The 55,947-nt window shown below is 73.9% G+C and carries 41 protein-coding genes and 2 pseudogenes; 24 read left to right on the top strand and 19 right to left on the bottom strand.

The window, feature by feature from the left end; genetic code table 11:
* Nucleotides 1-534: 534 nt before the first annotated feature.
* The 5 genes from BG452_RS23000 (at nt 535) to BG452_RS22980 (ending at nt 6,137) form a co-directional block, all read left to right on the top strand.
* Nucleotides 535-1,611, top strand: a complete 1,077-nt coding sequence (locus tag BG452_RS23000; protein WP_188306241.1) for a phytanoyl-CoA dioxygenase family protein — start codon at nt 535-537, stop codon at nt 1,609-1,611.
* Nucleotides 1,593-3,011, top strand: coding sequence for a DUF6271 family protein (locus BG452_RS22995; RefSeq protein ID WP_188306240.1), 1,419 nt, complete (start codon nt 1,593-1,595; stop codon nt 3,009-3,011). The genes BG452_RS23000 and BG452_RS22995 overlap by 19 nt, the downstream gene beginning before the upstream one ends.
* Nucleotides 3,012-3,160: 149 nt before the next feature.
* Nucleotides 3,161-4,366 carry a type III PLP-dependent enzyme gene (locus tag BG452_RS22990; protein WP_188306247.1) on the top strand — a complete coding sequence of 402 codons (1,206 nt, stop codon included), beginning with the start codon at nt 3,161-3,163 and terminating at the stop codon, nt 4,364-4,366.
* Nucleotides 4,363-4,923 (top strand): GNAT family N-acetyltransferase, encoded by a 561-nt coding sequence (locus BG452_RS22985; protein ID WP_188306239.1) that lies wholly within the window; start codon nt 4,363-4,365, stop codon nt 4,921-4,923. The genes BG452_RS22990 and BG452_RS22985 overlap by 4 nt, the downstream gene beginning before the upstream one ends.
* A complete protein-coding gene (locus BG452_RS22980; protein ID WP_188306238.1) occupies nt 4,923-6,137 on the top strand; it encodes an MFS transporter in 1,215 nt (404 codons plus the stop codon). The genes BG452_RS22985 and BG452_RS22980 overlap by 1 nt, the downstream gene beginning before the upstream one ends.
* Before the next feature lie 19 nt (nt 6,138-6,156).
* On the opposite strand, the gene BG452_RS22975 is transcribed toward BG452_RS22980, so the two are convergent.
* The gene (locus BG452_RS22975) at nt 6,157-6,549 is read right to left on the bottom strand and encodes a MerR family transcriptional regulator (protein WP_188306237.1); all 393 of its coding nucleotides are present in this window, start codon (nt 6,547-6,549) and stop codon (nt 6,157-6,159) included.
* 16 nt (nt 6,550-6,565) lie between these two features.
* Nucleotides 6,566-7,585, bottom strand: coding sequence for an MDR family NADP-dependent oxidoreductase (locus BG452_RS22970; RefSeq protein WP_188306236.1), 1,020 nt, complete (start codon nt 7,583-7,585; stop codon nt 6,566-6,568).
* Nucleotides 7,586-7,794: 209 nt separating this feature from the next.
* On the opposite strand from BG452_RS22970, the gene BG452_RS22965 reads away from it, so the two are divergent.
* Nucleotides 7,795-8,535 (top strand): PIG-L deacetylase family protein, encoded by a 741-nt coding sequence (locus BG452_RS22965; RefSeq protein WP_188306235.1) that lies wholly within the window; start codon nt 7,795-7,797, stop codon nt 8,533-8,535.
* On the opposite strand, the gene BG452_RS22960 is transcribed toward BG452_RS22965, so the two are convergent.
* From BG452_RS22960 to BG452_RS22950, 3 genes are all read right to left on the bottom strand, one after another.
* Nucleotides 8,532-9,281: a DedA family protein gene (locus BG452_RS22960; RefSeq protein ID WP_188306234.1), complete on the bottom strand. Its 750-nt coding sequence runs from the start codon at nt 9,279-9,281 to the stop codon at nt 8,532-8,534. The genes BG452_RS22965 and BG452_RS22960 overlap by 4 nt on opposite strands.
* A 50-nt stretch (nt 9,282-9,331) precedes the next feature.
* The gene (locus tag BG452_RS22955) at nt 9,332-9,526 is read right to left on the bottom strand and encodes a DUF1918 domain-containing protein (protein WP_188306233.1); all 195 of its coding nucleotides are present in this window, start codon (nt 9,524-9,526) and stop codon (nt 9,332-9,334) included.
* Between the two features lie 109 nt (nt 9,527-9,635).
* Nucleotides 9,636-10,310, bottom strand: coding sequence for a TetR/AcrR family transcriptional regulator (locus tag BG452_RS22950; RefSeq protein WP_188306232.1), 675 nt, complete (start codon nt 10,308-10,310; stop codon nt 9,636-9,638).
* Between the two features lie 379 nt (nt 10,311-10,689).
* Between BG452_RS22950 and BG452_RS22945 the strand changes: the two genes are divergently transcribed.
* The 10 genes from BG452_RS22945 to BG452_RS22900 all read left to right on the top strand — a co-directional run bounded on the left by BG452_RS22945 (nt 10,690) and on the right by BG452_RS22900 (nt 23,503).
* Complete coding sequence (locus BG452_RS22945; RefSeq protein ID WP_317621183.1) at nt 10,690-11,487, top strand: phytanoyl-CoA dioxygenase family protein; 798 nt, start codon at nt 10,690-10,692, stop codon at nt 11,485-11,487.
* 20 nt (nt 11,488-11,507) lie between these two features.
* On the top strand, nt 11,508-12,095 hold the full coding sequence (locus BG452_RS22940) for a DUF6309 family protein (protein ID WP_188306231.1): 588 nt from the start codon (nt 11,508-11,510) through the stop codon (nt 12,093-12,095).
* Nucleotides 12,092-16,396, top strand: coding sequence for an AMP-binding protein (locus BG452_RS22935; RefSeq protein WP_188306230.1), 4,305 nt, complete (start codon nt 12,092-12,094; stop codon nt 16,394-16,396). The genes BG452_RS22940 and BG452_RS22935 overlap by 4 nt, the downstream gene beginning before the upstream one ends.
* Before the next feature lie 136 nt (nt 16,397-16,532).
* The gene (locus BG452_RS22930) at nt 16,533-17,819 is read left to right on the top strand and encodes an aspartate aminotransferase family protein (protein ID WP_188306229.1); all 1,287 of its coding nucleotides are present in this window, start codon (nt 16,533-16,535) and stop codon (nt 17,817-17,819) included.
* A complete protein-coding gene (locus tag BG452_RS22925; protein ID WP_317621182.1) occupies nt 17,819-18,688 on the top strand; it encodes a TauD/TfdA family dioxygenase in 870 nt (289 codons plus the stop codon). The genes BG452_RS22930 and BG452_RS22925 overlap by 1 nt, the downstream gene beginning before the upstream one ends.
* Complete coding sequence (locus BG452_RS22920) at nt 18,676-19,434, top strand: SDR family oxidoreductase (RefSeq protein ID WP_188306228.1); 759 nt, start codon at nt 18,676-18,678, stop codon at nt 19,432-19,434. The genes BG452_RS22925 and BG452_RS22920 overlap by 13 nt, the downstream gene beginning before the upstream one ends.
* 3 nt (nt 19,435-19,437) lie before the next feature.
* Nucleotides 19,438-20,193, top strand: coding sequence for a class I SAM-dependent methyltransferase (locus BG452_RS47205; RefSeq protein WP_188306227.1), 756 nt, complete (start codon nt 19,438-19,440; stop codon nt 20,191-20,193).
* Nucleotides 20,194-20,269: 76 nt separating this feature from the next.
* Nucleotides 20,270-21,151, top strand: a complete 882-nt coding sequence (locus BG452_RS22910) for a hypothetical protein (protein WP_188306226.1) — start codon at nt 20,270-20,272, stop codon at nt 21,149-21,151.
* Nucleotides 21,152-21,259: 108 nt separating this feature from the next.
* Nucleotides 21,260-22,003, top strand: a complete 744-nt coding sequence (locus BG452_RS22905; RefSeq protein WP_188306225.1) for an alpha/beta fold hydrolase — start codon at nt 21,260-21,262, stop codon at nt 22,001-22,003.
* Nucleotides 22,004-22,141: 138 nt separating this feature from the next.
* On the top strand, nt 22,142-23,503 hold the full coding sequence (locus BG452_RS22900) for a GH1 family beta-glucosidase (protein ID WP_188306224.1): 1,362 nt from the start codon (nt 22,142-22,144) through the stop codon (nt 23,501-23,503).
* A gap of 138 nt (nt 23,504-23,641) precedes the next feature.
* Here BG452_RS22900 and BG452_RS45865 read toward each other — a convergent pair.
* Nucleotides 23,642-23,870 (bottom strand): annotated as a pseudogene (locus tag BG452_RS45865) (hypothetical protein); the annotation flags it as partial.
* 223 nt (nt 23,871-24,093) lie between these two features.
* On the opposite strand from BG452_RS45865, the gene BG452_RS22895 reads away from it, so the two are divergent.
* From BG452_RS22895 to BG452_RS22870, 6 genes and pseudogenes are all read left to right on the top strand, one after another.
* A complete protein-coding gene (locus tag BG452_RS22895; RefSeq protein WP_317621181.1) occupies nt 24,094-24,963 on the top strand; it encodes a hypothetical protein in 870 nt (289 codons plus the stop codon).
* A gap of 170 nt (nt 24,964-25,133) precedes the next feature.
* The gene (locus BG452_RS22890) at nt 25,134-27,263 is read left to right on the top strand and encodes a SpoIIE family protein phosphatase (RefSeq protein ID WP_188306222.1); all 2,130 of its coding nucleotides are present in this window, start codon (nt 25,134-25,136) and stop codon (nt 27,261-27,263) included.
* A 259-nt stretch (nt 27,264-27,522) separates the two neighbouring features.
* Nucleotides 27,523-30,144 (top strand): SpoIIE family protein phosphatase, encoded by a 2,622-nt coding sequence (locus BG452_RS22885; protein ID WP_188306244.1) that lies wholly within the window; start codon nt 27,523-27,525, stop codon nt 30,142-30,144.
* A 70-nt stretch (nt 30,145-30,214) separates the two neighbouring features.
* Nucleotides 30,215-30,352: pseudogene (locus BG452_RS48135) on the top strand (family 1 glycosylhydrolase); the annotation flags it as partial.
* Nucleotides 30,353-30,585: 233 nt separating this feature from the next.
* Nucleotides 30,586-30,840, top strand: a complete 255-nt coding sequence (locus BG452_RS22875) for a hypothetical protein (RefSeq protein WP_188306221.1) — start codon at nt 30,586-30,588, stop codon at nt 30,838-30,840.
* Between the two features lie 13 nt (nt 30,841-30,853).
* On the top strand, nt 30,854-31,987 hold the full coding sequence (locus tag BG452_RS22870) for a flotillin family protein (RefSeq protein WP_188306220.1): 1,134 nt from the start codon (nt 30,854-30,856) through the stop codon (nt 31,985-31,987).
* Between the two features lie 183 nt (nt 31,988-32,170).
* On the opposite strand, the gene BG452_RS22865 is transcribed toward BG452_RS22870, so the two are convergent.
* From BG452_RS22865 to BG452_RS22840, 6 genes are all read right to left on the bottom strand, one after another.
* Nucleotides 32,171-34,783 (bottom strand): acyl-CoA reductase, encoded by a 2,613-nt coding sequence (locus BG452_RS22865; RefSeq protein WP_188306219.1) that lies wholly within the window; start codon nt 34,781-34,783, stop codon nt 32,171-32,173.
* Nucleotides 34,780-35,946, bottom strand: coding sequence for an acyl-protein synthase (locus tag BG452_RS22860; protein WP_188306243.1), 1,167 nt, complete (start codon nt 35,944-35,946; stop codon nt 34,780-34,782). Before BG452_RS22860 ends, BG452_RS22865 begins: the two co-directional genes overlap by 4 nt.
* A gap of 56 nt (nt 35,947-36,002) precedes the next feature.
* Nucleotides 36,003-37,217, bottom strand: coding sequence for a GNAT family N-acetyltransferase (locus BG452_RS22855; protein ID WP_188306218.1), 1,215 nt, complete (start codon nt 37,215-37,217; stop codon nt 36,003-36,005).
* Complete coding sequence (locus BG452_RS22850) at nt 37,214-38,473, bottom strand: MFS transporter (protein ID WP_317621180.1); 1,260 nt, start codon at nt 38,471-38,473, stop codon at nt 37,214-37,216. The genes BG452_RS22855 and BG452_RS22850 overlap by 4 nt, the downstream gene beginning before the upstream one ends.
* Before the next feature lie 140 nt (nt 38,474-38,613).
* A complete protein-coding gene (locus tag BG452_RS22845; protein ID WP_188306217.1) occupies nt 38,614-39,876 on the bottom strand; it encodes a phenylacetate--CoA ligase family protein in 1,263 nt (420 codons plus the stop codon).
* Nucleotides 39,877-40,369: 493 nt separating this feature from the next.
* Entirely contained in the window at nt 40,370-42,367 is a 1,998-nt protein-coding gene (locus BG452_RS22840; protein ID WP_188306216.1) for an aldehyde dehydrogenase family protein, read from the bottom strand.
* A 112-nt stretch (nt 42,368-42,479) separates the two neighbouring features.
* On the opposite strand from BG452_RS22840, the gene BG452_RS22835 reads away from it, so the two are divergent.
* Nucleotides 42,480-42,929 carry a MarR family winged helix-turn-helix transcriptional regulator gene (locus tag BG452_RS22835; protein WP_188306215.1) on the top strand — a complete coding sequence of 150 codons (450 nt, stop codon included), beginning with the start codon at nt 42,480-42,482 and terminating at the stop codon, nt 42,927-42,929.
* A gap of 21 nt (nt 42,930-42,950) precedes the next feature.
* On the opposite strand, the gene BG452_RS22830 is transcribed toward BG452_RS22835, so the two are convergent.
* The 6 genes from BG452_RS22830 to BG452_RS22805 all read right to left on the bottom strand — a co-directional run bounded on the left by BG452_RS22830 (nt 42,951) and on the right by BG452_RS22805 (nt 53,376).
* On the bottom strand, nt 42,951-45,050 hold the full coding sequence (locus BG452_RS22830) for an HAD-IIB family hydrolase (RefSeq protein ID WP_188306214.1): 2,100 nt from the start codon (nt 45,048-45,050) through the stop codon (nt 42,951-42,953).
* A 236-nt stretch (nt 45,051-45,286) separates the two neighbouring features.
* Nucleotides 45,287-46,414: an NADH:flavin oxidoreductase gene (locus BG452_RS22825; protein WP_188306213.1), complete on the bottom strand. Its 1,128-nt coding sequence runs from the start codon at nt 46,412-46,414 to the stop codon at nt 45,287-45,289.
* A 197-nt stretch (nt 46,415-46,611) separates the two neighbouring features.
* Entirely contained in the window at nt 46,612-48,123 is a 1,512-nt protein-coding gene (locus BG452_RS22820) for a leucyl aminopeptidase family protein (protein ID WP_188306212.1), read from the bottom strand.
* Nucleotides 48,120-50,660, bottom strand: coding sequence for a hypothetical protein (locus tag BG452_RS22815; RefSeq protein ID WP_188306211.1), 2,541 nt, complete (start codon nt 50,658-50,660; stop codon nt 48,120-48,122). The genes BG452_RS22820 and BG452_RS22815 overlap by 4 nt, the downstream gene beginning before the upstream one ends.
* Nucleotides 50,661-50,962: 302 nt before the next feature.
* A complete protein-coding gene (locus tag BG452_RS22810; RefSeq protein ID WP_188306210.1) occupies nt 50,963-52,108 on the bottom strand; it encodes an aminotransferase class V-fold PLP-dependent enzyme in 1,146 nt (381 codons plus the stop codon).
* A 26-nt stretch (nt 52,109-52,134) separates the two neighbouring features.
* Nucleotides 52,135-53,376: an MFS transporter gene (locus tag BG452_RS22805; RefSeq protein WP_188306209.1), complete on the bottom strand. Its 1,242-nt coding sequence runs from the start codon at nt 53,374-53,376 to the stop codon at nt 52,135-52,137.
* A gap of 173 nt (nt 53,377-53,549) precedes the next feature.
* On the opposite strand from BG452_RS22805, the gene BG452_RS22800 reads away from it, so the two are divergent.
* On the top strand, nt 53,550-54,185 hold the full coding sequence (locus tag BG452_RS22800; RefSeq protein WP_188306208.1) for a hypothetical protein: 636 nt from the start codon (nt 53,550-53,552) through the stop codon (nt 54,183-54,185).
* A 78-nt stretch (nt 54,186-54,263) separates the two neighbouring features.
* On the opposite strand, the gene BG452_RS22795 is transcribed toward BG452_RS22800, so the two are convergent.
* The gene (locus tag BG452_RS22795; protein ID WP_188306207.1) at nt 54,264-55,007 is read right to left on the bottom strand and encodes a G1 family glutamic endopeptidase; all 744 of its coding nucleotides are present in this window, start codon (nt 55,005-55,007) and stop codon (nt 54,264-54,266) included.
* Nucleotides 55,008-55,947 lie beyond the last annotated feature (940 nt).

Below are 55,947 nucleotides of genomic sequence, written 5' to 3'. Positions count from 1 at the left end.
GGGCGCGTGCCGGCCGGGCGCGTGCCGGCCGGGTGCGTGCCGGCCGGGTGCGTGCCGTCCGGGCGCGTGCCAGTCGGATGGGTGCCAGCCGGGTGCGTGCCACAGACCCCAACGTACGGCGGGCCGGTTCGGTTCACCCTTCGCGGTTATGTCAATTTCCGAAACATACCCGCCCTTATGTCAGTCTGCGAAACATAAAGCGAACCCAGAGGCGCTGTGAACTGCGCTGATTTCCCAATCGGTTACCTGCGGGAAAGGGTTGACACCATTAGTTGGTCTAGTCCAACGTATGGGGAAGCGCGGCCCGGCGAAGGCTGATGTGGGGTAAGTGCCCGTGCCGGGCGGGTGAGTTGGCCCCCTGACGTGGCGTAGTGCGCCGCTCGGGGGCCGGGGCGAGAAGGAGCGCATGCGGACGGGCCATCGGTCCGCGCCACGAATTCCCCTTCCGGCCGACGACCGGCCACCGGCTCGCCGCGCCCGCACCGGGCGCCCGAGGAAGCGCTGCATCGACCACGAACCACGGAGTGACCGCCCATGCCGAGCCCTGACGAACACCCCGAGGGATATCTGTACCGGGCCGCCTCGCAGCGCCCCTACTTCAGCGCCGACACCGAGAGCTACCTCGCCGGAACCGCCCTGCGCGAACTGCGCAAGAAGCACCCGCTCCGGGTGCTCTCCGAGGCGGACTTCGCGCACTGGCAGACCTACGGCTATGTCGTCGTCGAGCAGGCGATCCCGGCCGAGGCCGCACGCCGACTGCTCGACTTCGCCTGGGACTTCCAGGGCCTGTCGCCCGACCGCCCCGAGGACTGGTACCGCGAGCGCGACCACCGCGACGAACTCGACCAGCACCTGCACATCTACGGCTTCGTCGAGGCCTACCACCACCAACTCATCTGGGACAGCCGCCAGTCGCAGCGCGTCTACGACGCCTTCGTGGACGTCTGGGACTGCGAGGAACTGTGGGTCACCCTCGACCGGCTCAACCTCAACCCGCCGAACGTGCGCAACCGCGACCGCGCCCTCATCGAACCCACCGAGCAGGGCTTCGACATCGAACTCCACTGGGACGTCGACACCACCCGGGCCATGCTCCCGCAGCGCGTCCAGGGCATCATCGCGCTCAACGACACCGCCCCCGACCACGGCGGCTTCCAGTGCGACCCGGAGCTGTTCCGCCGCCATAACGAGTGGCAGGCCACCCAGCCCGCCGACCGCGACCCGATCCGCCCGGACATCGACCGCGCCGAGTTCCCGGTCGTGCGGCCCGAGTTGAAGGCCGGCGACCTGCTGATCTGGAACGGCCTGCTCGCCCACGGCGTCGCGCCCAACACCTCCGCGGACGGCGTGCGCTCGGTGCAGTACCTCGCCATGATGCCCGCCCTGGAGGAGGCCGAGCCGCTGCGCCGCTCCCGGGTGGAGTCCTGGCGCACCCTCTCCACCCCCGACTGGAACCGCACCCTGGTCGGAGACGCCGACCGGCCCGAGGCGCTGCGCTACGGACCGGCCGAACTCACCGAACTCGGCGAGAAGCTGCTCGGCCTGCGGTCCTGGACCGGCCGCACCTTCGAGCAGCCCGAAGGGGAGCGTCCGTGCGCGCCGTCTGCCTGACCCTGCCCACCAACCGCGAGTGCGCGGACACCATCACCGCGATCGGCACCGAAGCCGCCCACGCCGCCCGCGCCTTCGGCGTCCGGGTGCACTATCTGGTGCTCGACTCCGCCGACCCGGCGGCCCGCGCCCGGCACGCCGCGGCCGTCGCCGCACTCCCGGCCGCCGAGGGCGTGGTCACCCACCACCTGGACGAGGACGCCCAACGCGCCTTCCTGAGCGCCGTGATCGAGCGCGCCGTGTTCGAGCGCACCGTGTTCGAGCGCGCCGGGGCGGAGAACTCCGGGACGGAGAACGCGGGAACGGAGAACGCGGGAACGGAGAACGCCGGGACGGAGAACGCCGGACTCCCGGAGCCCGAGAAGCTGCTCGACCTGATGCTCCCCGACGCCGTCTCCTACGGCGCCTGCACCAACCGGGCGTTCCTGCTGGCCGCCGCCCTCGGCTGCGCCTCCGTGCACCGCCGCGACTCCGACAGCCGCTACCAGTGGCACGACGGCGCACCGGTGTTCCCGATCGACCACGAACTCGCCACCATCGGCCTCAAGGCCGCCGACGCGGCCGCCGCCGTCACCGAGCACACCCTCGACCCGGCGCACGCCGACAAGCCGGTCGCCCTGGTCGGCGCCTCCTTCATCGGCGAACTCTCCGTCGACCTCGGCGAGATCCGCGCCCTCGACCCGCAGACCTACCACGACCTGGTCGCGCTCTGGGCGCCCACCGGAGCCACCGAGGAGGAACGGCGGGAACTCGTCGCCGAGTCCTTCACCGGCGGCGGCACCGAACCCTTCACCGCCGACCGCGCCGTGCTCGACCGGCCCGACATCTGGCGGATCGACATGTGCAACATCGCCCTCGACCACGAGGTCTACGAACGCGTTCCGCTGCCGCCCGCCACCGACACCATCGGCAGCGACTACTTCCTGCACCACCTCGTGCACGACGCCACCCTGCCCGGGGTGACCCACAACCGGCACATCGTCAACTACTACACCCCGGAACGGCGCACCGGCTCCGGCTTCACCGCCTACCAGGAGCGCTACGCCAAGTTCCTGCTCTCCATGCTCTACCTCCACCCCGTCTACTCCGAGATGGAACGGGCCGGCGAGGCCCTGCTCGACGAGCACCACCACGTCCGCCCCGCGGCGATCGCCGACTCCGCCCGCCGCAGCGCCACGACGGACCGCGCCGAGAACCACCGGCGACTCGCCGAACTCGACCGCTGCTACCGGCGACTCGGCGGCAGGTACGCCGAGTTCGCCGACCACCTGGCGCCCCGACGGGCACGGCTGCTCGACGAGGCGCAGGCGGACATCGAGGACTTCGCCCTGCTGATCGACGCGTGGGGCCCGCTGGTGCGGGCGAGCAAGACCACGCCCGCCGACCGGCTGCCGTGGTAGCCAGCCGCACCGGGAGCTCACACGTGACACGCACTGAACCACGTCCGACCACCGAGCCGCGTCACCCCGCCGAGGCGCGCGAGCGGCCCGAGCACGAGAGGACCAACCACCGCGCCCCGACCGCGGCCGCCACCGTGCACGCCGACCGCGTGCCCCGCCCCGACCAGCACGACCACGGCGCCCTGCGCGCCGCGCTCGCCGCCGCCACCGAGGACACCGTCGTCTACGACCTGGCCGGCATCGGCCGCCAGTACGCCGCGCTGTGCGCCGAACTGCCCGGTGTGGCAGTCCGGTTCGCGATGAAGGCCTGCCCCGTCGACGAGGTGCTCGGCCACCTCGCCGGGCTCGGCTCCGGCTTCGACGCGGCCAGCCCGCAGGAGATCGCCCAGGCGCTGCGCACCGGGGTGGCCCCCGAACTGATCCACTACGGCAACACCATCAAGTCCGACCGCAACATCGCCGAGGCCTACCGGCTGGGCGTGCGCGACTTCGCCACCGACAGCCTGGAGGACGTCGCCGCGATCGCCGAACACGCCCCTGGCTCACGGGTGTTCTGCCGCATCGCGACCACCGGCGAGGGTGCCCTGTGGGGCCTCAGCCACAAGTTCGGCTGCTCACCCGAGGACGCCCTGCGGGTGCTCGGCGCCGCCCGCACCGCCGGGCTGGTGCCGTCCGGCCTGTCCGTGCACGTCGGCTCCCAGCAGATGACCGCCGAGGCCTGGGCCGCGGCGATCGAATCGCTGGCGGCCGTCCTGGAGGCGCTCAACTGGCGCGGCATCACCCCGGAGCGGATCAACCTGGGCGGCGGACTGCCCGCCCTCGGGGTGCTCGACCGGCGCGGCCGGCCGCTCGAACCGCCGCTGGACAAGATGTTCACGGTGCTCCGCGAGGGCATGGAACGGCTGCGCGCCGTCAACGCCGCCCCGTTGGACTTCCTGCTGGAGCCCGGTCGCCACCTGGTCGCCGACCACGGCGCGATCCGCGCCCACGTCGCCCGGCTCTCCTCCCGCCACCGGCTCGACGGCACCCGCGAGGACTGGCTCTACCTGAGCTGCGGCAAGTTCAACGGCCTCTACGAGATGGACCAGCTGCAGTACCGGCTGGAGTTCCCCACCCACCCCGGCGGCCAGTTCGTCAACGCCGTGGTGGCCGGCCCGACCTGCGACAGCGACGACGCGTACGCCCAGGACGGCGGCCCGGTACGGGTCCCGCGCGCGGTCGCCTCCGGCGACCCGGTGTGGATCCACTCCTGCGGCGCGTACGCGACCGCCTACGCCACCCAGGGGTTCAACGGCTTCGCACCGCTGCCGTACACCTGCGTCGGCGGCCCGGTGCCGGACGGCGGACACCCATGACCGACACCCTGATCCGGCTGCTCCGCGACACCGACTGGCCCGAGGTGATCGCCGCCGAGGAGCGGGCCTACGCCGCCAGCGGCCTGTCCGAGGGGGGCGAGGCGCTGCGCTCCCGGCACCGCGCCTCGCCGTCGACCTGCTTCGTGCTGGAGGACGCGGACGGCTTCGCCGGCTACCTGCTCGCCCTGCCGTACCCGCTGTTCCGCTGCCCGGACCTCAGCCGGGCCTCCGACGGCGCGGTCCTGCGGCGCGAGCAGAGCAACCTGCACGCCCACGACCTGGTGATCGCCGAGCGGGCCCGCGGCCGGGGCCTGGCCCCACGGTTGCTCCGGCACCTGGAGGCGGCCGGCCGGGCGGCCGGTCACCGCACCCTCTCGCTGGTCGCCGTGCGCGGCTCCGAGGTGCTGTGGACCCGGCTGGGCTACCGGGCCCGGCCCGAGGTCGGACTGCCCGCGAGCTACGGCGCCGAGGCGGTCTACATGGCGAAGCCGCTGGACCGCGCCCCGAATCCCGCGGACCCGACCCTCGGATCCGCGCCCAGAGCCGAAGTGGGCTGATGCACATGTCCTCCCCCGCACGCGACGAGTTCCGCCGGTCCCAACTGGCCATCGGCGCACTGTTCTTCGTCCTCGGACTGCAGTACGCGACCTGGGTCTCCCGGGTGCCCGCGCTCAAGGCCCGGCTCGACCTGGGCGAGGCCCAGATCGGCCTGCTGCTGATGACCTGCGGGATCGGCGCGGCGGTGTCCTTCCCGCTGGTCACGGTGCTGATGCGGCGGCTCGGCTCCCGGCTGCTCTCGGTGCTGTCCGCGCTCGCCCTGGGCGTGATCCTGCTCGCCCTGTCGGTGGTGCCGAACTATCCGGTCACCCTGCTGGTGCTGTTCTGCGACGGCGTCGCGGTCGGCTGCCTGAACGTCGCGATGAACGCCCAGGGCGCCGCGCTGGAGGCCCGCTTCGAGCGCACCACGATGTCCAGGCTGCACGCCACCTTCAGCGCCGGCTCGCTGCTGGCCGCCCTGCTGGCCTCCGGCGTGAACGCCTTCACCGGCACCCTCGCCGTCCACTTCGGCCTGGCCGCCGCGCTGCTGGCGCTGCTGGTGGTGGCCGCCCGGCCGGGCCTGCTGGCCGACGGGCCGACGGCAGCCGACGGCTCCGAGCCCGCGGCGGCCACAGAGAAGGAGCGGAAGCGCCGCTTCGTCCTGCCCGCCGCGGCCACCCTCTGGATGGGTCTGGCGATGGTCTTCGGCACCGTCACCGAGGGCGCGATGAACGACTGGTCGGCGCTCTACCTCAAGGACGTGGTGCACGCGGGCGCCGGGATCGCGCCGCTGGGCATCGCCGTCGTCTCCGTGATGATGGTCTGCGCCCGGATCTTTGCCGACGGCTGGCGCACCCGCCTCGGCGACGGCCGGATCGTCCGCACCGGCAGCCTGCTGGCCGGACTCGGCCTCGCCCTGGCCCTGCTGGCCGGCGGCGTCGTACCGACCCTGCTCGGCTTCGCCTGCGTCGGCCTCGGTGTCGCCGCCGTCACCCCGTGCGTCTACGTCGCCGCCGCCCGCCAGGGCCCCGACGCGCTCTCCCTGGTCGCCGCCATGGGCACCACCGGCCTGCTGGCCGGGCCCGCCGTGATCGGCTTCATCGCCGGCGGCACCAGCCTGGTCTGGGGCATGGCCGCCGTCGCCGCCTCCGCCGCGGTCGTCTCCCTCTGCGCCACCCGGATCAGTTGGCCGCAGCCCCGGCCGGCCGCCCGGCTCGCCGTCGAGACGAGCTGACGGTCGAACTGACGGCCCATCAGTGCTCGCCCGGCCCGCCCGCGTCCCCCGTCGCGGCGAGTCGGGCGAGTCCGTTCCGCAGGGCGGTGAGCCGGGCGATCTCGGCGTCCAGGGCGGCGAGCCGGGCGGACACCACGGGGGCGAAGGTCTCCGAGCCGGGCTCGGCGGAGCAGCGCCGGGGCGGGTCCGCGTCCAGCAGGTCGAACCGGTGCACCCGGCTGACCAGGTCGTCCACCGTCAGCCCGACGGCCAGCAGTCGGCGGATCGCCCGGACCCTGGCGACCTCCCCGGGGCCGTACTCGCGCTGCCCGGAGGGGGTGCGGGCCGGTGGCGGCAGCAGGCCGCGCTGTTCGTAGAAGCGCAGGGCCCTGGGGGTGGTGCCCGCCGCGGCTGCCGCGTCGCCGATCCGCATCCCGCCTCCTCGGTGCTCAGAGCTCCACGAGGGTCGCTCCGAAGGTGTCGCCGGTGAACAACCGGACCAACGCGTGCGGGGCCTGATCGATGCCCGCGACGGAGGTGTGGGGGACGGTGAGTTCGCCGGTGCGAAGCCAGTCGCCGAGGCGCCGGTGCCATTCGGCGTCCAGACCCGGATGGTCGGCGACGGTGAAGCCGCGCAGGGTCAGGCCGAGGACGCAGATCCGGAAGCCGTCGATCACGGCGGGCGCGCTGCTGCCCGGTGTCGCCGGGTCGAGCTGGCCGGCCAGGGCACCGACCACGGCGATCCGGGCGCCGCGCCGGGCCGCGTCCACGGCGGCGGTCAGCTGGTCGCCGCCGACCAGGTCCAGCACCACGTCGACGCCCTCGGGCGCGGCCTCGGCCAGTTGCTCGGCGAGCGGGCGTTCGCCGGGCACCAGGGCGGCGTCGTAACCGAGTTCGGAGGTGAGCCGCTTCGCCTTGGCGGGCGAGCGGGTGGTGCCGATCACCCGTGCGGCGCCGAGCAGCCGGGCGATCTGTCCGGCCACCGTGCCGACCGCGCCCGCCGCTCCGGTCACCAGCACCACGTCTCCGGGGCGCAGTGCGGCGGTGCGGGTCAGTCCGCCGTAGCCGGCCGAGCCGACCGAGACCAGGGCCAGCGGGTCCGGGAAGTCCGCCGGGACGGGGGTGAACCGCGCCGCGTCGGCGACGAGCCCCTCCCGCCAGCCGGAGAGGTGGGTGACCAGGTCGCCCGGGCGCAGCGGCCCGCCGTCCGGGGCGGCCAGCACCTCGCCGAGGGCCGGGCCGAACAGCGCGTCGCCGGGGTCGATGGCGGGGAGCGGCACGCCGGTGGCCTCGCCGCCGATCAGGGTGCGCAGGCCGGGGAAGACCAGGAAGGCCTTGTTGCGGACCAGTACCTGGCCGGGTCCGGGCGCGGGCAGCGGCTCGTCGGCGATGGTGAAGTCCCGGGGCGTGGGCAGTCCGTGCGGACGGGTGGCCAGTCGCACGACGCGGGCGGTGCCGGGCAGGGGCATGACGGGGCTCCTCGCGGGAGGGAGGGTGCGGCGGCCGGTCCGCCGCGGGATGCCCGGACGCTAACCCCTGACGCGTGCGTCAGGGGCAAGTCAAGCCCGGTGGTGGGATGGGTGTCTGACGAGGCCTCGGGACCTCCGCCTTCTAGAGTCTCCTGCGGTGCGACCGTATGACCATGAGCCAGGTGAGCCGCGTGAGAGGGAACAGCAGTATGACCGAGCAGGCCCCCGAGCCCTTCGAGCCCGTCGACGAGGACTGGCAGACCGCGGTGGCGATCGTCGCCCACCCCGACGACATGGAGTACGGCGGCGCCGCCGCCGTCGCCCGCTGGACGGCCCAGGGCAAGAAGGTGATCTACGTGATGGTCACCAGCGGCGAGGCCGGCATCGACTCGCTCGCCCCCGAGCAGTGCGGACCGCTGCGCGAGGCCGAGCAGCTCGCCTCCGCCCGCGTCGTCGGGGTGGAGACCGTCGAGTTCCTCGGCCACCCGGACGGCGTGGTCGAGTACGGCCTGCCGCTGCGCCGCGACATCGCCCGGGTGGTCCGCCGGCACCGCCCGGACATCGTGATCACCAGCAACTTCCGGGACACCTACGGCGGGGTGCTCCTCAACCAGGCCGACCACATCGCGGTCGGCCGGGCCACCCTGGACGGCGTGCGCGACGCCGGGAACCGCTGGGTGTTCCGCGAACTGCTGGACGAGGGCCACGAGCCCTGGAACGGGGTCCGGCAGATCTGGGCGGCCGCCTCGCCCGAGGCCCGGCACGCGGTGGACACCACCGACACCTTCGACCTGGGCGTCGCCTCGCTGGCGGAGCACAGGGCGTACCTCGCCGGGCTGGGTGGGGCGATGGCGGAGCCCCGGGAGTTCCTGGAGGGCTTCGGCCGGGGCGCGGGCACCCGGTTGGGGACGCGCTTCGCGGTGCCCTTCGAGGTGTTCCCGCTGGACTAGCCGCGCGCCGAGCCGTCGTCGGCCGAGTCGTCCCCGGCGGCGTCACCCTCGGAGGCGTCACCCCCGGAGGCGCCGTCCTCCCCGGCGGCGCCGTCGCCGGAGGTGCCGGCGTCCTCGCGGCGCCGGCGCCGGTAGCGCAGTACCTGCCGCAGCAGGAACACCGCGACCAGCACGCCGAGCCCGATCGCGAACCAGAGCTGGTAGCGGATCGCCGTCCGGTACACCGTCCCGATGTTGGCCCCGGCGACGTACCCGAAGGTGCCCCAGACGGCCGTCCACAGCACGGCGCCGAGCAGGTTGAAGACGGAGAAGCGGCGCCAGGGCATCTCGGTGGTCCCGGCGATGATGCCGTTGTACTGGCGCAGCCCGTCCACGAAGCGGGCGACCGCGACGACCTTGCCGCCGTGCCGGGCGAAGAAGCCGTCCGCGCGTTCCATCCGGGCCGGGGTGAGCAGCACGTACCGGCCCCAGCGGTGGACGAAGGCGCGCCCGCCGGTGTGGCCGATCAGGTAGCCCAGGCTGTTGCCGACGGTGGCGGCGGCCACCGCGATCAGCAGGACGGCGGCGAGGTCCAGGTGCCCGGTGCCCGCGTACACCGAGGCGAGCACCAGGATGGTCTGCCCCGGCACCGGGATGCCGCAGTTGTCCAGCAGCACGAGCAGCGCCACCGCCAGGTACCCGTAGTGGTCCAGCAGTGGCGCGAGCCCGGAGAGCGCCCCGGGCAGGGGGGTCGTCGGTGCGGACACCGCTCCTCACCACCTCGCCCGGGCGCGGCGCGGGGTGGTGGGGAGGTGGGTCAGCGTTCCGCCAGGCGGGATTCGATGTTGCAGTCGGGGCCGGGGTAGATCAGGCCCTCGTGGCCGTCGTCGAAGCGGACCACGTACGGCGGTTCGCCGTTGGTGCCGCGCACCTCGATGATCTCGCCGGTCTGGTCCGTCATACCCACCCGGCTGCTGTGGATGTGGAGCTGGTCACCTACCGCTGCGTGCATGGTCTGCTCCTCGGGTCGTGCGGCCGTTTCCGCTATCCACTGTGCTGCGCGGGCGACGGCCTCGCAACGGCTCGGACGGACGGGATGCGCGGGGCCGGTGGGCCGGGCGTCAGCGGGCGGGCAGTCGTTGCACGAGGTAACCGCGCACCAGCCGCTTGCACTCGGCGATCAGGGCCGGATCGCCCTGAGGGTCCCCCCGGAACGCCAGTTTGAGCACCGCGTCGGCCGCCTCCAGGGCGACCCGCAGGGCGAGCGTGGTGGCCGCCGGGTCGCCCGCCTCGAACAACTCGCCGCCGAGGGCCTGCAGCCGCAGGGCGACGGCGGTGTTGTTGTCCACGCTCGCGTCCAGCAGGTGGGTCTCGTCCCGCACCCCGGCCGGGACCGCCGTGCCGGACAGCCCGAAGTCCACCTGTCCGAAGCCGGGCACCGCGCGCTTCATCGCGACGAACTCCTCCACGGCCAGGTCGGTGAACCCGGCCGGGCCGACCGGGTTCACCGACCTGGCCAGCCGGGCGTCCAGGCGCTGGAGGTAGTGGTCGAGGTTGCGGGTGGCGAGGGCGGCCAGCAGGTCCTCCTTGCCGGCGAAGAACTGGTACAGGGTGCCGATCGGCACCTGGGCGCGCTGGGCGACCTCCTTGGTGGTGAGCGCGGTCGCCCCGACCTCGTCCAGCAGCCCGGCGCAGGCGTCCAGGATGCGGCCGTACCGCTCCTGGCTGCGCTGCTGGACCGGCCGCCGCCTGGCCGGTCCGGGGCTGTGCTGGAGACTCCGGGCGTCAACGCTCATGGCGCAACTCTGCCGCATCCGCTGTTCCGACGGCGAATCATCGGGGCGGGGGAGGGCCGGAGTTTCCGGTGGGGAGGGAATCAACTGGTGGCCGGAGCTGAACGGCACGGTGGCGGGAAGGTGTCCACGGGTTGGCATTGCTCTTGTCGTGGACGCGAAGACCGGTTCATACTCCTGGGGCGGAATCACCTTGCGTGGTCATCGCGTGCCTCTTCGTGGTGACCGCGATCCCAGCTGTCTGTGGCGACGACGGGCGACACCGCCGCCACCCGAAGTCTGGACGGACCCGTGTGCCCCCTTGCCCGTACCGCGTCCCGTTGTGCCCTTGCCCGACGCACCCGCTGTGCGTCCCGTCGAACGGAAGGAGGGGGTCGGTACGGTGACGTTGTTCTCCACCGGGCGTGAGGCCCTCGACACCGAGTACCGCCGTCAGTTCCTGGAGTCCGGCTACCTGGTCCTGCCCGGACTGCTCCCCGAAGCACTGCGCGAACGCCTCGCCCCCGAGGTGGACCGCTGGGTGGACGAGGGCCTGCGGGCCCGCTCGATCGCCGCCTGCACCGACCCCGACCGGTACGGGCCGCCCCCGGTGCTGGAACTGGAGCTCCCCGCCCACGGCGAACTGCTCACCCACCCGCCGCTGCTGCGGGCGCTGACCGGCCTGATCGGCCCGAACTTCGTCTTCCACCACCTGCACAGCGACCGCCAGGCCCCCGACATCCCCGGCAAGCCCTGGCACCACGACTACGAGCCGAACGACGGCGCCGACCCCTCGCTGCTGATGGTCCACGCGCTGCACTACCTCGGCGGCCTGGACGACACGGTCGGCAGCCTGGCCGTCCTGCCCGGCTCGCACCGCACCGCCGCCGACAAGAGCGCCTACGCCCACCACGGCACCGGCGAACTGCCCGGCGAGGTGGTCCTCGACCGGCTGGCGCCCGGCACCACCGTGCTGCTCAACTCGGCACTGTTCCACACCCGCAGACCGGCGCCCGAGGGGCCCGGCCGGCCCCGCTACTTCATCGACGCCTCCTACTGCCAGGTCGGAGCGCGCTGGCGCCCGGTGAAGCCGCACTGGCGGCGGATGCTCGCCCGGGCCCGCGAACTGGACCTGGCCGACGGCCAGTGGCCCGACCTGTTCGCGGAACACCACTTCACCGAGTACACCGGAACCGTCTGAACCGTCTGAGGAGCACTGCCGTGGAGATCGTCACCGCCGTCGCCTACTCCGAGGTGCACGACGCCTACCTGCGGGACCATCCGGTGGAGCGGGCCCACGAGGCGAACACCAACCTGTACGGCGAGGAGAACCTCGAACGCGCCGCCGTGATCCCCGGCGGCTGGTGGCGGATCCGGCTCACCCGGGCCGATGTCCTCGGCGTCGTCCTGCCCTGGCACCTCAGCGAGGGCGGTGCGCGCGAACTCGTCCCGCGCACCGGGCTGACCGTCGCCGGCGCGGCCGAACGCGTCCGCTCCGGCGGCGCCGACTGGGCGGCGGCCAACCCGCTCTGCGCGGCGAAGCTGCGGCTGCTCCGCCGGGCGCCCTTCAGCACGCTCTACCTCGCCACCGCGCCGGTCGACCACCGCGACTACGCGGGCCTGGCCGTCCGGCGCGGACTGATCCACGTCGACGGCCTGCACCGCATGCTGGCCTGGGAGCTGGCCGGCCGGCTGTCCGAACACACCGGACTGGACGGGTACTTGGCGGGCGACCCGGCCGTCCTCGCCCCATCGGCGGTCCTGGCCGAATCGGCCCGGAGGGCCCGGACGGGGGACGAGCCGGCGTGACCTCCGCGACGCAGCACGTCCGGTCCACCCCCGCCACCGGCTCGCTCAGCGCGCTGCTGTCCTACCTCGCGCGCACCCACCCCGACCGGCCCGCGGTCAGCGACGGCCTGCGCACCCTCGACCACCGCACCCTGGACGCCGCCGCCGGGCGGATCGCCGCCCGACTGGCCGCCGACGGCACCGGGCGCGGCGACCGGGTCGCCCTGCTCGGGCCCCGGGACGCCCGGATGCTGGTGCTGCTGCACGGGGTGCTGCGCTCCGGCGCGGCCGCCGTGCTGACCGACCCGGACTGGACGGCGGCCGACCTGGCCCGGCGGCTGGCGGCCGTCGGGGTGGGGCGGGTGCTCGCCACCGAGAGTGGGCCGGGCGGACCGGGCGGACCGGGCGGACCGGGCAGGCCGGGCAGGCCGGGCGGGCCGGTCCGGGGCGGGGTGGAGGTGGTGGACGTCCTGGGCGGGCTGGGCGTCTCAGACGTTCCGGGCGGTCCCGGCGGTCCCGGCGGTCCCGGCGGTCCCGGCGGTCCGGGCGATCCGGGCCTTCCCCCGGCCGGACCGGCCTGGCTGGGCGGCGAGCCCACCGGGGAGGACCCGGCGTACCTGTCCTTCACCTCCGGATCCAGCGGCGAGCCCAAGGCGGTCGCCGTCACCCATGCCAACGCCGTCCACTACGCGCACGCGCTGGCCGACCGGCTCGGACTCACCGAGGCCGATGCCCCCACCCTCGCGCACGTCACCACGCTCGCCGCTGACCTCGGCCACACCGCCTGGCTGCTCGCCCTGGCCACCGGCGGCTCCGTGCACGTCGTCCCCGACCACGAGGTGCGGGACCCGGCGGCCTTCTGGACCACCCTGCGCCGGGCCGGGGTCGACACCCTCAAGACCACCCCCTCGCACCTGACCGCCCTGCTGGAGGGCCGCCCCGCCGGCACCCCGCCGCTGCGCACCCTGCTGCTCGGCGGCGAGGCCCTGCCGCGTCCGCTCGCCGCCGCCCTGCTCGACGACGGTGTCACCGAGCGGCTGGTCAACCACTACGGACCGACCGAGACGACCGTCGGCGCGACCTGCTTCCTGGCCACCACCGCCCGCCAACTGCCCGACGGGGAACCGACCGTACCGATCGGCGACGGCATCGGTGAGGTGCTGCTCACCCTGGTCGACGGCGCCGGGCGGGCGGTGGCCGACGGTACGGCCGGGGAGCTGCTGATCGGCGGGCGGGGCGTCAGCGCCGGGTACTTCGGGCGGCCCGAGGAGACCGCCCGCGGCTTCGTCCGGCGGGACGGCCGGCGGATGTACCGCACCGGCGACCTGTGCCGCCGACGGGCCGACGGGCACCTGGTGTTCCTCGGCCGGGCGGACCGCCAGGTGAAGGTCCGGGGGTACCGGGTCGACCTCGCCGAGGTCGAGCGGGCGATGGACGGGTACCCGGGCGTGGCCGGCTCCGCGGCGCTGCTGCGGGAGACCGCGTTCGGGAGCCAACTGATCGGCACAGTAAGGCTGTTGGACCCGGCCGTCGAGATGGCGGGGCTGGTCGACCACCTACGCGACCGGCTGCCCGGCTACTCCGTGCCGCAGCCGATCCTGGTGCTGCCCGACTTCCCGTTCGGGCCGAACGGCAAGCTGGACCGGGCCCGGCTGGCCGAGCTGGTGGACCGGCTCGTCGAGGCCCGCGCCGAGCCGGCGGGGACGGCCGGGGACGGCCTGGCCGCGGAGATCGCCCGGTTCTGGGCCGGCGCGCTCGGACTGCCCGGCGTCGGACCGCGGACGGACGTGATCGGCCTCGGCGGGGACTCCATCCTCGCCATGCGCACCATCGCCCTGTTGCGGCGCTCCGGGCTGAGGGTCGCCTACGAGGACTTCTACCGGCACCCGACGGCCGCCGGACTGGCGTCGGCGGCCGTGCCCGTCGGCGCCGCCGGTCCGGCGCCGCAGCAGCGCGGAGGCGGTCAACTCGCCCCTGCCCAGCGCTGGTTGTACCAGCAGCGGTCGGTCGACGACCTGCGGCACTGGAACCAGTCCGTCCTGCTGCGCTGCCGCACCGCCGTCGACCCGGCCGCGCTCTCGGCGGCCCTCGCGGCCGTCCTGGAACGCCACCCGGCGCTGCGCCGACCCGTCCGCCCGGACGGCCCCGGCGAACCACTCGCCGTCACGGACCTCGACCCGCTCTCCCACTCCCACATCCCCCGCGCCACCAGTGCGATCGCCGACACCGTCGCCGGGGTCTGCACCGGACTCCACCGGAGCCTCGACCCGGCGGCCGGCCGGCTGCTGCGCGCCCACCTGTTCACCGGCCCGCCCGGCACCGACCAGCGGCTCGCGCTGATCGCCCACCACCTGGTGGTCGACGGGCTGTCCTGGCGGATCCTGCTGGACGACCTCGCCCAGGCCTACCGCGCGGTGCTCGACGGCGCGGTGTCCGACCGAGTTGTGCCCGGCCGGGTTGTGCCCGACGGCGCGGTGTCCGACGAAGGGGCGTCCGACCGGCGACCGGTCGAGCTGCCGCCCACGCCCGACTTCTACCAGTGGGCGGCGGCCGCCCCTCCGGCGGCTCCGGTGTCACCCGCCGCCGATCCCGGCCCGCCCACCCAACCGGCCGCGCTCAGCTGGGCGTTGGACGCCGCCGCCACCGCCCGACTGGTCGCCCGACACGGCGGCGGAGCCGGGCTGGAGGCCGTCCTGCTGGACGCCTTCGCCGGCGCCGTCGGCCCCCGGCGCGGCGAGCCCCGGCTCGCGGTGGAGGTCGAGACCCACGGCCGGGACACCGTCGGCGACCCGGGCGAACACCTGGACACCGTCGGCTGGTTCACCGCCGTCAAGCACGTCGAACTGGACCCCTCGGCCGGGGCCGGCCCGGCGGAGACGGCACGACGGCTGCGCGAGACGCCCGTCCGGCCGATGGACGCGCCCGGGGCGCGTCCGGACGTCGGCTTCAACTTCCTCGGCACCTTCCGGCTGCCCGAGGAACCCGCGCTCGACTGGACCATCGCCGACGAACAGGCCGGTGCGGCCCGCTGCGCCGGCGGCGATCCGCTGTACCGGCTGCGGCTCACCGCACGGATCGTGGAGCAACGCCTCGTCGCCGACCTGGTGTACGGGTGGCCCACGGTGGCCCACCCGGCCGCCCGGCGGATCCTCGACCGCTTCGCCAGGGCCCTCGCCGGGCCCACCGCGGACAAGCCCGTCCGCTCGCCGCTGTCCACCTCCGGGCAGCTGCTGCACGCCCGGGTCGCACCCACCGCCCGGGCCGCCGTCCGCGAACCCGCCCGGGTGCTGCTCACCGGCGCCACCGGCTACCTCGGACGGCACCTGCTGGACGCCTTCCGGCGGCGCGGCGCGGTGGTCACCTGCCTGGTGCGGGCCGCCGACGACGCCGCGGCCGTACGGCGGCTGGCCGGCGAGCGGGCCCACGTCGTCGCCGGGGACATCGACCGGGACGGCCTCGGCCTCTCCCCGGCCGGGCTGGAACGGGCCCGGGACGCCCGGATCGTGGTGCACGCGGCCGCGGACGTCCGGCTGGTCGCCTCACCCGACGACCTGGAGCGCGCCAACCACACGGCGGTGCGCCGGCTGCTCGGCTGGGTCGACGAGCACACCCCGCAGGCCCGGCTGCACCACGTCTCCACGCTGGCCGTGTCCGGCGGGGTGGACGGCCCGCCGCGCCGGTTCAGCGAGGCCGACCTGTGGATCGGCCAGCACTTCCGCACCCCGTACGAGCGCAGCAAGTACCGGGCCGAGCAGGCCGTCCGGGCCTGGGCGGCCACCGGGCACGCCGCCTACCTCCACCGCAGCGGCCACATCGCCGCGCACAGCCGGACCGGCGCCTTCCAGGCCAACCTCGGCGACAACCGGATCTACCAGCTCGTCCGCGGCTACCTGCTGGCCGGCGCCGCCCCCAGCCGGCCGGGCACCGCCTTCGCGTTCTCGCACGTGGACACGGTGGCCGCCGGGATCGCCGCGATCGCCCTCGACCCGTACGCGGTGCCCGGCGCCTACCACGTCGAGACCCCGTACGAGACGCCGCACGACGAACTCGTCGGCTGGCTCTCCGCGCACGGCCGGCCCGTCCGGCTCACCGACGACGAGACCTTCACCGCCGCCCTCGCCCGGGCCGAGCGGCAGCACCCGACGGCGGCCCGGCTGGCCGCCGCCTGGGCCCAGCAGGAGGAGCGCAACGTCCGGGTGGACAGCGCGTACACCACCTCGGTGCTGGACCGGCTGGGCGTGCGCTTCACCGCGCCGAGCCGGCAGTGGTGGTCGGCCGCGCAGACCTGGGCGGCGGAGGCCGGTCACCTGCCGCCCCGCTGACCCGACCCGCCCGCTGGCCCGACCCGCCCCGCTGACCGGTCCGACCCGGCGTGAGACCCGACCCGACAGCTCACCTCCGACAGGCTCCGATCCGACAGGCTCCGACCCGACAGGCTCCGAGAGAAGGCAGACTCCGTTGTCCCAGCTCTCCCCCGTGCTGAAGCAGGCCACCCCCGTCGTCGCCGTACGCGGCGAAGGCCTCCACCTCTACGACGCTGACGGCCGCCGCTACCTCGACTTCACCTCCGGAGTGGGGGTGACCAGCACCGGCCACTGCCACCCCAGGGTGGTCGAGGCCGTCCGCGAACAGGCCGGCCGGCTGCTGCACGGCCAGTACACCACCGTGCTGCACGACCAACTACTCACCCTCACCGAACGGTTGGGCGAGGTGCTGCCGCCCGGTCTGGACTCGGTGTGCTACGCCACCGCCGGCACCGAGGCCGTGGAGGCGGCGCTGCGGCTGGCCCGGCACGCCACCGGGCGGCAGAACGTGATCGTCTTCGAGGGCGCCTTCCACGGCCGGACCATGGGCGCGGCCGCGCTCAGCACCGCCGGGATCCGCTACCGGGCGGGCATCGGCCCGCTGGTGCCCGGGGTCGCGGTGGCGCCGTTCCCGGCCGCCTTCCGGCTCGGCCTGTCCGAGGAGGAGGCGGTGGCACACGCCCTGCGCGGGCTGGACGAGGTGCTGGCCACTGTCTCCGCGCCCGCCGAGACGGCGGCCCTGTTCGTCGAACCGGTGCTCGGCGAGGGCGGCTACGTCCCCGCCCCGGCCGGGTTCCTCGCCGGACTGCGGGAGCGCGCCGACCGGCACGGCTTCCTGCTGGTGGTGGACGAGGTGCAGAGCGGCTTCGGCCGCACGGGCCGGTTCTGGGCCCACCAGTACGAGCCGGCCCGCCCGGACGAGGAGGGCTTCCGGCCCGACGTCCTGATCACCGCCAAGGGACTGGCCAGCGGCCTGCCGCTGTCCGCCCTCGCCGCGCCGACCGACCTGATGCGGCGCGCCTGGCCCGGCTCCCAGGGCGGCACCTACGGCGGGAACCCGCTGGCCTGCGCCGCCGCGCTGGCCACCCTGGACGTGCTGCGCGAGGAACGGCTGGTGGAGAACGCCGCCGAGCAGGGCGTCCGGCTGCTGGACGGCCTGCGGGCGGTCGCCGCCGGGGCGCCCGGCATCGGCGACGTCCGGGGCCTCGGACTGATGGCGGCCAGCGAGTTCTGCCGACCGGACGGCTCACCCGACCCGGCGGCCGCCCTGCGCGTCCAGCGGGCCGCCGCCGACCTCGGACTGCTGCTCCTGCTCTGCGGGATCCACCTCAACGTGGTCCGGATGATCCCCGCGCTGGTCGTCACGGCCGCGCAGACCGACGAGGCACTGGCGCTCTGGTCCAAGGCCGTCGCGGCCGGGGCCCGGCCGGAGGAGGCGTAGTGAACGAGCACACCGTGACCGAGATCGGCTGGAGCAGCCTGGAGTTGGAGGCCCGGCGGCAGATGTGGTCGCTGCCGCTGGGCGACGACGAGCGGGAGCTGCTCTGGGCCGACGCCCGGGCCGGCCGCTGGGGCGCCGCTGCGCCGGCGCGCGAGCGGCTGCGGGCCTTCGTCCGGGAGAGCGTCGACTCGGTCGGGCTCACCCATGTCGCCAACCTGGTCGACCCGGCACGGCCCGAGCCGGAGATCACCGAGGCGCTCGCCTTCCTGCTCCGGGACTACGGCCGGATCGTCCCGCAGAACGGCCGCGGCGACCTCACCTCGGTACTGCGCGACCAGGACGGCGACGGCAACACCGAACTCGGCTTCCACTGCGACACCTGCGACCTGCTCATCCTGCTCTGCCTCCAACCCTCCTACCGTGGCGGCGGATTGACCAAGCTGGCGAGCGCCCGGCACGTCCACGACCTGATCGGGCGGGAACGGCCGGACGCCCTGGCCACCCTCGGCGAGGACTGGACCTTCGACCGCACCGGCCGGGCCGGCCCGCAGCTGATCGTCACCCCGATCCTGTACCCCCGGAAGGACGGCACGATCGGCTGCTACTACCAGACCCGTACGGTCCGCTCCTCGCCCGACCGCGGCGGACCGGAACTGACGGATCGACAGTGGGAGGCGCTCGGCGTGCTGGACGAGGTGCTCTACCGGCCGGAGATCGCCTTCGGCCTGCCGATGGCCGCCGGAGACCTGCTGATCATCCGCAACAGCCGTGTGCTGCACGGGCGTTCGGCGTACGTGGACGAACCCGGCCGGTACGCCCGGCGGATGCTGCGGATCTGGCTCAACGAGGGGGAGACATGGACGCCGTGAACCCCCGGGTGGCCCTGGTGACCGGCGGCGGCAGCGGCATCGGCCGGGCCTCCTCGCTCGCCCTGCTCGGCGCCGGCTGGACGGTGGTGCTCGCCGGGCGCCGCAAGGACGCGCTGGAGGAGACCGCCGCGCTCGCGGCCGTCGCCCCGGAACGGGTGCTGGCGGTGCCCACCGACATCCGCAGCCCGGAGGAGGTCGCCCGACTGTTCGACGCCGTCCGCGACCGCTACGGCCGGCTCGACCTGCTGTTCAACAACGCGGGCGCCGCCGCCCCGCGCCGGCCGATCACCGAGACGCCCTTCCAGGACTGGAACCGCGTCCTGGACACCATCGTGACCGGCAGCTTCCTGTGCGCCCGGGAGGCCTTCCGGCTGATGAGCGCCCAGACCCCGCAGGGCGGCCGGATCATCAACAACGGCGCGCCCTCGGCCCATGTGCCCCGCCCCAACTCCCTGGCCTACACCGCCGCCAAGCACGCCGTCCTCGGCCTCACCAAGGTGCTCGCCCTGGACGGCCGCCCGTACGGCATCTCCTGCGGGCAGATCGACGTCGGCAACGTCGCCCCGCCGGACGGCGGGCCGCAGCCGGCCGCGATGCAGGCCGACGGCACCATGGCGGTGGAGGCGACCATCCCGGTCGAGCGCTTCACCGAGGCGCTGCTGCTGATGGCCTCGCAGCCGCCGGACACCACCATCCAGTCCCTGGTGGTGCTGCCGAGCACCATGCCGTTCGTCGGAAGGGGCTGAACCGTGCTGGTCAGTGCCCGCTCCTTCGCGGAGTACCGGGCGATGTTCGCGCTCACCGACCGCGACCTCGCCGGGCGCGTCCTGGACTGCCCGGCCGGCGCGGCGAGCTTCGTCGCGGAAGCCGGGCGACGGGGGATCGACGCCGTCGCCGTTGACCGCGAATACGCGTTGCACCGTGAGGAGTTGGGCCTGCTGGTCGAACGGGAGACCGGCTACAAGCGGGACCGGCTGGTGAAGGAGACGGCGGGCTACTCCCGGTCCTGGTACGCCGACGCGGACGACATGATCCGGCAGTGGACCGCCAACGCCCGGCTGTTCCGGGCCGACATCGCCGCCCGCCCGGACCGCTACGTCACCGGGGCGCTGCCCGAACTCCCCTTCGCGGACGACTCCTTCGACCTGGTGCTCAGCTCGCACCTGGTCTTCTCGTACGGCAACCGGCTGGGCGAGCAGCTCGTCCGGGCCGCGCTGCTGGAACTCGCCCGGGTGGCCCGGCGGGAGGTCCGGCTCTTCCCGGTCATGGTGTACGACACCGGGGAGCGGTACCCGGGGCTGGAGCGGCTGCTGGAGCGGCTGGCGGGCGTCGGCATCGGGAGCCGGGTGGAGCGGGTGGCGTACGAGTTCCAGCCGGGGGACGACGAGATGCTGGTGCTCACCTGCGCGGAGTACCGCACCCCGGCGCTGACCGCGCCCGCCGCCCCGGGTGCGGCGGTGGCCGTCGACCCGGTGCGGTGGCGGCACCGGGAGCGGGGGGCCTGAGGGCGGCCGGCGTGGTTCGCCGGCAGCGGAACGCCTGTGGGGAACGCGGGTGCCACGGGCCACGTTCATGACCGACATGAACACGCATCAGCACCACGAGCAGGAGCACCACGAGCACGACGAGCACCATGCACACGACGAGCACCACGGGCACGACGAGCACGACGGGCACGACGGGCACGACGGGCACGTCGAGCACCACGGCCACGACGGGCACCAAGGTCATGGCGGTCATGGCGGCCACCACGGCCACGGCGCTCCGCAGGGGCTGACGGCCTCCGACCAGGGCTACACCCTGATACCGGAGACCGTCGGCCCCGAGGGCGAGTTCACCTTCCGGATCACCGGGCCCGACGGCAAGCCCGTCACCGGGTACGAGCCGCAGCACGAGGCCCTGCTGCACCTGATCGTCGTCCGCCACGACCTCTCCGGCTACCGGCACGTCCACCCCGAGCTGGACGCGGACGGCACCTGGCGCGTCGCCGGCCCCTTCGACGGGCCCGCCGCCTACCACGCGTACGCCGATTTCAAGGCCGTCGGCGCCGCCCCGCTCACCCTCGGCGTCGACCTCACCCTCCCCGGCGAGACGACCGGCCGGCCGCTGCCGGAGGCCTCGGCCACCGCCACCGTCGACGGCTACACCGTCACACTGACCGGCGAGTTGGCGGCCGGCAACGGCGCTCCGCTCACCTTCACCGTGACGCGCGACGGCGCCCCCGTCACCGACCTCCAGCCCTACCTGGCCGCCTACGGCCACCTGGTCGCCCTGCGCGCCGCCGACCTCGCCTACCTGCACGTCCACCCCGACGGCGAACCCGGCGACGGCACCACCGCGCCAGGCCCGGACATCACCTTCCACGCGGTGGCCCCCACGGCGGGCCCGTACCGGCTCTACCTCGACTTCAAGCACGGCGACGCCGTCCACACCGCCGAGTTCACGGCCGTGGCCGGAGCCTGAGCCCGCCGTCGCCGTCGCCGTCGCCGTCGCCGGCGACCGACCGCAACCGGGCTGCCCCCGGCGGATATCCGCACGACGGCCGCCGGGCCGCTCCGCTACGGTGCGGCGATGGTGAACTTCGTACTGGTCGCCGGAGCCCGGCTCGGGTCGTGGGCCTGGGACGACGTGGTCCCGCACCTCCGTGCGGCCGGCCACGCCGTCCACCCGCTGACGCTGTCCGGGCTGGCCGACAAACGCGGCCTGCCGGCCGGGCAGCGGACCCACGTCCAGGACATCGTGACCGAGGTCGAGCGCCACGACCTGCGCCAGGTCGTGCTGGTCGGCCACAGCTACGCGGGCGTCCCGGTCGGCCAGGCGGCGCAGCGGATCGGCGACCGGCTGGCCCGGATGGTCCTCGTCGACTCCGACGTCCCCGTCGACGGCCGGTCCTTCGCCGCCGGCTGGCCCGACGGCGGCGCGGCACTGACGGCAACGATCGCCGACAACGGCGGCTTCTGGCCCTGCGGGCAGGCCGAACACTTCGCGGGCCACGGCCTCTCCGAGGAACAGACCGCCCGCATCCTCGCCGGCGCGACCCCGCACCCGGGCGCCACCCTGACCGAACCCGCCACCCTGACCGGCCCCCTCGCCGACCTGCCCACGACCTACGTCAAGTGCCTGCTCGCCGGGGCGGAACCGGACGAGGAGGTGGCCGCACTGCTGACCGGCGGGCACTGGCGGCTGGCCGAACTCGACACCGGCCACTGGCCGATGTTCTCCCGCCCGACCGACCTCGCCCACCTGCTGCTCTCCGCTGCCGCCGACGGCCCGTCGGGCGAACACGGCACCGACCAGCTGAGGCGCTGTCAGTAGCGTTGCCGGACAAGCCACATGAGGACATCCCCCTTGCGGCCTCCCGTTGTCCGGCGCGCCTCTGGTGTTTCGGTGACGCGTCGGTAACATGAGTCACCCTCATGTTCTGCCCTCGTGTGCTACCAGGAGGAGGCCGCCATGCCGGACCGTCTCGACCTACCGCCCGGCTTCCGCTGGGGCGCCGCCACCGCCGCCTACCAGATCGAGGGGGCCGTCGACGAGGACGGCCGCGGCCCGTCCGTCTGGGACACCTTCGCGGCCCGCCCCGGCGCCGTCCGCGACGGCCACACCGGCGCGACCGCCTGCGACCACTACCACCGGTACCCCGAGGACGTCGCCCTGATGAAGGACCTCGGGCTCGACGGCTACCGCTTCTCCCTCTCCTGGCCCCGCGTCCTGCCCACGGGCGCGGGCGCCGTCAACCCCGCCGGACTCGCCTTCTACGACCGGCTGGTCGACGCGTTGCTGGAGGCGGGCATCACCCCCCTCCCCACCCTCTTCCACTGGGACCTCCCCCAGGCCCTCGAAGACCACGGCGGCTGGCTCAACCGCGACACCGCCTACCGCTTCGCCGACTACGCCACCGTGATGGCCGACCGCCTCGGCGACCGCATCCCCACCTGGATCACCCTCAACGAGCCCTTCGTCCACACCGTCTTCGGCTACGCCCTCGGCACCCACGCCCCCGGCCACACCCTGATGTTCGAAGCCCTCCCGGCCGCCCACCACCAACTCCTCGCCCACGGCCTCGCCGCCTCCCTGCTCCACGACCGCGGCCTGGAGGTGATGCTCTCCAACAACCTCACCCCCGTCGAGCCGGCCTCCCCCTCGGCCGAGGACGCGGCCGCCGCCCGGGCCTACGACGCCCTGCACAACCGCCTGTTCACCGACCCCGTCCTGCTGGGCCGCTACCCCGACCTCTCCGCCCTCGGCGTCCCCGACGACATCTTCGGCGCGATCCGCCCCGGCGACGTCGACCTCATCCACGCCCCCGGACTCGACGGCCTCGGCGTCAACTTCTACAACCCCACCCGCGTCGCCGCCCCCAGCGACCCGGACCTCCCCTTCGACCTGGTCGCCATCCCCGACGTCCCCCACACCGCCTTCGGCTGGCCCGTCGTCCCCGACGCCCTGCGCCAACTCCTCCTCGGCCTCCGCGACGTGTACGGCACCGCCCTCCCGCCGATCACCATCACCGAGAACGGCTGCTCCGTCGAGGAGTCCACCGACCCCGACCAACCCCGCATCGACTACCTCGCCGCCCACCTCGACGCCGTCGCCCAGGCCGTCGCCGAAGGCGTCGACATCCGCGGCTACTACACCTGGTCCCTCCTCGACAACTACGAATGGGCCGAGGGTTACCACCAGCGCTTCGGCCTCGTCCACGTCGACTTCGCGACGCAGCGGCGCACCCCGAAGGCCTCGTACGCCTGGTACCGCGACCTGATCGCCGCCCACAAGGCGCGACATGCGAAACAGGGGCTGGTAACTCCCTTGTAGCACGGTGTTGATGCCCGAACGCAGGGCCTCGCAGGCGAACGCAACGATCGGAGGGAATGGCCGGGAACGGTCTGCTGGGACAAAAGCGCCTCACTCCGTACGCGGTGCGAACGGGAATGGTGGGAGAAATTCAGTGAATCATTTGCCAATGAGCTGCCGACTGAATGTCAGATCGCGGGCTCGGTGAGCCCGTTCGACCTTGCGCTCGGCCCGCACCGGTTCGGGTGTCTCCCGCGCGACGCCGTCCGGGCCGAAGACCGTGAACCGGTCGACGGGCCGGGCGAACCAGCGGTCGTGCGTGACGGCCGGAGTCGTGTCCCCGCATAATCTCCAGGCCCTCCTGCGGGGCCCCCGCCGACTCTCGGTCCGCAGCCGCCGTCCGAGGGCTCGGAGTCGAGTCCCGCCGTGCCCCTTCTGGTCGCCGTACGGGGCGGTAGGGTCACCGGAATCTGCTGGACATATCGGTTTCCTTTCGGGGGTTTCTGAAATTCGACCGGTGGCCTAGGCTGCGGCGCGTGTCGATCCTTCGAAGACTTCGCGCTTCCGGCCCGCGCCTGCGGCCGGAACTCGACGACGTTGAACTCGGTCGCGTGCGGCGACAGCTGAATTCACCCGCGATGCCGGGGCAGCACGGAATTCAGATCGACCAGATCGAGCGGCTGCTCCACGGGGCCGGTACGGACTGGGACCGTCGCGCGCACCGCTTCGCCGTGCTCGCCGAGGCGGCTGCGCACTCGGCGCTCTCCCGCTCCTGGCGGACGCGCCGCCCGCGCGGTGCCGACCCGCAGGTCTTCGAGGCGTGGGTCGAGCTGTGCCGTGGCCGGTGGGCGGGGCGGATGGAGGACGCCCCCGCCACCGCCGAATGCTGCCGTCGTGCCGCCGCCGCCGTTCCCGACGACCCCACGCCGTGGGTGGTGCTGCTCGGGATCCTGCGTCTGACGCGCGCCGAATCGCGAGAGGTGTTCGCCGTCTGGCACGAGGTGACAGCGCGCGACCCCTGGAACCGTGAGGCCCATCTGCACATGCTGCGCTACCTGTCGCCGGAGGAGTGCGGCTCGCGCAGCAGTCAGCTGGACTTCGTGCACGCTGTTCGGGCCTCGGTGCCGGCCACCGCACCGGCCGTGGGCGTGGAACTGACCGCACTGGTCGACGAACACACCCGCATCGCCGCCCGGGGCGGCGTCGAGGCCCTGCTGGTCCGCCGCCAGTGGGAGAACAACCGGGCCGCCACCGCGTTGGAGACCGCTCTGGCGGGCTGGCCGCGTCCCGGCCACCTGCGGCACGCGGCCGCTCTGGCCGACCTCAACCTGCTCGCCTTCGCCATGGTCCAGGCCGGCCGCGTGCGCGAGTGTGCCGACGCCTTCGGCCTGATCGGCGACACGGTCACCGCCTGGCCGTGGACACTCGACGGTGACCCGCTCGACCGGTTCGGTTACTGGCGGTCCAGGGCGCTGACCTGACACCCTGCCGTCGACGGCCACCGGTCGGCACTCCGGCGGCTACGCGGGGCGACACAGGACTCCTGTCTGTGGCGGGGGGCGACGACGGGCGGCGAGTAGCGGGGGCCAGACCGGGCCACTATGGGAGGGGGCCTACGGGTTCACCGGTCGGCTCGAATGGGGTGATCGTGATGGGCGTACCGTGGCATCCGTCGCCAGGGCCCGGACACGAGGCCGCCGAGGCGTCGGCCGGGCAGGGCCTTGAGGCGATAGCGCAGATCCTGCGATCCGCGCCGGCCCGGCTCGATGCGCACATCGGAGGTCTCTACCTGCTGTCCGAGGACCGGCAGCTGCTCGAACTGGCTCTGACACTGGGGGCTGCCCGGCAGTTCACCAGGCCGTGGCAGCGCGTCGGCCTGACCGCACCGATACCGGTGGCGGAGGCGGTGCGCAGCGGCCGGGTCGTCTGGGTGGGCGGCGCGGAGGACATGGCGCGCAGGTATCCGAGGATCGCGGTCGCCATGCCGTACGCGTTCTGCCTCGCGGTCGCCCCACTCATCAGGCGGAGGACCGCGTACGGGGCCGTCTTCCTGCTCTGGCCCGCGGCACATCCCCCCGAGATGTCGCCCGGTGAACGGGACGCGTTCGGCGCGTTCGCCGCGCTCCTGACCGAGGCGCTGGCGGAGGCAGCCCAGGCAGGACGTCCGGTCCGGGCCGGCCCGCGCCCCGAGGTGGCGGAGCGCGGTTCCGTCGCCCAGCTCACCACGATGGCGGCACGGCTTCCCGAGGGCATCTGCGCCATCGATCTGAACGGCAGGCTGGCCGTGGTCACACCGGCCGCCGCCGAGCTGCTGGGCGAGCCGGTCGAGCGGCTGCTGGGCGCGAGGCCGTGGGAGGTCCTGCCGTGGCTGCGGGACCCGGTGTACGAGTACCACTACCGGGCCGCGGTGATCAGCGGGCAGTCCACCTCCTTCGTGGCGATGCGGCCGCCGGACCGGTGGCTGTCGTTCGAGCTCTTCCCGGGCCCGTCCGGACTGACCGCGCGGATCGTCACCGCCGACGCCGCCCACCGCGCCCGGCCCACCGGGGCGCCCCGGGCGGGGCACACCCGGCCCGGGGCGCTCTACCACCTCCTCCACCTCGCCGGTGCGCTGACCGAGGCCGTCAGCGTGCAGGACGTGGTGAGCATGGTCTCGGAGCAGATCGTGCCGGCGTTCGGCGGCCGAGCCGTGGCGGTGCTGATGGCGGAAGGAGGCCGACTGCGCATCGTGGGCCATCGCGGCTACCCGCCCGGCCTGGTCGACCAGTTCGACGGCACTCCGCTGACCGAGCCCACGCCCGGTGTCCGGGCGTCCACCAACCCCGTACCGGCGTACTTCGAGACCCGTGCGGAGTTGGAGCGGGTCTACCCGGGCCGCCCCGAGACGCAGGACGGGATGGCCGCCTGGGCCTATCTGCCGCTGGTGACCTCGCGCAGGCTGATCGGCACCTGCGTGCTGGCCTTCGCCGAGCCGCACCACTTCGATCTCGAGGAACGCGCCGTTCTCACCTCGCTCGGCGGACTGATCGCCCAGGCCCTGGACCGGGCCCGGCTGTACGACACCAAGCTCGGTCTCGCCCACGGCCTCCAGGAAAGCCTGCTGCCCCGTGCACTGCCGGACGTCCCGAGCCTGGAGATCAGTGCCCGCTACCTCCCGTGCACGGAGGGCATGGACATCGGAGGCGACTTCTACGACGTCATCCGGGTCGGGCCTGACAGCGTGGCCGTGGTGATCGGCGACGTCCAGGGCCACAACGTCAACGCCGCCGCGCTGATGGGCCAGGTCCGTACCGCTGTCCGTGCCTTCGCCGCGGCCGATGCCGATCCGAGCACCGTGCTCTCCCGCACCAACCGCCTGGTGGCCGACCTGGAGACCGCCTTGCTGGCCAGCTGCGTCTACCTTCGCGTCGACCTCGCCCGCCGTGAGGCCTGGCTGGCCGACGCCGGTCACCCCGTGCCCCTGCGATACCGCCCGGACGGCCGGGCGGACGCGCTGGAGCCGCCCGTCGGCCTGGTGCTGAACGTCGACCCCGCCGCCGACTACCCGCAGATCCGCATCGACCTGCCGATCGGCACCACTCTGGTCCTGTACACCGACGGCCTCATCGAGACGCCCGGTACGGATCTCGACCAGGCGTTGGCGGACCTCACCGCCACGCTGGCCCGCCACGGCGGCGAACCACTCGACCGGCTGGCCGACGCGCTCGTCGATCGGGCCGGACACGGAGAGCACCGCACCGACGACGTCGCGTTGCTGCTGATCCGCTCCGTCCCCCGCTGAGCCATGACGGAGCGGGGCCGCTTCCGCGGCCTGCGGGCGGGGCGTACCAGGGGGTGCTCGGGCGAGGTGCCCCGTGCGGCGTGTCCCGCGCTGTCCGGGGCGGGACCATGGGTGTATGGCGAGAGACACGGGCCCCGCGCCCCGGGTGCCGGGCCGAGCGGGTGGTCATGGCGGGCGGCGGCATCCGAGTCCGATTCCGGGGGAGCCGTCGGCGCGGCGGCTGCGGTCGGTGACGAGCATCCGCAGCGTCGCCGGTCAGATGTTCCTCCTCCAGGTGTTGATCGTGCTGCTGCTCGTGGTGGCGGCGGTCGTCGCACTTCTGATCGAGTCTCGCAGCGACCGGTTCGCCGCAGCGCGCGACCGTTCGCTCGCTGCGGCCGAGGCGTTCGCCCACGGCCCCGGTCTGGTGGCGACGATGCAGGGCCCCGATCCCAGCACGGTGCTCCAGCCCCTGACCGAAGCGGCCCGCAAGGACGCCAAGGTCGATTTCATCGTGGTGACCGACCGAAACGGCATCCGCTACACCCACCCCCAGCCGGAGCAGATCGGCAAGAAGTTCGTCGGCACCATCGGGCCGTCGCTGCAGGGCCGAGTCACCGTCGAGCAGGTGCACGGCCCGCTCGGCCTGGAGTACCAGGTGGTGGTTCCGGTGGAGGACACCCACGGTGCGGTCGTGGGCATCGTGTCCGCCGGGATGAAGGTCGCCAACGTGAGCAGCACGGTGAACCGCCAGCTGCCGGTCGTGCTGGGCGCCGGTGCCGTCGCGCTCGGCCTGGCCACGGCCGGTACTGCGCTGGTGGGCAGGCGTCTCCTGCGGCAGACCCACGGCTTGGGGCCGCAGGAGATGACCAGGATGTACGAGCACCACGACGCGGTGCTGCACGCGGTGCGCGAGGGCGTGGCCATCGTCAGCGGCGACGGCCGGGTCCTGCTCGCCAACGACGAGGCGCGCCGGCTGTTGGACCTGCCCTCCGACGCTGAGGGGCGAGCTGTCACCGACCTCGGCCTCGACCCCCGTACGACCGAACTGCTGCTCTCCGAGTGCGCGGTCACCGACGAGGTGCTCCCCGTGGGCGACCGCCTGCTGGCTGTCAACAACCGCCCCACCGACAGTGGGGGAGGCCCGCCCGGCAGCGTCACCACCCTGCGCGATTCCACCGAGTTGCGCGCCCTCGCGGGGAAGGCCGAGGTCGCCCGCGGTCGGCTCAGGCTGCTGTACGAGGCCGGCATGGCCATCGGCACCACCCTGGACGTCCGGCGTACCGCGGAGGAACTCGCCGGGACGGCCTCCCGGGAATTCTGCGACTACGCCACCGTCGACCTCGCCGAAGCGGTCCTGCGGGGCGAGGAGCCGCAGACCCTGACGGTCGGTGCCACGGTGGAGCTGCGGCGGGTGGCGCTCGCGGGCATCCGGGACGATTCGCCGCTGTACCCCCAGGGCACGCTGGTCCGATGGGTGGGGAGTACCCCGCAGGCGGCGGGCTTCGTCAGCGGGCGATCCGCGCTGGTCCCCGAACTGGCGGCCGATGCCGGGTGGCGCATGCAGGATGCCGAGCGTACCCAGGCGGTGCTGGAATTCGGCCTGGCGTCGCTGATCGCCGTTCCGCTGACGGCGCGGGGTGTGCTGATGGGCATCGCCTGCTTCTGGCGTGGCCGTGACAGAGGCCCGTTCGAGGATGACGACCTCTCCCTGGCCGAGGAGCTGGCCGCCCGGGCCGCCGTGTCCGTCGACAACGCCCGCCGCTTCACCCGCGAGCACACGATGGCCGTCACCCTGCAGCACAGCCTGTTGCCGCGCGCGTTGCCCGAGCAGAGTGCCCTCGACGTCGCCTACCGCTACCTGCCCGCCCAGGCAGGGGTCGGCGGCGACTGGTTCGACGTCATCCCGCTGCCGGGCGCCCGGGTCGCGCTCGTCGTCGGCGACGTGGTCGGCCACGGCATGCACGCGGCGGCGACCATGGGCCGCCTGCGTACCGCTGTCCAGAACTTCTCCACCCTCGACCTGCCGCCGGACGAGCTCCTCGGACACCTTGACGATCTGGTCGCCCACATCGACCAGGAGGCGGCCGCGGCCGGGGGTGAGCTCGCGATCACCGGCGCCACCTGCCTCTACGCGATCTACGACCCCAGCACGGCCACCTGTGCGCTGGCCCGGGCGGGCCATCCCCCGCCCGCCCTCGTCCACCCGGACGGCACGGTGGAGCTCCTCGGCCTCCCCGACGGCCCGCCGCTCGGCCTGGGCGGGATGCCCTTCGAAGCAACGGAGGTGCGGCTGCCACCGGGTAGCAGCCTGATCCTCTACACCGACGGCCTCGTCGAGGACCGCACCCGTGACATCGGCGTCGGCCTGGACATCCTGACGGCCGTCCTGGCCCGCCCCGACCGATCGCCCCAGGCGATCTGCGACGCCGTGCTCGACGCGCTGCTGCCTGACCGTCAGACCGACGACATCGCCCTCCTCGTCGCCCGCACCCGCGTGCTGGAGCCCGATCGGACCGCCGAGTGGGAGGTGGCCCCGGCTCCGGAGGCCGTGGCCCAGGCCCGCGCCGAGGCCACCCGACAGCTCGCCGAGTGGGGTCTCGACGAGGCCGCCTTCGTCACCGAACTGGTGCTCAGTGAACTGGTGACCAACGCCATCCGCTATGCGACCGGACCGATCAGGGTGCGGCTGCTGTACGACCGCGCGCTGATCTGTGAGGTCTCCGACAGCAGCAGCACCGCCCCGCACCTGCGCTACGCGGTCGAGGAGGACGAGGGCGGCCGCGGCCTGTTCCTCGTCGCCCAGCTCACCGAACGCTGGGGCGTCCGCTACACCCCCGAGGGCAAGATCATCTGGGCCGAGCAGTACCTGCCACCGGGCGTCCCGACATCCGGCCCGTGAGCGAGCAGCCGGCGAACGTCCCGTCGCAGAACAGCCGCCAGGCACCGTACGATGACACCCCGTTCGACGGGCCGAGGGCCACCACCGGCGCTTCGGCCTCGTCCACGTCGACTTCGCGACGCAGCGGCGCACCCCGAAGGCCTCGTACGCCTGGTACCGCGACCTGATCGCCGCCCACCGCGCCCGGTGCGGGAGGTGGGTCGAGTGAGGGAACTCGCCGTAGGCACCTTTTTTGACGTCGCGTCAGTATCGATGTGTGTGCCGTGGAGGCCCGGTGCGGCCGAACGCACTCGTGCACATCCCTTCGACAGCGCGAGCGTCACGTGACACCCTGGAATCAGCGTTGCTTCGGTACGGTAAGCCGGTCGTGCGCCTGTGCGCCGCCGACGCGAGCTGCTGCCACGGTGGTCGCGCGACGTTCGACAAGAGAAGGGGTCGCCGGTGGTGTCGGACCAGGCCGTGATCGGTTGCCCGGGGGTGTTGGTGATCGGCACCAGGGGAGCCGCCGGCCCTGGTGAGGTCCTGGTGAAGATCAGGGGCGGTTCGGAGTCCTTCCTCGCCTGGTCGGAGGAGCCCCTGCCGAAGGGGACGTCCGTCCTGGTGATCGAATCGCGTGGTACGCGCCAGGTCGACGTCATCGAGTGGACCGACCCGACCGACGACCCGTGGGCCGACCGTGCCGACGGCATTCGCTGAGGAGACAACCAGGATGTTCGGCTATCGTGTTCCCGCCCCCGACGAGGCGATGCTGATCTCAGGCGGACAGCGGGGCCTCGCGGGTGCGCCGTTCCGTGTGGTGACCGGACACGGCACGTTCGTGCTGCCGGTCTTCCGTAAGGTCCGCTTCCTGACTCTGGCGATGTGCGAGGCGGAGGTCGCGGAGACCTGCGTCACCAAGCAGGGCATCGCGCTGACGGTACGGGCGGTGATCGCGTTCAAGGTCGGCAACGACAGCGAGAGCATCGTCAACGCCGGCCAGCGCTTCCTGTCCGACCAGGATCAGATGTCCGTGCTGACCGGCCGGATCTTCGCCGGGCACCTGCGTGCCATCATCGGCTCGATGACGGTCGAAGAGATCGTCACCGAGCGGCAGAAGCTCGCCACCGAGGTCCTGGACACCTCGAAGGCTGAGATGGCGAAGATCGGACTGATCGTGGACTCGCTTCAGATCCAGTCGATCGATGACGGAGACACCGGTTACATCGTCGCGATGTCGGCCCCGCACCGGGCGGCCATCCAGCGGCAGGCCCAGATCGCCCAGGCGCAGGCCGCCCAGGCCGCAGCGGAGGCGGAGCAACAGTCCGCCCGGCAGCAGGCCGAGTACGCGCGGCAGACGGCGGTGGTGAAGGCGCAGTACAGCGCCGAGGTGGACCAGGCGCAGGCACAGGCCGCCCAGGCCGGCCCGCTGGCGCAGGCCCACGCGCAGCAGGAGGTGCTGGCGGCACAGACCGAGCTGGCCCAGCGGGCGGCGGAGCTACGCCAGCAGCAGCTGGTCGCCGAGATCGTGAAGCCGGCCGAGGCGGAGGCCGAGCGGATCCGGGTCGTGGCGCAGGCCGAGGCGGAGCGGATGAAGATCCAGGCCGAGGCGGCGGCCTCGTATGACCGGGTGGCGCTGGACCGGATGCTGATCGACCAGTTGCCGCAGATCGTCAAGGAGGCGGCGGGCGGGCTCGCGGGCGCCAACGTGAACGTCCTCAATGGCACCGACGGCTTGGGCGAGATCGCGGCGGGCCTGGTCAGCCAGGGCCTGACGATCCTGGACTCGGTCCGCAGCGGCCTGGGCACGCAGCAGGGCCGCGTTCGTCAGAACGGCGAGCGGGCCGGGCTCGAACCGGGACAGTAGGCGGAGATTGCCGGCCGCAGCTACCCGGCGGCCTCGCCCCGGGTGCGGTTCTCGGCGGTGAGTCGCTGAGCGTTGCCCGCCGTGGTGTTCAGGTGCCAGACATGGGTTCAGGGCAGGGCAGAGCAGGGCCGGGGCCCGGACAGGCCGGGCCCCGGCCCTGTGCCAGGGGGGTCAGACGGTGGGTCAGGCGGAGGGGCGGCGGCGGTCGACGACCGTGCGCAGTTTGCCGCTGGTGGGGGTGCGTTCGAAGGCGGCGGTGGGGGCCGTCTCGACCGTGCAGGTGAGCAGGCCTTCGGCGACGGCGGTGCCCAGTTCGGGGACGGCGGTCAGGAAGGCCTCCCGGGCGGCGGTGGCGGCCGCGGCGTCCGGGACGTAGCGCTCGTCGAGGCGGACGGTGACCAGTTCCCGGCCGTCGCCCGCGTCCAGGAGCAGCTGTAGTTCGCCGCGGTAGCCGAGGTCCTCGGCCGCCACCGCGATGAGGCGGCGGACGTTGAGGAAGTAGGTGCCGACCCGGACGACATCGCCGTAACGGCCGAGGAGTTCGATCCGCGGGGTGTGGCTGCCGCAGGGGCAGACGCCCTCGACGGCGCGGCCGAGGTCGCCGATCTGGTACCGCTCCAGGCGCTGCCCGGCCCGGGTGCGGGTGGTGAAGACCAGGCGGCCGGGTTCTTCGGGGAGTGCCGGGCGGTCGGCCTCGCGGTCCAGGACCTCCAGGGTGTGCAGGTCGGTCAGGACGTGGTGGACCGAGCCCTCGCTGTGGGTGCACTGGTAGCCGAGCGGCCCCAGGTCGGTGCTGCCGTACGCCGCCGAGCGGATCAGCTGGACGCCGAACTCCTCGGTGAGCACCCGGCGTTGCTCCGCCGTGAAGTGCTCGCCGCCGTAGAACACCTTGCGGATGCCGCCGTACCCGCGCAGCACTTCGCCCTGGTCGTGGAACAGCTGCCAGAGGTAGGAGGGCATGCCGAGGACGGTGTCCGCGCGGTGCGTCACCAGCGCCTCGGCGGTGGCGGCGTGGTCGGGGCCGGCCGCGAGGGGGAGCTGGGTGGCGTTGAGGCGCTCCAGGATGGAGAAGAAGCTGATGAAGCTCCCGTACATGCCGCCGCAGTAGAACAGGTTGGCGGCGCGGTCCCGGGCCGGGTCGAAGCCGGCGGCGAGCAGGCCGTCGGCGGCGGCCCGCATCTGGGTGTCGTAGTCGGCGTTGGTGAACACCGACAGGGCCGGGGCGCCGGTGCTGCCGCCGCTGCGGAAGTACAGGTGGGCGTGGTCCGGTGCCAGGGTGCGCAGCTGTTCCTGAACGCCGGCCTTGTCCAGCAGCGGGCCGACGGGGGCGGCCGGGACGGCGGCGGGGGCGGCCAGGTCGTCCAGGCAGGCGGTGGTGGCGAAGGCCTCGCCGGCCGCCCGGACGCTGACCCGGCGGCTGTAGCGCTGGAGGGCGTAGACGCCGTCGTGGGGCTCGCCGTGGTAGCTGTCGAGCATCCCGCCGACGGGGGTGACCCGCAGCGCGCCGGCGGCGAGGACTGCCCGGGAGAGCCGGGCGACGTCGGCGCGGCTGCCGCCGATCGCGGCGGTCTGCAGGTAGCGGCGCATCGGGCGCAGCACCGGTATGACGTCGGCGCGGGGCAGCGGCTTGACCCAGACGCTGCGGTTGAGCGGAGAGGCGGCCAGAGCGGGGCGGGTGTCGGCGAGGACGCGCCAGGAGCCGTCCTCGGCGGCGACCACCCGGGTCAGGCCCAGGTGTTCCTCGAGCCGGGCGATCAGTTCGGTGGTGGTGATCTCGGCGTGCTCGGCCGGTTCGAGTTCGGGCCGGGGCTGCGCGGCGGAGGCGGTGGCGAGGTGGGCGGCGAACCGTTCGGCGAAGGCGAAGACCTCGCCGTCGTCCTCGGTGTCGAGGTAGACGACCTGGGGGCTGGAGCAGGCCTGCTGCTCGAAGCGGCAGACGTCGGCGGCGAGCGCGTCCAGGGTCGAGCCGTCGGACCAGGCATCGCGGGTGAGGTAGGCGAAGGAGATCCGGTGGCCCCACTCGACCAGTCGGCAGCCGGCCGGGACGAGGTCGGCGATCGCGCGGACGGCGTCCTCGCCGCCCCAGACCGAGACGGCGTCGGCGGCCTCGCAGAGCAGCCGCAGCCACTCGGTGCGGGCGGAGGGGAAGCGCAGTACGACGATCCGGCGGGCGAGCGCGCCGGTCGGGTCGGCGGCGGCCAGCTCGGCGAGCAGGTGCTGGGCGAGCGGGGTGTCGCCGCTGCTGGTCTTGAGGACGTTGAGGTTCCCGGTGAGCAGGCCCTCGACGACGGTGAGCGGCGCGACGGCGGCGGCGTTGCCTGGCGCGATGTGGACCAGCAGGCCGACCGGCGCCCAGGCCTCGAAGACGGTTTCGCGGGCATCGGGCCGGGTGAGCCGTTCGGGGCGCAGCCCGCCGAGCTCGCGCCGGAGCTTGCGCTCCAGGGCCGGGCGGGTGATCGCCCCGGCGATCTCGTCGAGGGTCGCGGCCGCCTCGTCCGGGTCGGTGCCGCCGTCGGTCAGTACGGCGAGCAGCCGGGTGCGGACGGGGTGGGCCGCGGTGCCGGCGGCGTCGGCGGGGGTGGCGCAGAGGTCGTCCGCGAGGTCGTCGGCGGGGGCGGCGGAGAGCGCGTCGGCGAGCTGCTGGCAGGCGTTCAGCACCAGCTCGGTGGCCAGGGGTTCGGCGAGGACCCGGGCGGCGAGCTCCGGGAGCCCGGCGAGCCGGTCGGCGGCCTCCTGGTCGTCGATGAACGAGCCCTGCCAGAAGTGGGCTCCGGTGCTTGCGGACTCGGGGTTCACGACAGTCCCTTCAGGAGTTCGGCGGCGGCCGCCGCGCAGTTGCGGTTGCGGCTGACCCCGGCGCGGCCGTGCACGGTGAACCAGGGCGTGGGCAGGGGGCAGGGGCACTCCTGCGCGGGGTGCAGCGAGGCGAGGTCCCCCATGACGACGCTCTGCGCCGGCACCGAGGTGATGTACGGCGAGACCAGGTGGAGGAAGCCGCGCGCGCCGTACGGCAGCGGCTCCAGGGTGCGGGTGTCGCGCACGGCGGCCCGCGACCAGACCGGGACGTGCAGCCGGTGGTGCCCGCACTCGACGTACGGCACGCAGTGCTCGACGGAGCCGAAGGTGTCGCGGATCCGGTCCGAGGGGATGCCCAGCTGCTCCGTGACCTCGGCGTAGAACCGGTCCTTGCCGATCTGCCGGTCGGTGTGGCCCTTCCAGCCGCCGCCGAGCAGCACCAGGGAGCCGGCCGGCAGTTGGAGCGGGGGCAGCCCGAGGGCCCGCATCCGCTCCAGGGTGAAGTGCAGGAACGCGGGGAAGCCGAGGATGCGCACCGGCAGCCCGTCCTCGGCGTACCGCTGGAGCGCCGCGATGCAGCCGTGGACGTCGAACTCGTGGCCGACGCCGGTGTGCCGCAGCGCGTGGGTGGTGTGGTTCGCCGGCGCGAAGTCGCAGAGGTAGTTGTCGGTGAACGAGGTGCCGAGCTTCAACCGCGGGGCGGGCTCGTAGCTGTACAGCAGGTAGTTGACGGGCTGGTCGGGGGTGATCCAGCCGTAGTGGTCGAAGATCCGGGCCACCATCCGCTGCGCGGAGCGGATCGTCCAGGTGTCGAAGAACATCTGCGACTTCTGGCCGGTGGTGCCGGAGGAGGTGAGGTGGAGGAACACCTCCTCCCGGGGGATGGAGAGCACCTCGTGCCGCTTGAAGAAGTTGGCGTGCACCAGGGGTGTGCGGACGCCCTCGCCGACGGTCGGCGCCGCCGTCTCCGCCGGGCCGTCCAGCAGCGAGCGCAGGAACGGGGAGCGCCGGGCGTGCCAGGCGTTGGTCTCCGCCATCGCGGCGGCGAACAGTGCGTCGGCCTCGGGGCCGGCCGCGTACGGGGTGGTCAGGTCACAGAGTCGCTGCACGTGCGGGAGCGCGGCGGGGTCGGGGACGCCGACCGGCGCGAGGTGCGGGTTCACGGGACGCGCGTCCTCGGGATCGGTGGTCGCAGGGTCGGTGTTCACGGGATCTGTGGTCACGGGGCAACCTCGGGGAGGGGTAGGTAGGTCGAGGTCCAGGCGGTCAGGTAGGCCCGCAGGTACGGCTGGAGCGGGCCGCTGACGGCCGTGGTCCGGAAGTCGATCTGCCGGCTGGTCCGGGACAGCACCACGTAGTCGTGGAAGCGGTCGCCGGCCCGGCGCATCGCGGGGTAGACGGCGCTGGGGATGAACCCGGCGGCCAGGAAGGCACTCAGCCCGGCGGTGTCGGCCAGCGGCAGCAGCGTCTCGACGTAGTCCGCGCCGGCCCGGGTGACGGCCGCCATCAGCGGCTCCAGCGCGCCGGTGACGGCGGCCGGGGACGGGTGGACGGCGACCAGCGAGCAGCTCGCCGCGACCGGGTCCAGGTCGGCGTAGGCCTCGAAGGAGCCGTCCGGCGGGGTGAGGACGGCGTTCGGGACGTGCAGCGGGAAGAACCGCTCGGCCGGGTCGGGGAAGAGCTCGAGGAACCGGCGGCGGACGAAGCCGGGCGCGGTGATCAGCTCCATCGGCGCGGTCACCGGCGCGGTCACGGGGGCGGGTGCCGCCCCGGCTGCCGGAGCTGCCACCGGGGTGGGCCCCTCCGCCGGGCCCGACCGGCCGTACCCGATGCCGGTGCTGCGTCGGGCCGCCTCCAGCAGCGGCAGCACGGCGGCCGGTACCTCACCGACGCCCTCCCGCCGGGCGAGCACGCCGTCGGCGTGCCGGGCGAACAGCGCGAGGCTCTCGCACCCGGCCACCTCGACGGCGTTCGGCAGCAGGCCGAGGGCCTGGAAGCCGTTGCGGGTGAAGACCTGCTGCGGGCCGGGGGTGACCACCCGGACGGTCGCGTAGATCGAGTCCAGGGCGCCGTTCGCGAAGGCGTCCGCGCACACCTGGGCGGTCAGCCGTCCGGCCAGCCCGCCGCCCCGCTCCTCCGGGTGGACCGCCAGGCCCACCAGTTTGCCGATCCGGCTGCCCGGGTCGGTCTGCACCGCCACCGACCCGGCCAGCCGGCCGGCGCCCTGGTGGCGGGCGGTCAGCCAGTGGGTGTGCGGGTCGGCGATCAGGCGGCGCATCTCCTCGGGGTCGCTGCCGAGCGCGACCGGGTAGCCGTGGCCGTAGACGTCGAAGTAGAGCTGGCGCAGCTGCGCGACGTCCTGCGGGGCGGCGGGAGCGATCGTCACCGTGGTCGTGGTCGTGGTCGTGGTCGGGGTCGTCACCGTCGTCGTCATCGCACGTCCCCGATCGGTTGCGCGTCCGCCGGCGCGGGCGCGCTCGCCGGCTCAGGGGCCTGCGGCTCGCGCCGGCCGGTCCACCAGAGCGCGGCGGCGACCGGCAGCACGCCGACGGCCTGGACCAGGCACAGCGTCCGCGCCGGGAGGTGGTCGCCGAGCAGGCCGAAGAGCAGTGAGGACACCGGGAAGGTCGCCCCCAGCAGGGCCTGCATCACCGCGAAGAAGCCGGGCCGGTCCTCGGCCGGCACCATCCGCTGGAACAGCGCCACGAACCGGACGCCGATCACGCCCACGCACCAGCCGGCCACCGCCATCGACCCGAGCGCCGGGGTGGTGCCGGCGGCCAGCCCGGGCAGCCCGAGCGAGACGGCCATCAGGACCAGACAGCCCGCGCCGATCGCGGTGGGCGCGCCCGGGAGGCGGCCGGCGGTGAAGGAGCCCACGAGCGTGCCGGCGCCGAGCGCCGCCTCCAGCGCGGCGACGGTCGAGCCGTCGGCGTGCAGCACCGTCCGGGTGTACAGCGGCATCACCACGAACACCGCGGTGGTGAACAGGTTGGCCGCGGTGAAGCAGAGCAACACCCGCCGGATGAAAGGAAGTTCGGCCAGGATCCGGCGCAGCGGCCGGGGCGGGGCGGAGGTGTCGGTGGCGGGGATGGCCGGGGCGCCGCCGTCCGCCGGCTGCGCGTCCCCGGTCGGCGTGCCGGAGCCCGGGAACCGGGTCGCGCCGATCAGCGCGGCTGCCAGCAGGTAGGCGCCGGCGCACCCGGCGACGACACCGGCCGGGCCCGCGAGGTCGACCGTCAGCGGGCCGAGCAGCCCGCCGGCGAGTCCGGCCAGCGACTGGGTGCTGAGCTCGAACCCGGTCGCGGTCTCGATGTCGGCGTCCTCGACCAGCTCGGGGACGGACGTGGTCAGGCAGGGGTCGAAGACCGCCTGGCAGCCCGCCAGCACCAGTGCGGCGCCGTACGCGACGACCAGCGGCGGCGTCCCGGCGTACGTCCAGCCGGCCGTGCCGAGGGCGACCAGACCGGCGACGGCGGCCGAGACGCCCAGCACCGTCCGGTGCGGGCGGCGGGCGATCAGCCCGGCCACCAGCGGCGCCAGTGCCACCGCGGGCAGGGTGCTGACGGCGAGGAAGGCACCGGAGGCGAGGCCCCGGTCGGCCCCGGCGGCCCGGCTCACCAGCCACCACACCGTGCCGACCTGGAACATCCGCCCGGCGGCCTGGGTGAGCACCTGCGCGGCCCACACGGCGCAGAACCGCCGGTTGCGCAGGACGAGCGGCCGGCGGCGCGCGGCCGGGGCGGTTCCGGGGGCTGTCTCCGCAGCCGTTTTCGCGGCCGTCGGCGCGGCTGTCTCCGCAACCGTCTCCGCGGCCGTCCCCACCGCCGTCACGAGTGCGGCCGTTCGTCGAGGACCCGGATCAGCTTGCCGGTCCGCGGGTTGACGGCGAGCTCCTGCCGCCGCACCCACGCGACGGACAGCGGGTTCACGTACCCGGCGGCGACGGCCTCCGGGTACAGCGGCCGCGCCGCGTGGATCCCGGCCTCGACGGCGGCGGCCAGCTCGGGCAGCCCGGCGGGCTCCCCGTCGCAGGCCAGGCGCAGCACCAGCCCGTCCCGGCCGTCCCAGCGGCGCACCACGAGCTGCGCCCCGGTGACCCGGCCGGCGGGGTCGGCGGCCCGGACGAGGTCGAGCACGTCCTCGGTGTACAGCGACACCGGCCCGACCCGGACGCCCTCCTGGGCCCGGCCCAGGACGCGGAACCGTCCGGTGGAGACGTCGGTCCACTCGGCGCGGTCCCCGACGGGGTAACGCAGGACGGGCATCAGCCGGCGCCGCAGGTCGGTCACCACGACCCGGCCGGGCACGCCGTCGACGGTGATCGGCTCGTCGGTGTGGTCGTCGAGGATCTCCACGACGGTCTCCGGGGTGAACGCCCGGTGCTCCCGGGTGTCCGGGCCGGGGACGGGCCGGCCGAGCAGTCCGGCGTCGACGGCGGCGTAGCCGATCGAGGAGATCCGGGCGTGCGGGAAGGCCTTGGTGAGCAGCGGCTGCTGGTCCTGGTAGAGGCCCTCGCCGCCGAACAGCAGCAGCTCCACGTGCGGGAGTTCACGTCCGGAGGCGACCAGGTGGTCGGCGAGCGCGCACAGGGTGGTCGGCGTGCCGGCCACCACCTCGGCCGCGAACTGCTCCAGGGTGCGCGCGGTCGACTCCAGTGGCGCCGCGCCGCCGATCGGCAGCCGGACGTTGGCGACGGGGGAGCGGTGCAGCGAGTCGAGGACGAAGGTGTAACTGGCGTACAGGTCGCCCGCGTAGAAGAGGTCGGCGACCCGGTGTCCGGGGCGCAGTCCGGCGTCGACCAGTCCGGCGCCGAAGGAGGTGGTGAACTCCCGCCACTCCTCCCGGGTGTAGCAGGAGAACTTCGGCGAGCCGGTGGTGCCGCCGCTCTTGAAGACCACCGCCTCCTCCAGCGGCCCGGTCAGCACCCGGTTGTCGCGGGGCGTGTTCGCCTGCCAGAACGCGGCCTGCGGGACGACGGGTAGGTCGGTCAACTCCACCGAGCGGTCGGGCAGACCGGCGTACAGCTCCGCGTAGAACGGTGAACTGCGGCGTACGAAGCGGATGAGTTCGGATATCGGTTGGGCGGGCATCAATTCCTGCTCGGGGCATGCGAGGACCGGGCGTGAGGTCGCGTGTCGTGGCGACCCCGCCCGATCGGTCGAAGGTGAGGGGTGATCCGGGAACGCGGAAATCGAATTCCGCCGCTGGCCCCGCCGGGGCTCCGGACCATAGATCAACTTATGGGAAGTAAAGAGTTCTTTGCTGTTTGTCCGTCAGAAAGCAAGGCTAACACCAGGATGCACCTTCGGAATCCAGCCTGTAGGCCCATTGGGTCCCCTGGGCTAGGGCGAAGGGCGGATTTCGGCCGCGCGGTTTTTAGTTGAAGGAAAGACATTTCACGTGCGCCCGTCTGATTGCGGATCAGATGCCCGGAATCGCCACCCGCCGTCCGGGGGGTGTGCCCTCCGCCGAATGGCGGAGGGTTCGGCCACAATGCGCCAGGCCGCCGCCACGGACCGGGGATTCCGGTCGTGACGGCGGCCTGGTGGTCTCTCGGACGGGCCGGGCGCGCGCCTCGCGCGCTCAGCCGAGCGGCTTGTCCAGCACCGCCTTGAGGTGGCTGAACGTGTCGATGGAGTAGGCGCCGTGGTAGCGGCCCATGCCGCTCTCGCCGACGCCGCCGAACGGCAGCTCGGGGACGGCCAGGTGCGACACGGGCAGCCCGAAGACGAGCGCACCGGACGAGGTCTCCTCGGCGAGGCGCTGCTTGGTGCGCTCGGACTCGGTGAACGCGTACAGCGCGAGCGGCTTGTCGCGCTCGTTGACGAAGTCGATCGCCGCGTCCAGGTCGGGCACGGTGACGATCGGCAGGATCGGCCCGAAGATCTCCTCCTGCATCACCGGCGCCGTCGGCGGAACGTCAGCGAGCACGGTGGGCGCGAGGTAGCGGCCGGCGCGGTCGTGGTCGCCGCCGGTGACGGTCCGCCCCTCGCCGAGCAGGGCGGTGAGCCGGTCGAAGTGGCGCTCGTTGACGATCCGCCCGTACTCGGGGTCGCCGGCCGGGTCCTCGCCGTGGGCCGCGCGGACGGCGGCGGCCAGTTCGGCCGCCAGCGGGGCCGCGGTGTCGCCGACGGCCAGCACGTAGTCGGGGGCGACGCAGGTCTGCCCGGCGTTGAGGAACTTGCCCCGGACGATCCGCTGCGCGGTCACCGCGAGGTCGACGCCGGGCTCGACCACGACCGGGCTCTTGCCGCCGAGTTCGAGGGTGACGGGGGTGAGGTGCTTGGCGGCGGCCGCCATCACGATCCGCCCGACCGCGCCGTTGCCGGTGTAGAAGACGTGGTCGAAGCGCTGCTCCAGCAGTGCGGTGGTCTCCGGGACGGCTCCCTCGACCACGGCGACGGCGTGCCGGTCGAGGTAGCGGGGCAGCAGGCGGGCGAGGGCCGCCGAGGTCGCCGGGGCCAGCTCGCTGGGCTTGACCACGGCGGTGTTGCCGGCCGCCAGGGCGCCCACCAGCGGGGCGAGGGCCAGCTGCAGGGGGTAGTTCCAGGGGGCGATGACCAGCACCACGCCGAGCGGGTCGCGGACCACCCGGGCCTGGGCCGGGAGGAAGGCGTCGGGGACGGCGGCGGCCGCCGGGCGCAGCCACTCCTCCAGGTGCCGCACCGTGTGGTCGAGCTCGTTGAGGGTGAAGGCCACCTCGGTGCGGTAGGCCTCGACGGGGCCCTTGCCGAGGTCGGCGGCGAGTGCGGCGAGGAACGCGTCCGACTGCTCGGTGAGCAGCGCGCGCAGGGCCCGCAGCTGGCCGAGGCGCCAGTCGAGCGGCTTGGTGCGACCGGACCGGAAGGTCGCCCGCAGCCGCTTCACGACGGTGGCGGCGTCGGTGGCGAGGGCCTCGACCAGCTGGTGGGCCAGCGCGGTGGAGGAGGCCGGGTTCTGCCCGGTGTACAGGTTGCGGTCGACGACGGTGTGCGGGGCGAAGGGGGCGGCTTCGGCGAAGTCGGCGTCCAGCTCGACCAGGCGGTCCTGGAGCAGCCACGGGGCGCCGTCGGCCAGGCCGGCCGCGCTCTCCTCGGCGTTGGTGAAGGCGGTCATCCGGTAGCCGGCGAACGGCCAGCTGCCGTCCTCGCGCCGCGCGGCCAGCAGGGCGGCGGGCGCGTGGCAGACCACGCCCAGCGGCCGGCCCGCGTCGAGGGTGCGGGTGAGGATCCGGCCGGACGCCTCGTCGACCGCGAGGTCCTCCATCGGGCCGTGGCCGCCGGGGTAGAAGACCAGGTCGTAGGCGTCGGGGTCGACCTCCTCCAGCACGGCGGGGCCGTCGAGCGAGGCCCGGAGGGAGTCCAGGTACGCGGCGACGGCCTCGGCCCGTTCCTGGCTCCCGTTGGCCGCGGCGGTCAGGCTGGCGCGGTCGACGGTGGCCGGGACGCCGCCGGGCGTGGCGATGGTGATCTCGTAGCCGGCCTCACGGAAGACGCGGTGCGGCTCGGCGAGTTCCTCGGCCCAGTAGCCGGTCGGGTGGGTGGTGCCGTCGGCGAGGGTCCAGTGGGTGGCGCCGGTGACGACGAAGAGGGCGGCGGTCATGGTGCTGCTCCAGGATGAGTTGAGGGCATCGATGGTTGAAGTCCTCAAGTAGTACGGTCGACGGTAGGCCCGATGGTTGAGGATGTCAACCAATGGTGCCTACACTCGACCCATGACCAGCACCGACCCGCCCGCCGTGCCCACCTCCGTCGAGCTGATGGACCAGCTCGCCCGGGCCGCAGCCGGGTACTACCGGAGCTTCTCCACCGTGGCGGCCGCCCGCGGCCTCACCCTGATGCAGGGCAAGATGCTGAGCCTGCTCCGGCGCCCGATGCCCATGCGGACCCTCGCCGACCTGCTCGCCTGCGACGCCTCCAACGTCACCGGCATCGTCGACCGCCTGGAGGCCCAGGGTCTGGTCCGCCGCGAGGTCGACCCCGCCGACCGGCGGATCAAGCGGGTGACTCTGACCGGGGACGGCGAGCGCACCGTCCACGAGATCCGCGCCGAACTGCTGACCACCCTCAGCGGCCTCGACGAGCTCCCCGACCGCGACCGCCGCACCCTCCACCGCCTCCTCGGCCACCTCTACCCGGCCGGCCCCGGCGCCGCCGACGACTGATCCGAGTACCGGCGCGGCGGGTCAGGTGCTCCGGATGGCGTCCAGGATCTGGCGGGCCCAGTCGGTGGGGCGGGTGTGGCCGAGCAGGGTGGAGAGGCGGGTCATCCGGGTGCGGCGTTCGGCCGGGGGCAGGTCGAGGGCGCGAGCGAGCATGGTGGTGAGGTCCTCGGGGGAGCGGGGGTCGGTGAGCAGGGCGGCCTCGCCGAGTTCGGCCGCGGCGCCGGCATGGCGGGACAGGACGAGGACGCCCGGGTCGCAGGCGCAGGAGGCGTCGGCGGCATCGCCGGGGAGCGCGGCGCGGGCGGCGACGAACTCCTTGGCGGTGAGGTTCATGCCGTCCTGGAGGGAGGTGACCCAGAGGACCTCCGCGGCGAGGTACTGGTCGACCACCTCGGCGCTGGACAGGCGCTGCGGCAGGTAGTCGACCGGCTGCCAACCACCGCAGCGCCAGCGCGCGTTGGTCTCCTCGACGCGTCGTTCGAGCTCCCGGCGGGTGGTCTCGTACGCGGTGATGCCGGGTTCGGGCGGCGGGCAGACGAGGCGGAAGACGAGCCGGCCGTGCAGGTCGGGGCGGCGGGCGAGCAGGAGGTTGACGGCGTCGACCTTCTGGACCGGGGCCTTGGCGTAGTCGAGGCGCTCGACGGAGAGCACCACGCGCCGGCCGCCCGGCCGGCGGCGCGGAGCGCACAGCCGGGCGAGCCCCTCGACGGCCCGCCGGTCGATGCCGAGCGGGTGGACGCCGGTGCGCGGCACGCGGGGGAGGCCCGCCAGGGTCCGGCGGAAGCGCTCGGCGAAGGCCTCGGTGTGGAATCCGGCCCAGTCCAGGCGGGCGAGCGAGGAGCGCAGTTCGGCGGCCACGGGGAGGGCGGCGAAGGTCTCCGGGTCGGGGAACGGGGTGTGGTGGAACAGCCCGGTCCTGAGGTCGGGCCGGGTGCGGCGGAGCAGGCCGGGGACGAGCCAGAGGTTGTAGTCGTGCAGCCAGACGGTCGCTCCGGGAGCGGCCTGGGCGCTGATCCGCCGGGCGAAGCTTGCGTTGACGGCGCGGTAGTCGGCCCAGGCGCGCTCGTCGAAGACGGCCCGGTCCGGTTCGGACATCAGGACCGGCCAGAGCGTCTCCTTGCAGGCGCGGTGGAAGTAGCCGCTCCAGGTGGCCGGGTCGACGGGTACGGCGGCCATCGGCGGGGCGGAGACGGGGGGCGGGAGCGGGGCGTGCCGGTCGCGGCCGGTGCGGGCGGTGACCCAGACGCCGGGCAGGTCGTCGGCGAAGGCGCTGGTCAGGGTGGGCAGGATGCCGTTGGGGCTGCTGGGCGGCTGCCAGCTCTCGCCGTTCCAGTGCAGGGGAGGGCGGTGGTAGGCGACCACGAGCGAGTGCGAGCCGACGGGCGTGGGTGCGGCGGAGGCCTCCCCGGAGGTCCAGCCGAGCGTGCGCAGCGCCGCGTGGATGCCGGCGGCACCGGGCCGGTCGGGGCGCTGCACGAGGGGGCGGCCGGCGAGGGCGGTGAGCAGAGCCGGTTCGGCCCCGGCGACGACTACCGCGTGGGTGCCGACGCGGAACAGCGAGAGGTCGTTGAGGGAGTCCCCGGCGACCAGGATCTGCTCGGGCTGCCAGCCCAGTTTGGTGGCCAGGGCCCGTAGCGCGTTGCCCTTGGAGGCTCCGGGCGGCAGGACGTCGAAGTAGCGGTCCGCCGAGTACTCCCAGGCGCAGCCGAGGGCGCCGACGGCCGCGGTGAGCTCCGGGGTGAGCCCGTCCGGCGGGAGGTGGTAGGAGCACCGCCCGTCCTGGCGGACACCGTGCTGGTACACGAGCCCGGGGAACCCGCGCAGCGCGGTGCGGATCCGGTCCGGGCCCGGCCAGCCGGCCCGCAGCTGCTCCTGGACGGGGTCGACGGGGGTGAGGTCGGTGCCGTCGAGGACGGTGGCGCCGACATCGGCGATGATCCACCGGGGGCGGGGGACGAGCGGGTCGCGGAGCACCTCGCGGATCGAGGCGATTCCGCGTCCGGTGGCGAAGACGGTGGTCACCTCGGGGTGGCGGGCCAGCGAGTCCCGTAATCGGCTCCGGTCCTCCCGGGTGCCGCCGAGCAGGGTGCCGTCCAGATCGGTGACCAGAATCCTCGACATCCGACGGACGCTAACACGGTCACCGCGGTCGGTGAAGTGTTCATGTCGGCCTGCCAGGAGCGCAGTTCGGCCGATCGGTGACCTCGCGCGGACCGGTCGGGGCGGAGAGCGAGAAGGCGCTCCAGGTCCCCGGCGTGCTGCCTGCGGCGCGGCCCGGCGCCCGGTGGCGGGATCGGTCGATCCCCCCGCCGGACGCCGGACGCCGGACGCCGGACGCCGGGCGGCGCCGGCGCCGGTCAGCTCAGGGTGCGGACGGCGGCGGCGTCGTACGGGCGCAGCTCGGCGACGCGGTCGGCGAGGACCTTGGCGGCCCACTCCGGGTCCTGGAGCAGGGCGCGGCCGACGGCGACCAGGTCGAACTCGTCGCGCTCCAGGCGGTCGAGCAGGTTGTCGATGCCGGCGGTGTCGGAGCCCTGCCCGGCGAAGGCGGCGGTGACGTCGCCGGCCAGGCCGACCGAGCCGACGGTGATGGTGGGCCGGCCGGTGAGCTTCTTGGTCCAGCCCGCCAGGTTGAGGTCGGAACCGTCGAACTCGGGCACCCAGTAGCGGCGGGTCGAGGCGTGGAAGGCGTCGACCCCGGCCTCGGCGAGCGGGGTGAGGATCGCCTCCAGCTCCTGCGGGGTCTCGGCGAGGCGGGCCTCGTAGTTCTCCGCCTTCCACTGCGAGTAGCGGAAGATCACCGGGAACTCGGGGGAGACGGCGGCGCGGACGGCGGCGACCAGCTCGGCGGTGAACTTCGTCCGGGCGACCGGGTCGCCGCCGTAGGCGTCGGTGCGGCGGTTGGTGCGGGCCCAGAGGAACTGGTCGAGCAGGTAGCCGTGGGCGCCGTGCAGCTCGACGCCGTCGAAGCCGATCCGCTCGGCGGCCGCGGCGGCCTCGGCGAAGGCGCCGATGACGGCATCCAGGTCGGCCGGGGTCATCGCCCGGCCGGCGCCCTCGGTGCCGTCGAGCCGGATGCCGGAGGGGCCGATGGCCGGGGCGTCGGCGATCGGCGGGTCGCCCTGCTTGCGGACCATGCCGATGTGCCACAGCTGCGGGACGATGGTGCCGCCCGCCGCGTGGACGGACTCGGCGACCTCGGCCCACCCGGCGAGCTGCTCCTCGCCGTGGAAGCGCGGGATGGAGTCGCTCTGGCCGGCGGACTCGTGGCCGACGTACGTTCCCTCGGTGACGATCAGGCCGACGCCCGCGGCGGCGCGGCGGGCGTAGTACGCGCGCACGTCCTCGCCGGGCACGCCGCCCGGGGAGAACTGGCGCGTCATCGGCGCCATGACGATGCGGTTGGGGACGGTCAGCCCGTTGATGGTGGTGGGCCGGGAGAGGAGTGCGGCCGCGCGGGAGGCGACGGGCTCGGTGACGGTCATGGGTTCCTCGCGGGTAGCGGTGGTGCGCCGGGACTTCCTGATCGCCGGTGCCAACCACCGCGAGGGCTCCCGCATTTCGTCCTCCGCCCGGAACCCGCCGTGATCCACGCCACTCCACGCCACTTCGTACTGCTTCGTACTGCTTCGTGCTGCTTCGCGTGGTCGGGCGGACGGGTGAGCGAGTCGGGTCGGGTGCGTCAGGCGGACGGGCGCGGGTGGCCGACCAGGAACTCGGCCAGGGTGCGGACGCCGAAGCCGCTGGCGCCGGCGACCCATTCGGCCTCCGTCCCGTCGGAGAGGGCGGTGCCCTGGATGTCGAGGTGGGCCCAGGGGATGCCGGGCGGCACGAACGCACGGAGGAAGTGGCCGGCGAGCAGTGCGGTGCCGTGCCGGGTGCCGAGGGTGTAGTTGACCAGGTCGGCGACCCGGGAGCGGAGCTGGGGCCGGTACGCCTCGGGGAGCGGCAGCGGCCAGAGCGGCTCGCCGGCCCGGGCGCCGGCCGCGCGCAGGCGCTCCACCAGGGCGTCGTCGGTGCCCATCAGTGCGGCGACCTTGCGGCCCAGGGCGATCGCGGCGGCGTCGGTGAGGGTGGCGATGTCGACGATCGCCTGCGGTTCGGTCTCGCCGGCCAGGACCAGCGCGTCGGCCATGATCAGCCGTCCCTCGGCGTCCGCGTGGCAGATCTCGACGGTGGTGCCGTTGCGCATCACCAGGACGTCGCCGACCCGGATCGGGTCGGCGTTGGGCATGTTCTCGGTGAGCGGCAGCCAGGCGTCCACCGCGACGGGGCAGTTCAGCGCGTCCAGCACGGACATCGCCCCGAGGACGGCGGCCGCTCCGGCCATGTCGGCCTTCATCCCGGCCAGGTGCGCGTTGGGCTTGAGGGAGAGGCCGCCGGCGTCGAAGGTGACGCCCTTGCCGACCAGCGCGATCCGTGCGGGCGCCGCCGTCCCCGCCGTCCCCGCCGTTCCTTCGGCCCGCTCCGTCCAGCCGGGCGGCCGGTAGCCCAGCTTGACCAGCCTGGGCGGCAGCAGGGAGCCCCGGCTGACCCCGAGCAGGCCGCCCAGCCGCTCCTCGGCGATCCGCGGGCCCTCCCAGACCTCGCACGACAGCCCGGTCGCCGCGGCGACCTCGGCCGCGGCTGCGGCGAACGCGGGCGGGGTGAGGGCCTCACCCGGTTCGTTGACCAGGTCCCTGGCCAGGAGGACGGCTTCGCCCAGCCGACGGCCCTCGAACAGGCCGCGGGTGGCGTCCGGAGTCTCGGGAGTGAGCACCTCGACGAGCTGGTCGGCCGGCGCGGCCGCACCGCTGCGGTACCGGGTGAACCGGTAGCCGCCGAGCAGGTAGCCCTCGACCAGCGGCCGCAGGTCCGGGCCCGGCGGGTGGACGGCCAGCCGCCGGTAGGCGCAGACGGCCCGGGCCAGCCCGGCGGCCGCCGCCCGGACGGCGCCCCGGTCCGGGCTCCGGTCCGCTTCCCGGTCCGCTTCCCGGTCCGCCGCACGGTCCGGCCGGGCCCGCGGCCCGACGCCGAGCAGCACGGTCACCGGAGTGCCGGGCAGCTGCAGCACCTCGCCCACCTGGCCGCTGAACCCGGTACCGGCGAGGAACGCGGCGGGCAGCTCGGCGGGCAGCTCGCCGACCCGCACCGGCCGTACGACGGCCTCGACCTCGGGGCCGGGCTCGGGGCGCAGCACCCAGGTGACGCTCACGCGCGCTCCCGCCGGGCGGCGCGCCGGGCCGCTCCCCACGCCTCCAGGTCGGCGAGGTACCTGCGGGCCAGCTCGGCCGTGCCGCCGGCCGTGCCGACGGCGGCCCACCCGCGTGCCGCGGAGATCGCGTACGGGTCCAGCCGGAGGGCCTGGAGGTAGCAGTCCTCGGCCAGGACCGGCTGGCCGGCCCGCCGGAAGCACTCGGCCGCGGAGGCGTAGCCGAGCGCGGTGGAGACCGGCCCGAGCCGGGCGGTCCGCAGGAAGCTGTCGGCCGCCTCCCGGGGGAGGCCGCGCCGCAGCAGGCCCTCCGCCACCTCGATGTGGGTCTTGGGCTCGTACGGGTCCAGGGCCAGCGCCTCCGCGACCAGGATGTCGCCGCGGTCGTCCTCGCCGAACGCGTAGCACTCCTTGGAGCGGCTCTCCACGCAGGCCCGCAGGTTCTCCCGCTTGAGGAACTCCTGGTAGGCGCCCTCGGCGGGCACCGACCGGGCCAGCTCCTCGGCGCGGTCCATGTCGCGGGCCAGCCACGTGCGGTCCCGGGCCAGGAACGGCACGAAGCTGACGCTGCGGTAGAACCGGCTCTCCAGCATCGACTTCTCGAACGCGGAGCGGTCCGGCTCCGCCAGCAGCTCCGCGAGCGCGGCGGCACCGATCTCCCGCCAGCGCGCGGCCTCCTCCAGCGACCGCGTCTCGCGGGCGTGGAACACCACCGCCACCACGGCGATGACGAACCGCAGGTGGGTCGGGCAGGCCGGGTGTTCCGCGACGGCGAAGGAGGTGTCCGGCGTGGCCACCCTGCCGGTGCCGATCGAGGCGACGTAGCGCACCAGGTCGCGCCAGTGGTGCAGGCGCAGCTCGGCCGGGGTCCGGAGCCGTTCGACCGGCACGGCCGGGATCAGCTCCAGGACCAGCTTGGTGAATCCGAGCCGGTACAGCACCAGGGCGATCTGCTGCTGCCGCTCGGGCCCGCAGTCGGCGAAGTCGTCCAGCCACGCGCAGAGCCGGTTCCAGCGCGGGGTGCGCAGGTGCTCGGGCAGTTCGGCCGGGTGGTCGACGGTGAACTCGGTCAGCCCGGACTCGCGGATCAGGTTGCGCCGGAACGCCGGCGGCATGAGGCGCTGCCAGTTGACCTCGGCCCGCTCGCTCCCGCGCTCGGCGGACTCGGCGAACTCGTAGGCCAGGCTGGGCAGTCGGGCATACAGGCCGGGGGACTCGGACTCGCCCAGGTTGAAGTACGAGGCGTACATCCGGTAGTGCCAGTTGTTGGCGTACGGCCGCTCCCGGTCGAGGGTGGCGGCGCGTTCGGTCAGTTCGGCGAGTGGCTGGTCGCCGTCGTCCCGGCAGGCGGCCAGCAGGGCGTCCCGGGTGGCGCCGGCGCGCGGTGCGGCGCGGAAGGCCCGTTCGACGAGCACCCGGGCGAACTCGGTGTGCCCGAGTTCGCGGGCGCGGTCGGCGGCCCGCAGCAGTGCGAAGCCGGTGCCGAACGGGCCGAGCCGGGCGGCGTGCAGGTAGCCGGCCAGCGCCTGCTCGTGCTCGCCGGCGCGCTCGTGGGCCTGGGCCGCCTGCATCCGGATCTTCACGTCCCACGGGTCGAGGGCCAGGCCCTCCTCGACGGCGGCGCGTTCGGCCTCGGTGTCGCCCATCCGCACCGCGATCTCCAGGTGCCGGTCGAGCAGCCGTCGGCGGGTCTCCAGCAGGACCAGCTCGTCGTCCCGGTCGGGTGCGGTCAGCTCGGCGACGCCCGCTCGGACGTCGGCCAGCAGCGCCCGGGCGCTGCCGAAGTCCCGCCGCCGCTCGGCGTACATCACCTCGCGCAGCGCCAGCCGGGCGGTCAGCACGGTGTGGGTGAAGGGCGTGAGCTCGCCCGCGACCGCCTTGAGCAGGTCCCGGGCGCGGCCGAGGAGGAGCGGCGCGGCGGAGTCGTCCCCGGCGTGCCGGGCGAGGAGGTAGCCCCAGGCGGCCACCGCCTGGACGTGGGCGACCGTGGGCGCGGGGTGGTCGGCCAGCACCCGGTAGGCCGCGGTGGTCCGCTCCGAGAGGCCCTCGGAGCCGAACAGGGCCGCCGCGCGGGCGGTCTGCAGGCCCGCCGTCACCTGGTCCCGGCAGGCCGCCGGGTCGAGGTCCGCCGGGACGACCTCCAGCACCGCCGTGGGGAGGCAGACCGCGACCAGCCAGTGCGCGAGCCCGGACCGCTCCAGCTGGTCCAGCTCGGCGTGCCGCCGGTACGCCTCGGTCATCCGCCGCCAGGCGGGGGAGGCCAGCTCATCGGGCAGGTCGGTCGGGAGCACCGCCCGGTAGGCGGTCAGCCGGGACTCCTGCACCAGCAGCCGGCGGTAGCTCGCGGGCATCGTCATGCCGAACCGCAGCGAGCCCGGAACGGGGTTCTCGAAACGCCGGGCGGCCAGGACCGCGGACCGCGCCTGGATGGCCGTGGCCGGTGATTCGGCACCGTCGAAGTACGGGCGGTGCACCTCGAAGGTGAGCCAACTCGGCGCGTTGACCCCGACGATTCCGTGACTGAATTCCCACCGGTTCACGCGGTAATTCCTTTACTGATCGGGAGTCGGGCGCCGGGCGATCGGCGACATGCCCCGCGACGTAATCCGGGCGGACCGGAATTCCGTCACGGGGCATGCGCGGAGCGCCGGAATCAGACGCCGGCGTCGTCGACCAGACAGGTCCAGCAGTCCGCCGCACCAGTGCTGATCTCGACCTCGTCCTCCAGGGACTCCCAGGTCTCGTAAGCCATATCGCAACCCCTCTCTTTTCACGGGCCGGCCCGGATATCCGGTCCGGCGAAGTGGTTGAGCGATATTCTTCGGGAACCGGAACAGTGCCGTCAAGGCTTCTGCACGGCAAGCTCCGAGAGGATCTCCGCGACTTCTCCGTCGGTCGTCCAGAAATGCGGGGAAACCCGGACCAGGCCGTCCGGAACGGAAACGTGTATTCCGGCCGACGCCAATCTCCGGACGATCTCCACGCCTTCCGTGCGGCGGCCGGTGAAACTCACCACGCCCGAGTGCCCGGTGCCGTCCGGGGGGAGCACCAGGTGGTAGCCGAGCTCGGCGATCCCGCTGCGCAGCCGGTCGGCCAGGGCGCGCACCCGCTCGGCGACCGCAGTGGTCCCGGCCTCCTCCAGCTCGGCCAGCGCGGCGGCCAGCCCGGCCATGCCGACCAGGTCGTACATCCCGCCCTCGACCCGGGCGGCGGCGGCCCGCTCGGGCAGGTCGTACCGCAGGTGCCCCGGCCCCTTGGACACCTCCGCGGCGCCCTCGTGGCCGAACCAGCCGGTAGGCGTGGTGCGCAGCAGTTCCAGCCGGTCGGCCCGGCAGTAGAACACCCCGGTGCCCGGTGGCCCGCACAGCCACTTGTGCGCGCCCGCGGCCAGGAAGTCCACCGGGGTGTCGGCCACCGACAACGGCAGCGCGCCGAAGCTCTGCACGGCGTCCACGCAGACCAGCGCCCCGGCCTCGGCGGCCAGCGCGCAGATCCGGTCGAGGTCGCAGCGGAAGCCGGTGGCGAAGTTGACGTGGCTCACCGCGACGAGCCGGGTGGCCGGCCCGACGGCCGCCGCCACGTCCTCGATCCGGTAGCCGCCGTCCCGCATCGGCACCCAGACCGGCTCGACCCCGAAGCGGCGCAGCCGCAGCCACGGCCGGACATTGGCCGGGAAGTCCCGGTCGAACAGCACCACCTGGTCGCCCGGGTGCCAGTCCAGCCCGTCGGCCACCAAGTGGATGCCGGCGGAGGTGTTGGGGACGAAGGCGACCTCCTCGGGCGTGCAGCCGAGCAGCCGGGCGACGGACCGCCGGGCGGCGGCCCGCGCGCCGAACAGCGGGCCGACCCTGGCGCTGCCGTGCGGGAGCACCTCGTCCACGGCGGTGCGCATCGCGGCGACGGCGGCGGGGCGCAGCCGGCCGAGCCCGGCGTAGTCGAGGTAGGCCCGGTCGGTGGCCGTGCCGACCGGCCTGCCGGGCCCGCTCACGGGATGCCCGCTCCCAGGACGCCCGCTCACGAGACCGCCTCGACCGAGCGGGCGGCCCGGGTCGCGGTGACCGCCGTCCAGCCGGCCACCAGCAGCGGCACGCCGTGCAGCAGCAGCACCCACTGCGCCACCCAGGAGGGCTGCAGGACCAGGCTGGTGACGAGCAGGCCGGACATGAAGCCCGCGTTGACGGTGATCTGGGACAGTCCGAACGCCCTTCCCCGCCGCCCGTCGGGCAGTTGCTGGAGCGACTGCTTGTAGGTGATCTCGCTCAGCGCGTCGCCCAGACCGGCCCCGGCCGCCGCCAGCAGGCGCGGCCACCAGCCGTCCAGCCAGAAGACGCCGATGAAGCCCACCGACATCACCATGGTGGCCACGCAGTAGACCGGCGCCGGCGCGCGTTCGACGATGCGCTTGGCCAGCGGCCGCAGCACGAAGCTGGCCAGCAGCAGGCCGGCCGCCCAACTGCCCCACACCGCACCGGAGACCACGGCGGGCTCACTCGGGTTCAGTTCGGTGCCCAGCAGCGGCAGCCCCACGTGCTGGGAGGCGCTGCCGAAGGCGTCCAGCCCGCGCAGCACGACCAGCCCGGCCAGCCCGGCGGCCACCAGCAGGGGCCAGGCTCCGGAGCGCTCCCGGCTCCCGGCGGCCGGGCCGTCCGGCTCCCGCATCCGCAGCCGCAGCGCGAGCAGCACCACCGCGGAGAGCGCGTAGCTGGACGCGTCCAGCCCGAACACCCAGCGGTACCCGGCGACGGGGACCAGGACGGCGGCGAGGCCCATGCCGACCATGAAGGCCACGCCCTTGAGCCCGGCCAGCGCGCTGTTCACCGACGGGGTGCGCGGCCCGGCCAGCACGGGAGTGGCGGCGGACAGCGTGGCCTCGAAGACCGACCGCCCGGTGCCGATCACCATCACCGCCGGGTAGAGCCACCAGTTCTGCACGCCCGTCGGCAGGGCCGCCAGCAGGGCCAGCATCAGCGCCCGGGCGAGGTCGGCGCCGATCATCACCCGCCGGCGGTCCCAGCGGTCCCCGTAACGGTGCCCGAGCCGCCCGCCCGCGATCGCGCCCGCGTACAGCGCCACGCTGACCAGCCCGGTGTGCAGGGCCGAGCGGCTGTGCTCCCAGACGAAGACGGACAGGCAGATGAAGTCGAGCGCGTAGCCGACGTCCGAGATCGTCTTGGCGGTCAGCAGGACCGCCAGCTGACGGCGACTCGCCGAGGCCGCCTGCCGTGCCACTTCGGTCCCGGCCACCACGGCGCCCATGAGGTCTCAGCTCCCCTGTCGTGTGGAGGCGGTTGTGTGAGGGCTGACATGATTCCCTCACCAACCCCCCACTTACAAGAGCTCGTTCGATGAGAACGTCGGCCTCTCGCGGCGGACCGCGCCGTCGGTGTCGTCGTGGTGCACGAACCGGCCTCCCGGGAGACGATGCCCCCGTGGACACCGAGACGCTCGTACGGACCCGTCGCTCCCTGCACGCGGTGGCCGAGCTGGTGCTCGCCGGGCCGCAGTACCGGGCGAGCGGGACGATCCGGTTGCGCGCCTGCCCGGGAGGCTTCGGGACGGTGGCCGAACCGTGGCTGCGGGTGGTGGGCGCGGAGCTGGTGGGGCGCGGGCGGGCGATCCCGCTCGTACGCACCAGCTGCGGCGCGCTCGGCGCGGCCCTCGGGCTGGATGCGGGTGCGCCCGCCGGGCTGTACGGGGACGGGCCGGGGATCGACGCCCGGCATCCGATCGAGGTGGACCCGGAGGCGGCCCGCCGGCTGGCGCACTGCTTCGCGCTCGGCGATGCGGCGCTGGTCGGGCTGTTCCCGGGGGAGCGGCCGGTGATCTGGCCCGAGCACTTCGACCTCGGGGTCTCCCTCAGCGCGGTGAACTACGGCGTCTCGCCCGGGGACGCGTTCCTCGCGGAGCCGTACGCGTACGTGGGGCCGCACGCCGACGGCCCGCGGCAGGGGGAGTTCTGGAACGCGCCGTTCGGCGCGGCCCGCCCGCTGCGCGAACTCGGCGGCGCGGGCGGCCTGATGGACTTCCTGGCCCGGGGCCGCCGGATGACGGGCGACGACGCCTGACCGGCGACGACCGACGGGCGACGACTGACGGGCGACGCCTGCCGGGGCACGGCCGTCAGGCGTCCCCGGGCGGAGCGGTCAGCTGTGGTGCCAGGTCACCGAGAAGTCGGCGCCGTCGGTGATCCCTGAGGTGGTGGCCTTGGTGACCTTGTTCGTGGCCATGTCGATGACCGAAGGGTTCGAGGCGCCGAGCTCCTTCCCGTTGACCGAGGCGTTGGTGAAGCCGACCGTGCCGAAATCGGCCAGCGGAAGGACGCCGAAGATGGTGGAGGGAGCCTCGGCGATCACCTCGGCGGAGGCCAGGGCGGCGTCCTTCAAGGACTTGGCGATGCTCCGGCTCCAGCCCGCGGTGGTGTTGCGGAGTGTGAGGGTGAAGGAACCGCTGCCGTTGGTGGTCACGCTCGCGACGAAGTGGTCACCGGCGTTCACGGGGTTCCGGAAGTTGACCGGGTAGGCCGGGTACATCTCGTACCAGGACGAGTAGGACGGGGTGCCGCCCGAGCAGTCGGCCTCGGTGCCGATCTGCTCGACCGTCTTGCTGCCGTCGCCGTCGAGGCCCACCCAGAAGGCGGCGTAGGTGTCGGTGGCGGTGCAGGTGACGGCCGGCTGGTCCCACTCCGCGCTGACGCTGGTGAACGTGCCACCGGTGGCCGCGTAGCCGGACCAGTTGCTGCTGGTGCCGTACGTCAGCGAGCTGTCGTGGTGGTGCTCGGCGATCGGGGCCAGGAAGGTGCCCTGGGCGGGGAGGGCCGGCGAGGCGCTGCCGAGCAGCGCCAGCAGAGAGGTGGCGGCGACGAAGGCGCGCCGAAGGGCTTTGGACATGGCTGGTCCCTGGGGTGTCTGGGAGGAGTTGACCAAGCGTCGACAAAGCTAGCGGCCGAGACCCCGGGCGACGGGCCAGCAAGAGACGGTGATCCCCGGAATCCCCTGGTCGGCCCAGCGAAGCCCACCGGGGCCTGCCCGCCGGCAGGCCCCCTCCAGGGCGCTAGGCGGAAAGCGGCCCGGCGTCGATGCCCGAGATACGGCCCGCAGCGTCGAAGGAGACCACCGCGGTGCCCCCACCGGGCAGAGAAGCGGCGATCCGCGCGCTCGCCGCGGCTGGTGATCGACGGCTGGTTCGCCCTGCACGGCGTCCTGGTGCAGGAGGCGGCCGACCGTCCGGCGTGCGCTGACGAGCAGAAGTTGCCCCGGGCCCGGGACGGGGGTACTGTCTCCCAGTCGCTCGGCAGGGAGCACCGGACACGCATCGGCGCGGACGGTCCCGGGGCGGCCAATCCCTTGAAACACCATGTCAGGCTCGCGCCTGCCGTTTCGCCTTTCGCGTCCCGGCCCGGTGCTTGTTTGCCATGTTCGTTTTATCGGATTGCAGCTGGATTCGCTTTTCGGAGCGGTGGTCGGCTAGTGTTTGAAACGTCGGACAGGGCGTCAAGCCCCGGAAGACACCGGCGAGTTGGATGAACGAAGCCCCGGAAACGGAGCGGAAAACATCTGATAAGCTGGGAACACGAAAGAACGAAGCGCCCGGAGGGCCCGCTGGAAGGCGGCTCGAAGGAAGTGTCCGTTCCTTGAGAACTCAACAGCGTGCCAAAAGTCAACGCCAGATATGTTGACATCCCCGGCCTTGATCGTCTGATCGGGGTTGGAGATTCCTTTTGAAACAAACACTAGCGAGGACGCAGTGCGCGGGACCGCCCTATTCCGGTGGTTGCCGTGCCGCTCAACGCGGGTGTGCACCGGCCCTGCTTGATTGTGGGGCCGAGTA

The sequence above is a fragment of the Streptomyces sp. CBMA123 genome (assembly GCF_014596465.1).
Lineage (GTDB): Bacteria > Actinomycetota > Actinomycetes > Streptomycetales > Streptomycetaceae > Kitasatospora.
The sequence above is the reverse complement of the archived record's forward strand: the minus strand, read 5'-3'. Positions and strand labels throughout refer to the sequence as shown.

Bases quoted from the DNA above. Each gene is read 5' to 3' on its own strand.
- BG452_RS23000 (WP_188306241.1), top strand. From the start codon at position 535: ATGCCGAGCCCTGACGAACACCCCGAGGGATATCTGTACCGGGCCGCC.
- BG452_RS22985 (WP_188306239.1), top strand. From the start codon at position 4,363: ATGACCGACACCCTGATCCGGCTGCTCCGCGACACCGACTGGCCCGAG.
- BG452_RS22980 (WP_188306238.1), top strand. From the start codon at position 4,923: ATGCACATGTCCTCCCCCGCACGCGACGAGTTCCGCCGGTCCCAACTG.
- BG452_RS22975 (WP_188306237.1), bottom strand. From the start codon at position 6,549: ATGCGGATCGGCGACGCGGCAGCCGCGGCGGGCACCACCCCCAGGGCC.
- BG452_RS22970 (WP_188306236.1), bottom strand. From the start codon at position 7,585: ATGCCCCTGCCCGGCACCGCCCGCGTCGTGCGACTGGCCACCCGTCCG.
- BG452_RS22965 (WP_188306235.1), top strand. From the start codon at position 7,795: ATGACCGAGCAGGCCCCCGAGCCCTTCGAGCCCGTCGACGAGGACTGG.
- BG452_RS22955 (WP_188306233.1), bottom strand. From the start codon at position 9,526: ATGCACGCAGCGGTAGGTGACCAGCTCCACATCCACAGCAGCCGGGTG.
- BG452_RS22950 (WP_188306232.1), bottom strand. From the start codon at position 10,310: ATGAGCGTTGACGCCCGGAGTCTCCAGCACAGCCCCGGACCGGCCAGG.
- BG452_RS22920 (WP_188306228.1), top strand. From the start codon at position 18,676: ATGGACGCCGTGAACCCCCGGGTGGCCCTGGTGACCGGCGGCGGCAGC.
- BG452_RS22910 (WP_188306226.1), top strand. From the start codon at position 20,270: ATGAACACGCATCAGCACCACGAGCAGGAGCACCACGAGCACGACGAG.
- BG452_RS22905 (WP_188306225.1), top strand. From the start codon at position 21,260: ATGGTGAACTTCGTACTGGTCGCCGGAGCCCGGCTCGGGTCGTGGGCC.
- BG452_RS22900 (WP_188306224.1), top strand. From the start codon at position 22,142: ATGCCGGACCGTCTCGACCTACCGCCCGGCTTCCGCTGGGGCGCCGCC.
- BG452_RS22890 (WP_188306222.1), top strand. From the start codon at position 25,134: ATGGGCGTACCGTGGCATCCGTCGCCAGGGCCCGGACACGAGGCCGCC.
- BG452_RS22885 (WP_188306244.1), top strand. From the start codon at position 27,523: ATGTTCCTCCTCCAGGTGTTGATCGTGCTGCTGCTCGTGGTGGCGGCG.
- BG452_RS22870 (WP_188306220.1), top strand. From the start codon at position 30,854: ATGTTCGGCTATCGTGTTCCCGCCCCCGACGAGGCGATGCTGATCTCA.
- BG452_RS22855 (WP_188306218.1), bottom strand. From the start codon at position 37,217: ATGACGACGACGGTGACGACCCCGACCACGACCACGACCACGACCACG.
- BG452_RS22845 (WP_188306217.1), bottom strand. From the start codon at position 39,876: ATGCCCGCCCAACCGATATCCGAACTCATCCGCTTCGTACGCCGCAGT.
- BG452_RS22840 (WP_188306216.1), bottom strand. From the start codon at position 42,367: ATGACCGCCGCCCTCTTCGTCGTCACCGGCGCCACCCACTGGACCCTC.
- BG452_RS22835 (WP_188306215.1), top strand. From the start codon at position 42,480: ATGACCAGCACCGACCCGCCCGCCGTGCCCACCTCCGTCGAGCTGATG.
- BG452_RS22830 (WP_188306214.1), bottom strand. From the start codon at position 45,050: ATGTCGAGGATTCTGGTCACCGATCTGGACGGCACCCTGCTCGGCGGC.
- BG452_RS22825 (WP_188306213.1), bottom strand. From the start codon at position 46,414: ATGACCGTCACCGAGCCCGTCGCCTCCCGCGCGGCCGCACTCCTCTCC.
- BG452_RS22805 (WP_188306209.1), bottom strand. From the start codon at position 53,376: ATGGGCGCCGTGGTGGCCGGGACCGAAGTGGCACGGCAGGCGGCCTCG.
- BG452_RS22795 (WP_188306207.1), bottom strand. From the start codon at position 55,007: ATGTCCAAAGCCCTTCGGCGCGCCTTCGTCGCCGCCACCTCTCTGCTG.